The 54,182-nt window shown below is 72.3% G+C and carries 54 protein-coding genes, 5 tRNA genes and 1 pseudogene (2 of these 60 running past the window's edge); 22 read left to right on the top strand and 38 right to left on the bottom strand.

Features of this window, described 5'->3' with window-relative positions; all coding sequences use genetic code 11:
• Window positions 1-366, bottom strand: the 5' portion of a protein-coding gene (locus ACFV20_RS09420; protein ID WP_385654292.1) for a hypothetical protein. The gene continues 72 nt to the left of window position 1, outside the view; only the first 366 of its 438 coding nucleotides appear in the window; its start codon is at window positions 364-366; the stop codon falls past the left edge of the window.
• Window positions 367-543: 177 nt separating this feature from the next.
• Here ACFV20_RS09420 and ACFV20_RS09415 point away from each other — a divergent pair, with 177 nt between their 5' ends.
• Window positions 544-1,068: a DsbA family protein gene (locus tag ACFV20_RS09415; protein ID WP_385654290.1), complete on the top strand. Its 525-nt coding sequence runs from the start codon at window positions 544-546 to the stop codon at window positions 1,066-1,068.
• A gap of 34 nt (window positions 1,069-1,102) precedes the next feature.
• Here ACFV20_RS09415 and ACFV20_RS09410 read toward each other — a convergent pair whose 3' ends face one another.
• The 3 genes from ACFV20_RS09410 to ACFV20_RS09400 are packed head-to-tail and all read right to left on the bottom strand — an operon-like array spanning window position 1,103 to window position 3,843.
• Complete coding sequence (locus tag ACFV20_RS09410) at window positions 1,103-1,927, bottom strand: GNAT family N-acetyltransferase (protein WP_385654288.1); 825 nt, start codon at window positions 1,925-1,927, stop codon at window positions 1,103-1,105.
• Window positions 1,928-1,981: 54 nt separating this feature from the next.
• Window positions 1,982-2,803 (bottom strand): aminotransferase class IV, encoded by an 822-nt coding sequence (locus ACFV20_RS09405; RefSeq protein ID WP_385654285.1) that lies wholly within the window; start codon window positions 2,801-2,803, stop codon window positions 1,982-1,984.
• Window positions 2,800-3,843 (bottom strand): chorismate-binding protein, encoded by a 1,044-nt coding sequence (locus ACFV20_RS09400; protein WP_385654283.1) that lies wholly within the window; start codon window positions 3,841-3,843, stop codon window positions 2,800-2,802. Before ACFV20_RS09400 ends, ACFV20_RS09405 begins: the two co-directional genes overlap by 4 nt.
• Window positions 3,844-4,021: 178 nt before the next feature.
• On the opposite strand from ACFV20_RS09400, the gene ACFV20_RS09395 reads away from it, so the two are divergent.
• The 5 genes from ACFV20_RS09395 to ACFV20_RS09375 all read left to right on the top strand — a co-directional run bounded on the left by ACFV20_RS09395 (window position 4,022) and on the right by ACFV20_RS09375 (window position 4,488).
• Window positions 4,022-4,094 (top strand) — tRNA-Gly (locus ACFV20_RS09395).
• A 37-nt stretch (window positions 4,095-4,131) separates the two neighbouring features.
• A tRNA-Cys gene (locus ACFV20_RS09390) sits at window positions 4,132-4,205 on the top strand.
• A gap of 1 nt (window position 4,206) precedes the next feature.
• Window positions 4,207-4,278, top strand: a tRNA-Val gene (locus ACFV20_RS09385).
• A gap of 23 nt (window positions 4,279-4,301) precedes the next feature.
• Window positions 4,302-4,373: transfer RNA gene (locus ACFV20_RS09380), tRNA-Val, on the top strand.
• A 43-nt stretch (window positions 4,374-4,416) separates the two neighbouring features.
• Window positions 4,417-4,488 (top strand) — tRNA-Val (locus tag ACFV20_RS09375).
• 55 nt (window positions 4,489-4,543) lie between these two features.
• Here ACFV20_RS09375 and ACFV20_RS09370 read toward each other — a convergent pair.
• The 4 genes from ACFV20_RS09370 to ACFV20_RS09355 all read right to left on the bottom strand — a co-directional run bounded on the left by ACFV20_RS09370 (window position 4,544) and on the right by ACFV20_RS09355 (window position 6,771).
• Window positions 4,544-4,834: a zf-TFIIB domain-containing protein gene (locus ACFV20_RS09370; protein ID WP_078506820.1), complete on the bottom strand. Its 291-nt coding sequence runs from the start codon at window positions 4,832-4,834 to the stop codon at window positions 4,544-4,546.
• 79 nt (window positions 4,835-4,913) lie between these two features.
• Window positions 4,914-5,849, bottom strand: coding sequence for a phosphotransferase family protein (locus tag ACFV20_RS09365; protein WP_385654280.1), 936 nt, complete (start codon window positions 5,847-5,849; stop codon window positions 4,914-4,916).
• Window positions 5,850-6,089: 240 nt separating this feature from the next.
• Window positions 6,090-6,296 (bottom strand): hypothetical protein, encoded by a 207-nt coding sequence (locus tag ACFV20_RS09360; protein WP_385654278.1) that lies wholly within the window; start codon window positions 6,294-6,296, stop codon window positions 6,090-6,092.
• Window positions 6,297-6,531: 235 nt separating this feature from the next.
• Window positions 6,532-6,771 carry a hypothetical protein gene (locus tag ACFV20_RS09355; RefSeq protein WP_385654275.1) on the bottom strand — a complete coding sequence of 80 codons (240 nt, stop codon included), beginning with the start codon at window positions 6,769-6,771 and terminating at the stop codon, window positions 6,532-6,534.
• 195 nt (window positions 6,772-6,966) lie between these two features.
• On the opposite strand from ACFV20_RS09355, the gene ACFV20_RS09350 reads away from it, so the two are divergent.
• Window positions 6,967-8,427 carry a protein kinase gene (locus ACFV20_RS09350; RefSeq protein ID WP_385654273.1) on the top strand — a complete coding sequence of 487 codons (1,461 nt, stop codon included), beginning with the start codon at window positions 6,967-6,969 and terminating at the stop codon, window positions 8,425-8,427.
• A gap of 55 nt (window positions 8,428-8,482) precedes the next feature.
• On the opposite strand, the gene ACFV20_RS09345 is transcribed toward ACFV20_RS09350, so the two are convergent.
• From ACFV20_RS09345 to ACFV20_RS09300, 10 genes are all read right to left on the bottom strand, one after another.
• Window positions 8,483-8,875 carry an NUDIX domain-containing protein gene (locus ACFV20_RS09345; protein ID WP_385654270.1) on the bottom strand — a complete coding sequence of 131 codons (393 nt, stop codon included), beginning with the start codon at window positions 8,873-8,875 and terminating at the stop codon, window positions 8,483-8,485.
• Between the two features lie 9 nt (window positions 8,876-8,884).
• On the bottom strand, window positions 8,885-9,703 hold the full coding sequence (locus ACFV20_RS09340) for a TrmH family RNA methyltransferase (RefSeq protein WP_385654267.1): 819 nt from the start codon (window positions 9,701-9,703) through the stop codon (window positions 8,885-8,887).
• A gap of 63 nt (window positions 9,704-9,766) precedes the next feature.
• Window positions 9,767-11,008 (bottom strand): uroporphyrinogen-III C-methyltransferase, encoded by a 1,242-nt coding sequence (gene cobA, locus ACFV20_RS09335; protein ID WP_385654265.1) that lies wholly within the window; start codon window positions 11,006-11,008, stop codon window positions 9,767-9,769.
• Between the two features lie 351 nt (window positions 11,009-11,359).
• Window positions 11,360-15,646, bottom strand: coding sequence for a nicotinate-nucleotide--dimethylbenzimidazole phosphoribosyltransferase (cobT, locus tag ACFV20_RS09330; protein ID WP_385654262.1), 4,287 nt, complete (start codon window positions 15,644-15,646; stop codon window positions 11,360-11,362).
• 379 nt (window positions 15,647-16,025) lie between these two features.
• On the bottom strand, window positions 16,026-17,246 hold the full coding sequence (cbiE, locus tag ACFV20_RS09325; protein ID WP_385654260.1) for a precorrin-6y C5,15-methyltransferase (decarboxylating) subunit CbiE: 1,221 nt from the start codon (window positions 17,244-17,246) through the stop codon (window positions 16,026-16,028).
• 145 nt (window positions 17,247-17,391) lie between these two features.
• Complete coding sequence (locus ACFV20_RS09320) at window positions 17,392-18,024, bottom strand: GNAT family N-acetyltransferase (RefSeq protein ID WP_385654258.1); 633 nt, start codon at window positions 18,022-18,024, stop codon at window positions 17,392-17,394.
• Between the two features lie 139 nt (window positions 18,025-18,163).
• Window positions 18,164-18,982, bottom strand: coding sequence for a MetQ/NlpA family ABC transporter substrate-binding protein (locus ACFV20_RS09315; RefSeq protein WP_385654256.1), 819 nt, complete (start codon window positions 18,980-18,982; stop codon window positions 18,164-18,166).
• Between the two features lie 63 nt (window positions 18,983-19,045).
• On the bottom strand, window positions 19,046-19,753 hold the full coding sequence (locus tag ACFV20_RS09310; protein ID WP_385654253.1) for a methionine ABC transporter permease: 708 nt from the start codon (window positions 19,751-19,753) through the stop codon (window positions 19,046-19,048).
• Window positions 19,750-20,784, bottom strand: a complete 1,035-nt coding sequence (locus tag ACFV20_RS09305) for a methionine ABC transporter ATP-binding protein (protein ID WP_385654250.1) — start codon at window positions 20,782-20,784, stop codon at window positions 19,750-19,752. The genes ACFV20_RS09310 and ACFV20_RS09305 overlap by 4 nt, the downstream gene beginning before the upstream one ends.
• 373 nt (window positions 20,785-21,157) lie before the next feature.
• Entirely contained in the window at window positions 21,158-21,808 is a 651-nt protein-coding gene (locus tag ACFV20_RS09300; protein ID WP_385654247.1) for an HAD-IA family hydrolase, read from the bottom strand.
• Between the two features lie 69 nt (window positions 21,809-21,877).
• Between ACFV20_RS09300 and ACFV20_RS09295 the strand changes: the two genes are divergently transcribed.
• Together ACFV20_RS09295 and ACFV20_RS09290 are read left to right on the top strand one after the other, a co-directional pair.
• Entirely contained in the window at window positions 21,878-22,237 is a 360-nt protein-coding gene (locus tag ACFV20_RS09295; RefSeq protein WP_385654245.1) for a hypothetical protein, read from the top strand.
• On the top strand, window positions 22,218-22,646 hold the full coding sequence (locus ACFV20_RS09290) for a hypothetical protein (protein WP_385654242.1): 429 nt from the start codon (window positions 22,218-22,220) through the stop codon (window positions 22,644-22,646). The genes ACFV20_RS09295 and ACFV20_RS09290 overlap by 20 nt, the downstream gene beginning before the upstream one ends.
• Window positions 22,647-22,716: 70 nt before the next feature.
• Here the strand turns inward: ACFV20_RS09290 and ACFV20_RS09285 are convergent, their stop codons facing one another.
• The 3 genes from ACFV20_RS09285 to ACFV20_RS09275 all read right to left on the bottom strand — a co-directional run bounded on the left by ACFV20_RS09285 (window position 22,717) and on the right by ACFV20_RS09275 (window position 25,025).
• Window positions 22,717-23,214: a GNAT family N-acetyltransferase gene (locus ACFV20_RS09285; RefSeq protein WP_385654323.1), complete on the bottom strand. Its 498-nt coding sequence runs from the start codon at window positions 23,212-23,214 to the stop codon at window positions 22,717-22,719.
• A 55-nt stretch (window positions 23,215-23,269) separates the two neighbouring features.
• Window positions 23,270-23,764, bottom strand: coding sequence for a sigma-70 family RNA polymerase sigma factor (locus ACFV20_RS09280; RefSeq protein ID WP_385654240.1), 495 nt, complete (start codon window positions 23,762-23,764; stop codon window positions 23,270-23,272).
• 91 nt (window positions 23,765-23,855) lie between these two features.
• Window positions 23,856-25,025 carry a glycerophosphodiester phosphodiesterase gene (locus ACFV20_RS09275; protein ID WP_385654237.1) on the bottom strand — a complete coding sequence of 390 codons (1,170 nt, stop codon included), beginning with the start codon at window positions 25,023-25,025 and terminating at the stop codon, window positions 23,856-23,858.
• A gap of 387 nt (window positions 25,026-25,412) precedes the next feature.
• Here ACFV20_RS09275 and ACFV20_RS09270 point away from each other — a divergent pair, with 387 nt between their 5' ends.
• Entirely contained in the window at window positions 25,413-26,087 is a 675-nt protein-coding gene (locus tag ACFV20_RS09270) for a lysophospholipid acyltransferase family protein (protein WP_385654235.1), read from the top strand.
• Between the two features lie 174 nt (window positions 26,088-26,261).
• On the opposite strand, the gene ACFV20_RS09265 is transcribed toward ACFV20_RS09270, so the two are convergent.
• The 4 genes from ACFV20_RS09265 to argH form a co-directional block, all read right to left on the bottom strand.
• A complete protein-coding gene (locus tag ACFV20_RS09265; RefSeq protein WP_385654233.1) occupies window positions 26,262-27,797 on the bottom strand; it encodes an MFS transporter in 1,536 nt (511 codons plus the stop codon).
• On the bottom strand, window positions 27,794-28,345 hold the full coding sequence (locus ACFV20_RS09260; RefSeq protein ID WP_385654231.1) for a TetR/AcrR family transcriptional regulator: 552 nt from the start codon (window positions 28,343-28,345) through the stop codon (window positions 27,794-27,796). The genes ACFV20_RS09265 and ACFV20_RS09260 overlap by 4 nt, the downstream gene beginning before the upstream one ends.
• 88 nt (window positions 28,346-28,433) lie before the next feature.
• The gene (locus ACFV20_RS09255; protein WP_385654228.1) at window positions 28,434-29,405 is read right to left on the bottom strand and encodes an aldo/keto reductase; all 972 of its coding nucleotides are present in this window, start codon (window positions 29,403-29,405) and stop codon (window positions 28,434-28,436) included.
• 153 nt (window positions 29,406-29,558) lie between these two features.
• A complete protein-coding gene (argH, locus tag ACFV20_RS09250; protein WP_385654226.1) occupies window positions 29,559-30,992 on the bottom strand; it encodes an argininosuccinate lyase in 1,434 nt (477 codons plus the stop codon).
• 225 nt (window positions 30,993-31,217) lie between these two features.
• Between argH and ACFV20_RS09245 the strand changes: the two are divergent.
• The 6 genes and pseudogenes from ACFV20_RS09245 to ACFV20_RS09220 form a co-directional block, all read left to right on the top strand.
• A pseudogene (locus ACFV20_RS09245) lies at window positions 31,218-31,658 on the top strand (hypothetical protein); the annotation flags it as partial.
• A 148-nt stretch (window positions 31,659-31,806) separates the two neighbouring features.
• Window positions 31,807-32,394 (top strand): pyridoxamine 5'-phosphate oxidase family protein, encoded by a 588-nt coding sequence (locus ACFV20_RS09240; protein WP_385654224.1) that lies wholly within the window; start codon window positions 31,807-31,809, stop codon window positions 32,392-32,394.
• Between the two features lie 3 nt (window positions 32,395-32,397).
• Window positions 32,398-33,096, top strand: coding sequence for a L,D-transpeptidase (locus ACFV20_RS09235; protein WP_385654220.1), 699 nt, complete (start codon window positions 32,398-32,400; stop codon window positions 33,094-33,096).
• A 129-nt stretch (window positions 33,097-33,225) separates the two neighbouring features.
• Complete coding sequence (locus tag ACFV20_RS09230; protein WP_385654217.1) at window positions 33,226-34,608, top strand: ferric reductase-like transmembrane domain-containing protein; 1,383 nt, start codon at window positions 33,226-33,228, stop codon at window positions 34,606-34,608.
• Window positions 34,609-34,648: 40 nt separating this feature from the next.
• A complete protein-coding gene (locus ACFV20_RS09225; protein WP_385654214.1) occupies window positions 34,649-35,731 on the top strand; it encodes an FMN-binding protein in 1,083 nt (360 codons plus the stop codon).
• The gene (locus ACFV20_RS09220; RefSeq protein ID WP_385654212.1) at window positions 35,724-36,527 is read left to right on the top strand and encodes an FAD:protein FMN transferase; all 804 of its coding nucleotides are present in this window, start codon (window positions 35,724-35,726) and stop codon (window positions 36,525-36,527) included. Before ACFV20_RS09225 ends, ACFV20_RS09220 begins: the two co-directional genes overlap by 8 nt.
• 344 nt (window positions 36,528-36,871) lie before the next feature.
• Here the strand turns inward: ACFV20_RS09220 and ACFV20_RS09215 are convergent, their stop codons facing one another.
• Genes ACFV20_RS09215 through argC form a run of 5 tightly spaced genes read right to left on the bottom strand, consistent with a single transcriptional unit; the run spans window position 36,872 to window position 41,705 of the window.
• The gene (locus ACFV20_RS09215) at window positions 36,872-37,417 is read right to left on the bottom strand and encodes an arginine repressor (protein WP_030848800.1); all 546 of its coding nucleotides are present in this window, start codon (window positions 37,415-37,417) and stop codon (window positions 36,872-36,874) included.
• A gap of 7 nt (window positions 37,418-37,424) precedes the next feature.
• Window positions 37,425-38,624 carry an acetylornithine transaminase gene (locus ACFV20_RS09210; protein WP_385654208.1) on the bottom strand — a complete coding sequence of 400 codons (1,200 nt, stop codon included), beginning with the start codon at window positions 38,622-38,624 and terminating at the stop codon, window positions 37,425-37,427.
• Window positions 38,621-39,532 (bottom strand): acetylglutamate kinase, encoded by a 912-nt coding sequence (gene argB / locus ACFV20_RS09205; protein ID WP_385654206.1) that lies wholly within the window; start codon window positions 39,530-39,532, stop codon window positions 38,621-38,623. Before argB ends, ACFV20_RS09210 begins: the two co-directional genes overlap by 4 nt.
• Window positions 39,529-40,680, bottom strand: coding sequence for a bifunctional glutamate N-acetyltransferase/amino-acid acetyltransferase ArgJ (gene argJ, locus ACFV20_RS09200; RefSeq protein WP_385654203.1), 1,152 nt, complete (start codon window positions 40,678-40,680; stop codon window positions 39,529-39,531). Before argJ ends, argB begins: the two co-directional genes overlap by 4 nt.
• Window positions 40,677-41,705 carry an N-acetyl-gamma-glutamyl-phosphate reductase gene (gene argC / locus ACFV20_RS09195; protein WP_385654200.1) on the bottom strand — a complete coding sequence of 343 codons (1,029 nt, stop codon included), beginning with the start codon at window positions 41,703-41,705 and terminating at the stop codon, window positions 40,677-40,679. The genes argJ and argC overlap by 4 nt, the downstream gene beginning before the upstream one ends.
• A gap of 174 nt (window positions 41,706-41,879) precedes the next feature.
• Between argC and ACFV20_RS09190 the strand changes: the two genes are divergently transcribed.
• Complete coding sequence (locus ACFV20_RS09190) at window positions 41,880-42,578, top strand: DUF6215 domain-containing protein (protein WP_385654197.1); 699 nt, start codon at window positions 41,880-41,882, stop codon at window positions 42,576-42,578.
• Between the two features lie 63 nt (window positions 42,579-42,641).
• On the opposite strand, the gene ACFV20_RS09185 is transcribed toward ACFV20_RS09190, so the two are convergent.
• Window positions 42,642-45,128, bottom strand: a complete 2,487-nt coding sequence (locus ACFV20_RS09185) for an alpha-L-arabinofuranosidase C-terminal domain-containing protein (protein WP_385654194.1) — start codon at window positions 45,126-45,128, stop codon at window positions 42,642-42,644.
• Between the two features lie 134 nt (window positions 45,129-45,262).
• Between ACFV20_RS09185 and ACFV20_RS09180 the strand changes: the two genes are divergently transcribed.
• Complete coding sequence (locus ACFV20_RS09180; RefSeq protein WP_385654191.1) at window positions 45,263-45,709, top strand: DUF6314 family protein; 447 nt, start codon at window positions 45,263-45,265, stop codon at window positions 45,707-45,709.
• 80 nt (window positions 45,710-45,789) lie between these two features.
• Here the strand turns inward: ACFV20_RS09180 and ACFV20_RS09175 are convergent, their stop codons facing one another.
• The 3 genes from ACFV20_RS09175 to ACFV20_RS09165 form a co-directional block, all read right to left on the bottom strand.
• Window positions 45,790-46,383, bottom strand: a complete 594-nt coding sequence (locus ACFV20_RS09175) for a histidine phosphatase family protein (RefSeq protein WP_385654188.1) — start codon at window positions 46,381-46,383, stop codon at window positions 45,790-45,792.
• Between the two features lie 73 nt (window positions 46,384-46,456).
• On the bottom strand, window positions 46,457-46,897 hold the full coding sequence (locus ACFV20_RS09170; protein ID WP_385654185.1) for a GNAT family N-acetyltransferase: 441 nt from the start codon (window positions 46,895-46,897) through the stop codon (window positions 46,457-46,459).
• Window positions 46,898-46,938: 41 nt separating this feature from the next.
• A complete protein-coding gene (locus tag ACFV20_RS09165) occupies window positions 46,939-48,375 on the bottom strand; it encodes a PLP-dependent aminotransferase family protein (protein ID WP_385654184.1) in 1,437 nt (478 codons plus the stop codon).
• On the opposite strand from ACFV20_RS09165, the gene ACFV20_RS09160 reads away from it, so the two are divergent.
• Window positions 48,374-49,294 (top strand): DMT family transporter, encoded by a 921-nt coding sequence (locus ACFV20_RS09160; protein ID WP_385654181.1) that lies wholly within the window; start codon window positions 48,374-48,376, stop codon window positions 49,292-49,294. The two genes, ACFV20_RS09165 and ACFV20_RS09160, sit on opposite strands and share 2 nt — an antisense overlap.
• Window positions 49,295-49,387: 93 nt before the next feature.
• Window positions 49,388-49,588 (top strand): DUF1918 domain-containing protein, encoded by a 201-nt coding sequence (locus ACFV20_RS09155; RefSeq protein WP_031108716.1) that lies wholly within the window; start codon window positions 49,388-49,390, stop codon window positions 49,586-49,588.
• A gap of 72 nt (window positions 49,589-49,660) precedes the next feature.
• On the opposite strand, the gene ACFV20_RS09150 is transcribed toward ACFV20_RS09155, so the two are convergent.
• Window positions 49,661-50,890, bottom strand: coding sequence for a glycoside hydrolase family 10 protein (locus tag ACFV20_RS09150; protein WP_385654178.1), 1,230 nt, complete (start codon window positions 50,888-50,890; stop codon window positions 49,661-49,663).
• Between the two features lie 179 nt (window positions 50,891-51,069).
• Here ACFV20_RS09150 and ACFV20_RS09145 point away from each other — a divergent pair, with 179 nt between their 5' ends.
• Window positions 51,070-51,945, top strand: coding sequence for a 3-hydroxybutyryl-CoA dehydrogenase (locus tag ACFV20_RS09145; protein WP_185009286.1), 876 nt, complete (start codon window positions 51,070-51,072; stop codon window positions 51,943-51,945).
• A gap of 22 nt (window positions 51,946-51,967) precedes the next feature.
• On the opposite strand, the gene ACFV20_RS09140 is transcribed toward ACFV20_RS09145, so the two are convergent.
• Window positions 51,968-52,195, bottom strand: coding sequence for a hypothetical protein (locus tag ACFV20_RS09140; RefSeq protein WP_385654175.1), 228 nt, complete (start codon window positions 52,193-52,195; stop codon window positions 51,968-51,970).
• Window positions 52,196-52,414: 219 nt separating this feature from the next.
• Between ACFV20_RS09140 and ACFV20_RS09135 the strand changes: the two genes are divergently transcribed.
• A complete protein-coding gene (locus tag ACFV20_RS09135) occupies window positions 52,415-52,672 on the top strand; it encodes a hypothetical protein (protein WP_234847293.1) in 258 nt (85 codons plus the stop codon).
• Here ACFV20_RS09135 and ACFV20_RS09130 read toward each other — a convergent pair.
• Both ACFV20_RS09130 and ACFV20_RS09125 read right to left on the bottom strand, forming a co-directional pair.
• The gene (locus ACFV20_RS09130) at window positions 52,669-53,214 is read right to left on the bottom strand and encodes an NUDIX hydrolase (RefSeq protein WP_234847292.1); all 546 of its coding nucleotides are present in this window, start codon (window positions 53,212-53,214) and stop codon (window positions 52,669-52,671) included. The genes ACFV20_RS09135 and ACFV20_RS09130 overlap by 4 nt on opposite strands.
• Window positions 53,215-53,320: 106 nt before the next feature.
• Window positions 53,321-54,182, bottom strand: partial view of a transcriptional regulator gene (locus ACFV20_RS09125; protein WP_385654171.1) — the 3' portion only. It continues 479 nt past the right edge of the window; the window shows 862 of its 1,341 coding nt (coding positions 480-1,341); the start codon falls outside the window, past its right edge; the stop codon is at window positions 53,321-53,323.

The following is a 54,182-nucleotide window of genomic DNA, read 5'->3' as shown; positions in this document are numbered from 1 at the left end:
CCGGGCCGCCGGGCGGGCGCCCTGGCCCAGGGAGGGCGCCGAGGCGGGTGCCACCGCGTCGGGCGCGCCGGCCGCGCGGGCGGCGGCCCTGCGCTCCTTGCGGGTGCCGCCGCGCCGGCGCTCCACCGCCCGCGTGGTCATGAAGAGCACCCACGCCACACCGAGCAGCCCGAACCCGGCCCAGGCCGTCGGGCTGAAGGCGGTGTCGGCCAGCCACTCGACGACACCCGTCATCACCAGGCCGATCGGCACGAGGGAGTAGGCCGCGATACGGACCGCGGCGAGGTAGCGCTTGCGGTACGCCGTGACGACCGCGATGCCCAGGCCCGCCGCGGACACGGCGGAGCAGACGGTCTCGGCAATCATCCGGTCCTCCAGGCGTCGCGCGGTCGGGTCGGGGCGCTGCGTCCCTTCCATCCTGCACCCGCGGCACCCCGGCGGGCCATGTTCCGGGCTCCACATCAGGGACATCTCCGGGTCTCCTCCTCCGCAGGTGCCGGTGCGGACCGCGCTCCCTGCGGCACCTGCTGGAAGACTGTCGGTATGAGCGACTCCACCTCCGACCGTTCCGCCGCCCCCGTCCTCGAGGTCTGGTGCGACCTCCAGTGCCCGGACTGCCGCACCGCGCTGGACGATCTCCGCGCCCTGCGCGCCCGCTACGGGGAGCGTCTGGAGGTGCGGCTGCGGCACTTCCCGCTGGAGAAGAACAAGCACGCCTTCGCCGCCGCCCAGGCCGCCGAGGAGGCGTGGGAGCAGGGACAGGGGTGGCCGTACGTCGAGGCGCTGCTCGGCCGGGTCGAGGAGCTGGGGCGTCAGGGAGAGCCCTTCCTGGTCGAGCTGGCCCGCGAACTGGACCTGGACGCCGAGGAGTTCGACACCGCGCTGATCGACGGCCGGCACATCCTGTTCGTGGACGCCGACCAGGCCGAGGGCAAGGCGATCGGCGTGACCGGCACCCCGACGTACGTGATCGGCGGTGAGCGGCTCGACGGCGGCAGGAGTCAGGAAGGGCTGCGGGAGCGGATCGAGGAGATCGCGGACCGGCTGCTGGCCGGGCGGGAACACTGACCTCCCCCTCGCCCGGCCGTCGGCTCCCTGGCCGCTACAGGAGCGGCTTGTACAGGGCGTACTGCGTGGTCACGTAGCCGAGTGAGTCGTAGAGCCGCTCGGCCGGGGTGTTGCCGGCGAAGACGTTGAGGCCGAGGGTCCGCCTGCCCTCGGCGATCGTCTGGGCCTCGGCGAGCAGCATCAGGGTGCGGCCGTGGCCCTTGCCCCGGTGGGCGGCGTCCGTCTCGACGTCGAAGACGAACGCGCTGCTCTCGCGCACCGCCAGCCACAGCGCGCCCACCGGTGTGCCGAGGTGCTCGACGATGCTGATGAGCATGCCGGAGGTGGCGAGCCCGTCGGGCAGGAGCGTGGCGTGGTCGCGCTCGGACTTGGCCCGGGCCTCGGCCTCCGGGACGCCCCGCTCCATCCAGCTGTGCGCGTAGTCCTCCATGCCCTTCGCCAGCCAGGGGCCGAACTCCGCCTCGGTCATGGGCCGGGCGCGGCTTCCCTCCGGCAGGTCCGGCGGGGTGTCGCCGAGGGCCTTCTCCATGCCGCGGTTGCGTGTGACGTAGCCGAGCGCCGTGGCGAGGCGGAGTCCGGCCTCGGAGGCCGCCGGGACCGTCGCTTCGATGCGGCGGCACCCCCAGCCGCGCGCCACCTCCTCCGCGGCGAGCGCGGCGACCGTGGCCCGGCCCCGCCCGCGGTCCGGTTCCTCGATGTGCAGCTTCGTGATCCGGGCCACCGCGTCGCCGAACACGGGATGCGTGCCGAGGTGTATCGCCCCCACGGGACGGCTGTTCACGCACACCTGGTAGCGGCGTGAGCGCGTCCCGTCGGCGTTCTGCTGAAGCGGCTCGGTCGGCCGCAGGGTCGTGGTCATCAGGGGTGTTCTACCCGCAACCACGGCCGGGGGCAGCCGAATTTGCGGGGGCTGTCAGGGGTCGAGGTCGTTCCCCGCCCGCTCCTCGAAGATCCGCATGGCCTTGGCGGTCACCGGGCCGGGCGCGCCGGGCAGCTCACGGCCGTCGACGCGGTGCACGGCCTGCACGTCTCGCAGGGTGGACGTCAGGAAGATCTCCTCGGCCCGTTCCAGGACGTCCAGCGGCAGGTCGGTCTCCTTCGCTCCGGTCCATTCGGCCGTCAGCGCGCGGGTGATGCCGGCGAGGCAGCCGGAGGCGAGCGGCGGCGTGTGGATCTCGCCGTCGAGGACGACGAAGACGTTCGATCCGGTGCCCTCGCACAGCTGCCCCACGGTGTTGGCGAACAGGGCCTCGGAGGCGCCCTGTTCACGGGCGCGGGCCAGAGCGACGACGTTCTCGGCGTACGAGGTGGTCTTCAGGCCGGTGAGCGCGCCGCGCTCGTTGCGGGTCCAGGGGACCGTGATCACGGCCGTGGAGTCGGGGCGGCGGGTCGTCTCGCCGAGGGCGACGACGAGGGTCGGGCCGTGGTCGCCGCGGTCGGAGCCGAGGGGGCCGTGACCGCCGGTGTAGGTGATACGCAGCCGGCCGAGCGGCACGGGGACGGCCTCCAGGACGGCGGCGCAGGCGCGGCGCACCTCGTCGTGGTCCGGGTCGGGCAGGCCGAGGCCGCGCGCGGAGCGGGTCAGCCGGTCGAGGTGCCGGGTGAGGGCGAACGGCCGGCCGGCCACGGCTTTCACGGTCTCGAAGATGCCGTCGCCCACGGTCAGCCCGTGGTCGAAGACGGAGACGCGGGCGGACTCGATGTCCTGCAGCCCGCCGTCGAGCCAGATCTTCACGTCAGGTCCTCTCCAGTCACCTCGTACGTTCCCGACGCTATCGCGAGCAGCCGGGACGCCTTGAGTTCGGTCTCCCGCCACTCCCCCTCGGGGTCGGAGCCCCAGGTGATGCCCGCGCCGGTGCCGAAGCGCAGCATGCCGGCGGCCCGGTCGATCCAGAAGGTGCGGATGCCGACGGCGAGCTCTCCGGTCCCCCGGTCGGCGTCGACCCAGCCGATCCCGCCGCAGTACGGGCCCCGGGGCGCCGTCTCCAGGGCGTCGATGATCCGCAGTGCGCTGGACTTGGGCGCGCCGGTGACGGAGCCGGGCGGGAAGGCCGCGCCGAGCAGTTCGGCCCAGCCCGCCCCGTCGGCCAGTTCGCCCCGGACCGTCGAGACGAGATGGACCAGACCCGGGTGCTTCTCCACGGCGCACAGGTCGGGCACCGACACGCTGCCCGTGGCGCACACCCGCCCGATGTCGTTGCGGACGAGGTCCACGATCATCACGTTCTCGGCGTAGTCCTTCTCCAGCAGGTCGGCCTCCGTCCTGCCGGTGCCCTTGATCGGTCCGGACTCGACGACCCGGCCCTCGCGCCGCAGGAACAGTTCCGGGGAGGCGGTGGCGATCTCCACGCCGTGCCGGGGCAGGCGGATCGTCCCCGCGTAGGGCGCGGGGTTGCCGCGGGCGAGCAGTGCGGTGAGGGCGTCCACGTCGGCGTGGGGCCCGACCGGCGCGGACAGCACGCGGCACAGGTTCGCCTGGTAGACCTCGCCGGCCGCGATGTGGTCACGGATCCTGCGCACCGCGGACGTGTACGCGGCGCGGTCGAGCGAGGACGTCCAGTCACCGGCGGCCGGGCCGTGCCACGCGCCGGGGGCGGGGACGGACACGTCCGCCGTCCGGACGTGCGCGAAGCGGGCGCAGGTCAGACGGCCCTCGAAGTCGGCGCAGACGGCCCAGAAGCCGCTGGATTCCAGGGCTTCGGGATCGTCGGTGACGTCGAGGAGCCCGGTGGCGACGCGGTCGCCGAAGCGGGCGAGAGGAGGGAGGTCGAGCACGCTGTCGAGTCTAGGGCGGGTGTCTCACGGGTGACCGGGGGATGTCCTGTCGCACGACCCTGTGACCTCCCTGAGCAGGGGAAGCGCAGCACGCTGCACAAACGCGTTTTTGTACTGGCCCCGGAATCCGCTAGAGTTCAACACGTCGCCGGGCCGCGAGAGCGGACCGAAACGACAGGCGGACGTAGCTCAGTTGGTAGAGCGCAACCTTGCCAAGGTTGAGGTCGCGAGTTCGAACCTCGTCGTCCGCTCGAAGGAAGAGGGGGCTTCCCGGTCCCCTACACTCCTGGTGGAGTGGCCGAGAGGCGAGGCAACGGCCTGCAAAGCCGTCTACACGGGTTCAAATCCCGTCTCCACCTCCAAGGACGATTAGCTCAGCGGGAGAGCGCTTCCCTGACACGGAAGAGGTCACTGGTTCAATCCCAGTATCGTCCACTGGATCTTTCAAGATCCGTCCCGCGCGATTAGCTCAGCGGGAGAGCGCTTCCCTGACACGGAAGAGGTCACTGGTTCAATCCCAGTATCGCGCACGCAGTGCCCATGACCGGATGCGGTCCGTGTTCATGGTCCCGAGGACGATTAGCTCAGCGGGAGAGCGCTTCCCTGACACGGAAGAGGTCACTGGTTCAATCCCAGTATCGTCCACATCACACAGGAGCCCCCGGCCGTTCGCGGCCGGGGGCTCCTGTCGTGTCATGACTCAGGACGAGAACAGCATGTGCCCGAAGCTCTTGTGGCGGTGATGCCCGTGATGGCCGTGGTGTCCGTGACCGCCGTGCGGGGCGCCCCAGGCCGGGGCCGGCGGCGCGGGGTAGGCCTGCGGGGCGGGCGGGGGCGGCGGGGCGCCCTGGGACCACTGGGACTCCAGGCGGGTCAGGGACTCCAGCTCGCCGTAGTCGAGAAAGATGCCGCGGCAGCCGCTGCACTGCTCGATCTGTACGCCGTTGCGGTTGTACGTGTGCATCGGTGCGTGGCACTTCGGACACTGCATGGTCGTTCAACTCCTCGCCGGTCGGTCCTGCTTCAGGTCTCGCCAGGACAGACTCTGTCCCGCTGTGGTCGGTTGCACCCTACTTCGCGTGCTCCGGCGTCAACTGTGGCGGGACGGTAGCCATTCGGTCACAGGCGTCCACGACGGACCGCTCCACCTCGTCCAGCGGCCGGCCGGCCTCGGCCGCCTTCGTGACGGCCCGGGCCGCGGTCTGCGCGGTGAGGGCCCGGGCAGCCGTGTCGAGCGCGGGCCAGGGATCGCCCTCGGCGGGGACGGCCGGGCCGCCGGCCTGCCGGTAGGCGGTGAGGAACCGGTCCCACTCCCCGGGCGGGAGCAGCCCGCAGGCGTACCAGGCGGCGGGGCGGGCGAGGTCCCAGGCGGGGACGCCGGCACCGAGGTCGTCCACGTCGATCAGCAGCCAGGGGCCGTCGGGCGCGGGGCGGCGTATGAGCTGGCCGAGGTGGAGGTCGCCGTGGCAGAGGGTGCGGGGGTGCGGCATCGGTGCCTCGTCGCGGGCCCAGGGCGGGAGAGTGGCCCAGGCGCGCAGCACGGGGGCGGCGTCCGGGTGCGGGCCGGCTGCCCGGAGCCGGTCCATGGCCCGGGCCGCCTTGGCGGGGCCGCGCATGGGGGGCAGGCCCTGCGGGACCGGGGTGCGGTGGAGGCGGGCGAGGAGGGTGGCGGCCGCTTCCCAGGGGGCGGCGTCCGGGTCGTCCGGGTCGACGGGGGTGCCGTACGGCCAGAACGTCACGAGGCGGCCGTGCAGGGTGACCGGGGACGGGTCGAGCGGCGGCAGGAGGAGGCCGGGGAGGCGGGCGGCCACCAGGAGGCGGGCGCGCAGTTCGGCCGGGTCGCTGTCCGGCGGGTGCGCTTTGGCGACGGTGTCCGCGTGGCGCACGACGATGCCGTCCGGGCGGTCCGCGAGCGTGGCCGCGCCGCAGGGGCAGGCGGCCGAGCGGGCGTGGGCGGCCGATCGGGCCCTGAGGGCGAGCGCGTGCACGAGGGGGGCGGGGGTCACGGGGTGAGAGTACGTGGGGGTGGAGCGCGCGGCGTCGGCAACGGCCGGAAGCGGGCTTCCGCAGTCCTCGGGCCGAGGTGCGGGGGTGAGGTGGGGGCGACCGCCGGAGGGGAAAAGCAATGCCGGCGCAGCTCCCCAGCTGCGCCGGCATCTGTGCCGTCCGCCGCACCCCCGTCCCCACGGGGTTTCATGGGTGTGATGTCCCCGCCCGGACCGCTCTTCCGGGCCTGGGGTCGCCGCTCAGCGCCCCAGCATCTCTCCCACGGACGACGCCTGTGTGGCCACTGTCTCCCACCCGTCGAAGACGAGGAGGAGCAGGACCGCCAGGGGAAGGGCCATCAGCGTCGCCACCAGCGGGTGGCGACGGCCCTGACGGCGGGGGCGGAACGCGGCGTACGCCTTGCGTCCCTCCTCGCGGAGCAGTGTCCGCGGTGCCGTGTGGGCCATGGTCCCTCTCCTGACCGTGCTCAGTTGTCGTTGACAGCGGCGGGCGTCTGACCTCGGGGGACGAGTGCTGCCACCCGCCGCTTGACCTCAAATCTAGGCGTCCGGCCCCTCCCCGGCGTCATGCCCTCGTACCGATTGCCGGGCCTCCCCGAGGATGAGCCGCCACCCGCGATGTACTCCCCTGGGTGGAGACGAGGGCGCGGGTCTCAGGGTCTTCCCCGACGGGACGCCCGGATCACCCCACTTTGTCCGAGCTCTCCTCTCGCGGAACGGGCTGTTCCACCAGGGCGAGCACCCGATTCGCCATGAAGCGCGCGGTACGCACGACCGTCCCGCTTCGGGTGACTTCGCTCACTTCCACCACGCCTCGGCGTACCGCCGTCTCCACCCTGCGGCCTGCTCTGCTCGCCACGACCTCATAGGTGCGCGTCGTGTCCCCCGCGTCCACGACTATCTCCACGCGATCACCCTTCACAGGACCAATCCCCCTTCTGCGACGGGTGGTTGGGATCACTCATCACGCGAAGTCCGCCTCTTCGCGCCCTCCCTGACCACTCTTCAAGTCTCCCACCCACCACTGACAATCCATCACGCTGAGAGGGCGCGGCCTCTGCGCGCGGGCGGCCGCGGAAACGTAAGCTGTGGCTCGTCACAGGACCGGGCAGCGGGGATGAACATGGCGATGATGCGCCTGAGGCGCGAGGACCCGCGCGTCGTCGGCTCGTTCAAGCTTCACAGACGGCTCGGCGCGGGTGGGATGGGCGTGGTCTACCTGGGCTCCGACAAGAAGGGGCAGCGGGTCGCACTCAAGGTCATCCGTCCCGACCTGGCGGAGGATCAGGAGTTCCGTTCCCGGTTCGCCCGCGAGGTCTCGGCGGCCCGGCGGATCCGCGGCGGCTGCACGGCCCGGCTGGTGGCGGCCGACCTCGACGCGGACCGGCCCTGGTTCGCCACGCAGTACGTGCCCGGCCCGTCCCTGCACGACAAGGTCGCGGCCGAGGGACCGCTCGGCGCGGCCGATGTCGCGGCCGTGGGCGCCGCCCTGTCGGAGGGCCTGGTCGCGGTGCACGAGGCCGGGGTGGTGCACCGGGACCTGAAGCCGTCCAACATCCTGCTGTCCCCGAAGGGGCCGCGGATCATCGACTTCGGCATCGCCTGGGCCACCGGCGCCTCCACGCTCACCCATGTCGGCACGGCGGTCGGCTCGCCCGGCTTCCTCGCGCCGGAGCAGGTGCGCGGGGCCGCCGTCACCCCGGCCACGGACGTGTTCTCGCTCGGTGCCACCCTCGCGTACTCCTCGATGGGCGACTCGCCCTTCGGGCACGGCAGTTCCGAGGTGATGCTGTACCGCGTGGTGCACGAGGAGCCGCAGCTGCACGGCGTGCCGGACGCGCTGGCCCCGCTCGTGCGTGCGTGTCTGGCGAAGGACCCCGAGGAGCGGCCCAGCACCCTCCAACTGTCGTTGCGTCTCAAGGAGATCGCGGCCCGGGAGTCACAGGACCTCGCCGGTGTCCGGCCGCCCGCGCCGCGCGGCGCCGAGGGCGACCGGCCCGTCGACACCTACCCCGAGCGGGTCCGGCGCCCGCAGGGACAGCACAGTTCCGGCACGTCCGGGGCCCAGCGGGGCCGGATCACTCCCCCACCGCGCGGTTCCGGCCCCTCCCGGGACGGCCACGCGCAGGACGGTACGGCGTCCCAGAGCGGGACCGGTGCACGGGGCGGGGCCCGGGCGACCGGCGGCGGGAACCGGTCGACGGGGAGCGGCAGCCGCGGCAGGACCCCGGTGCGCGGGCCCGGTGCCCCCCGGGGCGGCACCCCTTCGCGGTCGGGGTCGCGGCCGACCCCCACCGGGCGCGACGGGACCCGGGCGGGCGGCGGCGGACGCCCCGCCCCGCACAGCGGTACCGGGCGTCCGGCCTCCAGGAACACGGGCACCCGGCTGCGGCCCGCCAATCCGCGGCTGCTGCGGCAGCGGCTGTTCGTGTTCGTCGTGGTGACGTTGCTGGTGGCGGTCGGCATCGCCCTGGTCCAGGGCTGCCAGGGCCCGGCGCGGGGGCTCGGCGGCGACGGGGGCGGCGTACGGCAGGAGCACGGCCGGCAGGACGACCGCGCACGGAGCGTCTGGCCGTAGGAGGCGGCGGCGCGCGACTGGGGCCGTGCGGGCCGCGCCCCGCTTCAGCGGGGGGTCACAGCTGCGGCAGGATCCGTTCGAAGAACGCGCGGTCGCCGTCGAAGACCGGGTCCAGTGCCAGGAACTCACGGGGGGTGACCCAGCGGGTCTCCGCCACCTCGCCCGGGTCGGGGAGCACCTCGCCGCTGTCGGCACGGGCGGTCCACCAGTGGAGACGGAAGCGGCGGTCGTCGGTCTCCGACTCCCAGACCTTCGCCTCCGGTACGACGGTGAGGCCGACCTCCTCGTGGACCTCCCGCACGACCGCCTGCTCCTGGGACTCGTCCGGCTCGACCTTGCCGCTGACGGGCTGCCAGTAGCCGGGCCGGGCGACGGCCGGACCGCGCCGGATCGCCAGAAGGCGCTCTCCGCGCCGGACCACGGCGACGATCGCCTCGCGCTGTTCCATGACCGGCTCCTACAAGGTGGGCCGGCCGGTGGCCACGGCGTAGAAGGCCACGGCCGCCGCCGCGCCCACGTTCAGGGAGTCGACGCCGTGGGCCATGGGGATGCGGACCCACTCGTCTGCGGCGACCAGGGCCTGGGTGGACAGGCCGTCGCCCTCCGCTCCGAGCATGAGCGCCACGCGGTCCATGGTGTGCGGAGCGGCCTCGTCGAGGGACCGCGCCTTCTCGTCGGGGGTGAGGGCGAGCAGGGTGAAGCCCGCCTCCCGGACCGAGTCCAGCCCCTTGGGCCAGGTGTCCAGACGGGCGTACGGGACGGAGAAGACGGCGCCCATGGAGACCTTCACGCTGCGGCGGTAGAGCGGGTCGGCGCAGTCGGGCGAGAGCAGGACGGCGTCCATGCCGAGGGCGGCGGCCGACCGGAAGATCGCGCCGATGTTGGTGTGGTCGTTGACCGACTCCATGACGACGACGCGGCGGGCGGTCCGCAGGAGGTCGGTGGCCGTGGGCAGCGGTTTGCGCTGCATGGACGCGAGCGCGCCGCGGTGCACGTGGTAGCCGGTGACCTGCTCGGCGAGCTCCGGGCTGACGGCGTAGACCGGGGCGGGCAGTTCGTCGATGACGTCGCGCATGACGTCGACCCACTTGGCGGAGAGCAGCATGGACCGCATCTCGTAGCCGGCTTCCTTGGCCCTTCTGATGACCTTCTCGCCCTCGGCGATGAACAGGCCCTCGGCGGGTTCGCGCCTGCGGCGCAGCTCCACGTCGGTCAGGCCGGTGTAGTCGCGCAGACGCGGGTCGTCGGGGTCCTCGACGGTGATGAGATCGGCCACAGGGTGATACTGCCTTGTCCTGGGTGTGGTGCCAACGGCTCGGGACGGGTTGGTTACCCGCGGTTACTCGCTTGTCGCGGGGGCGGGCGGGCCGACCTTCACGACATCGCCGATGACGATGACCGCCGGGGGCTTCACGTCCTCGGTCCGTACGGTCTCCGCGACCGTCGCGAGGGTCGCGTCGACGCGGCGCTGGGCGGCGGTCGTGCCCTCCTGGACGAGGGCGACGGGGGTGCCGGCGGGCTTGCCGTGCGCGACGAGCGTCTCGGCGATCTTTCCGATCTTGTCGACGCCCATGAGGATCACCAGCGTGCCGGTCTGCTGGGCCAGGGACGGCCAGTCGACCAGGGACCGCTCGTCGTCGGGCGCGACATGGCCGCTGACGACGGTGAACTCGTGGGCGACACCGCGGTGCGTGACCGGGATGCCGGCCGCGCCGGGGACCGAGATGGAGCTGGAGATCCCGGGGACGACCGTGCAGGGGATGCCGGCCTCGGCGAGGGCTTGGAGCTCCTCCATGCCGCGGCCGAAGACGTACGGGTCGCCGCCCTTCAGCCGGACGACCGACTTGCCCTGCCGGGCGTGCTCGATCAGCGCGTTGTTGATGGCCTCCTGGGCCATGTAGCGGCCGTAGGGGATCTTCGCCGCGTCGATCACCTCGACGTGGGGCGGGAGTTCGGCGAGGAGGTCGCGCGGGCCGAGGCGGTCCGCGATGACCACGTCCGCCTCCGCGAGCAGGCGGCGGCCGCGCACGGTGATCAGGTCCGGGTCGCCGGGGCCGCCGCCGACCAGGGCGACTCCGGGGGTGCGGGTGCGGTAGTGCGGGGCGACGAGTGTGCCGTCCCGCAGGCCCTCGACGACCGCGTCGCGGACGGCGGCGGTGTGGCGGGGGTCGCGGCCCTTGGCTTCGGTGGTGAGGACGGCGACCGTGACGCCCTCACTGTGCCCTGTGGCGGGAGTCCAGGCCGTGGCCAGATCGGCGTCGTCCGACCGGACGCACCAGACACGGTGGCGCTCCGCCTCGGCCGACGCCCTGTTGTTCGCTTCCCTGTCGCTGGTGGCGATCAGGGCGTACCAGGCGTCCGCGAGGTCGCCCTCCCGGTAGGGGCGCCGGTGCCAGGTGATCTCACCGGCGTCCGCCATGGCCTCGACCGAGGGGGTGGCCTCGGGGGACACGAGGAGGAGGTCCGCGCCCGCCCCGATCAGTGCCGGGAGGCGGCGCTGGGCGACCTGGCCGCCGCCGAGGACGACCACACGACGGCCGGCGAGACGGAGGCCTACGGGGTAGGCGGGGTGTTCGGCCATGAGGTGCGGCTCCTGTTGCGGCGGTGTTCAGTGCCCTGACGTGCGGATTTTAGTGGGCGGGAGGGAGAGAGTCCCAAGTGGTCCAGTGGCTGGGCACCGGGGGCGGCCGGTGGGCCCCCCGGGGAGGCGGCGGGGCCACCGGGGAAGCGGCGGCGCGTGAAGAGTTTCGTGGGCGGGCGCTCCGGTTCTCGGAACGTCCGCCCACGGATCCTTGGGGACGCTCCGGTGGCGGAACGTCCGCCCACGGATCCTCGGGGACGCGCTCCGGTGGCGGAACGTCCGCCCACGGATCCTTGGGGACGCTCCGTTTGCGGAGCGTCCGCCTACGGATCCTCGGGGACGGCCGGTGACCTACTTCTCGGTCACGCCTGCCGAGTCGAACGTCGCCACCTCGTGCATCGCCCGGGCCGTGCTCTGGACCAGCGGGAGGGCGAGCAGGGCGCCGGTGCCCTCGCCGAGGCGCAGGTCGAGGTCGACCAGGGGACGCAGACCCAGCTTGTTGAGCGCGGCGACGTGGCCGGGCTCGGCGCTGCGGTGGCCCGCGATGCACGCGGCCAGGACCTCCGGGGCGATCGCGCGGGCGACCAGGGCGGCGGCGCCGGCGCTGACGCCGTCCAGGATCACCGGCGTGCGCAGGGAGGCGCCACCGAGCAGGAGACCCACGATGGCCGCGTGCTCGAAGCCGCCGATCGCGGCGAGCACGCCGATGGGGTCGGCCGGGTCGGGCTGGTGCAGTTCCAGGGCACGGCGGACGACCTCGGTCTTGCGGGCGAGGGTCTCGTCGTTGATGCCCGTGCCCCGGCCCGTGACCTCTGCCGGATCCGCACCCGTGAAGACGGAGATCAGGGCGGCGGACGCGGTGGTGTTGCCGATGCCCATCTCACCGGTCAGCAGGGCCTTGTTGCCGGCGGCGACCAGGTCGCGGGCGGTCTCGATGCCGACCTCGATGGCCTGCTTGGCCTCCTCGCGGGTCATCGCGGGGCCGGTCGTCAGGTCGGACGTGCCCGCGCGGATCTTGCGGGGCAGCAGACCCGGGGTGGCCGGGAGGTCGGCCGCGACGCCCACGTCCACGATGCACACCTCGGCACCGACCTGGGTGGCGAAGGCGTTGCAGACGGCGCCGCCGCCCAGGAAGTTGGCCACCATCTGGGCCGTGACCTCCTGCGGCCAGGGAGTGACGCCCTGGGCGTGCACCCCGTGGTCGCCCGCGAAAATGGCGACGGCCGCGGGCTCCGGGATGGGCGGCGGGCACTGGCGGGACAGGCCGGAGAGCTGGGCGGAGATGATCTCCAGCATGCCCAGGGCACCGGCCGGCTTGGTCATACGCTTCTGGCGCTCCCACGCCTCGCCGAGCGCCTTGGCGTCCAGCGGGCGAATCTGCGCGACGGTCTCGGCGAGCAGGTCGTGGGGTTCCTCTCCGGGCAGGGCACGGCGGCCGTATGTCTCTTCGTGCACGACCCAGGACAGTGGGCGGCGCTTGGACCAGCCGGCCTGCAACAGCTCGGGCTCGTCCGGGAATGCGTCGACGTAGCCGACGCACAGGTAGGCGATGATCTCCAGGTGCTCGGGCAGGCCGAGGGCGCGGACCATCTCGCGCTCGTCGAAGAAGCTGACCCAGCCGACGCCGAGGCCTTCGGCACGGGCGGCGAGCCAGAGGTTCTCCACGGCCAGGGCGGCCGAGTAGGGGGCCATCTGGGGCTGGGTGTGGCGGCCCAGGGTGTGACGGCCGCCACGGGTCGGGTCGGCGGTGACGACGATGTTCACCGGCGTGTCGAGGATGGCCTCGATCTTCAGTTCCTTGAACTGCTTCGCCCGGCCCTTGGGGAGGGACTTCGCGTAGGCGTCGCGCTGGCGCATGGCGAGTTCGTGCATGGCCCGGCGGGTGTCGGCGGAGCGGATGACGACGAAGTCCCACGGCTGCGAGTGGCCGACGGAGGGCGCGTGGTGGGCGGCCTCCAGGACACGGAGCAGCACCTCGTGCGGGATCGGGTCGCTGCGGAAGCCGTTGCGGATGTCGCGGCGTTCACGCATGACCTTCAGAACGGCCTCGCGCTCGGCGGGGTCGTAGCCGGGGGCCGCGGGGCCGGTGGACTGTCGGGCTTCTGCCACTGCGTCCGCGCTCTCTTCTCGGCGTTCCTGGTCGGCCAGGTCTTCCTGTTCGGCGCCCCGGGTGTCCAGGTCGTCGGCGTTCTGTGCGAGTTCGGCGTCGCCGTCGCGGGGTGCCGGGACGGTGACGGCGGGCACGGGAGGCTCCGGCGTCTCGTTCGCCGTCGCCGGCTGCGACTGCTGCGGGCCCTGTACCGGCTCCCCGGGCTGCGCCGGCTGTTCCTCCGCGGGCGGGACCGGGAGTACGACGGTGACGTCCTCGGGGGTGGGAGCCGGGGTGTCGGGGCCGGCCGCCTGGGGGGTCGGGGCGGGCTCGACGGCTTCCGGGGCCGGGGCCGGAGCGGGGGCGGGCACGGGCGCTTCGGGTGCTTCGGGCGCCGGGGCGGGGGTTTCGGGTGCCTGTGCGGTGGGCTCGAGTGCCGGTGCCGGTGCGGTGGGTTCGATTGCCGGTGCCGGTGCCGTGGGCTCGGGTGCCTGTGCGGGGGTCTCGGGGGCCGTCGCTGTGGCGGGCTGAGCCGGTGCGGTCGCGTCCGGAGCGGTGTCCGGGGCGGCGGGCGTGGCGGGGCCGGCGGGGAGCGCTGCGTCGGCGGGCACGACCGCCTGGGCCTCGGGCTCTGCGGCCTGGGCCTGGGCCTGGGCCGGGTCCGCGGTGGCGACGACCTCGGCGGCCGGGGTCGGCTCCGGGGCGGGGAGAGGCTCCGCGGTAGGAGCAGTCGTCTCCTGGCCGACCGGCTCGGCGGCCGGGGCAACGGTTTCCTGGCCGGGCGCTTCGGGGGCCGGAACGGTGGCTTGCGCAGCAGACGCCTCGGGTTCCTGCGCGACTGGCACGGCGTCAGGTGCGGCCGGGGGCTGGGGAGCAGCCGCTTCGGCGGTGACGCCCGGCTCCGGTGCCACGGGCTCGGGGGCGGGGGCGACCTCGGGGGCGGGGGCGACCTCGGCGGCCGGGGACTCCGCACCTGCCTCCGGGGCGGGAGCGTCCGCGCCGACGGCCTCGGGCGAAGGGACCGTGGCGGGCTCCGCAGCGGCGGCCTCGGGGAGCGGTACGGCGTCGGGGGTGGGGGCGGCCTCGGCGGCGGGGGTTGCCTCGACGGCGTGAGTGACCCCCGGGGACGGGACGACCTCAGGGCCCGGGACGGCCTCAGGGGACGGGACGACCTCAGGGCCCGGGACGGCCTCCGGGCCCGGGACGGCCTCCGGGCCCCCGACGGCCTCGGCGACCTGCCCGGCCTCGGGAGCGGGAGTCGGCACCGGTGCCGGTGCCGGTGCCGGTGCCGGTGCCACGGCCTGGTCGGCGGCGATCGGCGTGACCTGCTCGTCGGCGGTCTGCGGCAGGGAACCCTCAGGAGCGCCACCGGCAGACTCGGACCCGCCACCCTGCGCAGGGCTTTCGACGACCGGCCCGGTTTCCGCAGTGGGTGGCGGGACCTGCTCCGGAGCGGTCACGGCCGCGCCCTCGGCGGCAGGCAGCGGACCCGCGTCCGGACCGACGCCGGTCACGGCGGGGACGGCCAAGACGGGGGCGCCCTGCTCGGGAACCGGGTGCCCGGCCCCGGCCGCCTGGACTTCGACGCCACCGGCGGGCTCGGCGGCAGTGGCCAGCCCGGCCTGGGCAGCGCTCACTCGGCCCGCCGCCTCCTCCAGGCCCGGGTCCACGGCGTCCGCCCCCGGAACGGGCATGACCTGCTCGGCGGCGGCGACTTGAGCACCGTCCGGGCCGGCACCCACCGGAGCCTGGCCGGCTACGGCCGCCCCGGCCGCCTGCCCTTCCGCCACCACGGCCTGATCGACGGCATCGGGCCGCACCGCCTCAACCGACGCCGACGCCGACGCCGCTGCAGGTGCCGCTGCAGGTACAGGTGCCGCTGCCGACGCAGGTGCCGCTGCGGGCACCGGCTCCGCAGCCTGCGGCGTCGCAGGGCCGGTCTCGGCCGTCGCGTGGGTCGCGACCGCCTGGGCCGTGCCCGTCGGTGCCGTCGCCGGAACAACCGTTTCCGCAGGCATCGCCCCGGCGCCCACCGGGGCCGGGTGCGTGACCGGCGCGGCCCAGGGCGCGGCGGGCTGCGTCTGTGGCTCGGGGGCGCGGGGGCCGTCGAGGTACTCGGGGCCCGCGGCGGCCGGTGCCGGCTGGCGCACCGGCGCGTCCGCGGGGCCACGGTCGGCGAGGGAACGCACCGGGCTGGCCGAGCTGTCGGGCAGCGGCGGACCGAGGTGCAGGGGCCGGCGCGGGGTGATGGGCGGGATCGGCGGCGGGTCGGGCAGGCGGACACCGCTGAGGTCGACCGAGCCGCTGTCCCGGCCGTGGATCTCGTGCGGGCCGGGCTGGTGCGCGGTCTCCTGGACCGGCTCCGGCGCGGGCGGCGGGACCTCGTTGCCCCAGGCGCCCTGGGCGCCCGGCAGGAGCAGCAGGTCGTCGTCCTCGGCGGGGGTCTCGGAGAGGTAGGTGTACGCACCGGGCGCGGGGGCGTCCGGCTGCTCCACCATGCCTGCGCTCTCCGGCAGTCCCTCGCCCGGGACCTGGCCGGTGTCGGTCATGCGTACCCCTCGCCCATCGGTTGATGCTCCTACGACCAGCTCGCCCGGAACGGCGCACCGACCGCCCCGCAGTGAAGAACGAGCGTGCGTCCCCAGCGGCACGAACGGTCCGCCCGGAAAAGGCGACAAAGCCATTCACTGGCATTGTCGCGGTCGAACCACCCCCACGGCAGCTTGATCCGCGACGGTTCCGCTGTGGACTGCGCCACGTTGCGCGTCCTCCGCTTCTGCCGTACCACACACACCCCAAAACGGGCGGGTTTTCCGGACATTGACCGACGAAGCGCCGGGCGTCCTGGTGCGGTGCAGCGATCGGCCAGCCTACCGCGCGCAGTACGACAAACCGATCACGGGGACGGTCGTGAGGACCGACGCGGGATCAGGCGCCGCGCTTGGGCAGCACGCCGCTGAGCAGGAACGCGACGCTCCGCTCCTTCTCCGTCCAGGCCTTGGTGTCGAGTTCGACGGACTGGAGGAGGGCGCACTCGACGTGGTAGCCGTGCTCGGTCAGGTCGCGGCCGATGAGTTCGGCGGCGTCGCGGGTGGCGGCGTGCGTGACGATGCGTTGCGGGCGGCGGTCGGCGACCGCCGAGACGACGGCCGCTCCCCCGCCGCCGACGCGGACGACGTCGGGTTCGGGGAGGTTCTCCAGGATGTGCGGGGCGGTGCCGTGCACGATCTGGAGCTGGACGCCGAGGCGGCGCGCCGTGGCGTCGGTGCGGACGCAGGCGGTCCGGTCGCTGTCGACGGCGAGGACGGCCGCACCGGCACGGGCGGCCTCGACGGCGAAGGCGCCGCTGCCGCAGCCGATGTCCCAGACGAGGTCGCCGACGCGGGGCCCGAGGTGCGCGAGTTGGGAGGCGCGCAGCAGCTGGGTCTCGCCCTCGCCGAGGTACACGCCGTAAGCGTCGGCGGGCAGGGTCCAGCCGCGCGGCCCGGCCGACGGGTCACGGCCGGCGATCCAGCCGCCGGACTCCCCCGCCGTGTCCGGCCGGGCCGGGCCGCCGAGGACGATGACGACGTTGGGGTCGCGCCAGGTGTGGTCGGCGGCCTTGTCGGAGGTGACGACGGACACCCGCTCGCGGTCGGTGCCCAGTTCCTCGCAGACGACGAAGGAGCGGTGGACTCCCTCGAGGAGCAGGCCGAGTTCGGCGGGACCGGCGCCGGGTGAGGTGAGAACCGCCACCTTGGTGTGGGCTCGGCATACGTTGACCGCGCGGCGCAGGGTGCGGGGGTGTGCGACGACCACCTGTGCGTCGTCCCAGGGCATACCGGCGCGGGCGAAGGCCGCGGCGACGGAGGAGACGGCCGGGACGACCTCGACCTCCAGGCCGAACTCGGGGGCGCGCAGGGTGCGCACGACGCCGAAGTAACCGGGGTCGCCGTCGGCGAGGACGACGGCCGTGCCGCGGTGGGCGGCGATGCGGCGGGCCGCGAGGGCGACACTGCCGAGGCGGATGCGCTCGGCGCCGGCGGGCACCTCGGGGAGTGCCAGGTGGTGGGCGGCGCCGGCCACGAGCGTGGCGGCGCCCAGGGCGGCCCTCGCCGCGGCGGTCAGCGGCGAACCGTCCCAGCCGATCACCGTGACCCGGTCGGCCATCGTCGTCAGTCTCCAGGGGTTTTCGCAGGTGGTCTGCGTGGCGTGGTGGGGAGCAGCCCGGGGGCGGGCTCCGTGAGGGTACCCGGTGGAGGTGTCGGGGGGAGCGCCGGTGGCGTCGTCTCCGGCGTCCTGCGGGTGGTTCCGGTCAGTTCCAGTCGCCGAAGGAGGTGAAGCCGTCCCGCAGCTGTTCGCCGACACCCTCGAGGTCCTCGGGGAGCAGGCTCCAGACGATGAAGTCGGTGCGTACGTCGGTCCACGTGCCGTCCTCGGCACGGGCCCGGGCTATGCAGGCGTTGCGCAGCACGCCCTCGCTGATACAGCCGATCTTCTGGGCGACCTGCTGGGAGGCGGTGTTGTCGGCCGCCGTGCGCAGTTCGATGCGCTCGAACTTCTGGTCCGTGAAGAGCCACTGGGCGGTGACCAGGGCGGCCTCGGAGGCGTAGCCCTCGCCGCGTGCCCAGGGGGCGATGATGTACGACAGCTCGGTGGAGCGGACGTGCCAGTTGGTCTTGGCGAGCTGGATGAGGCCGACCAGGCGCTGGGTGAGGAACTCGGTGACGGCGAAGTCGATGCCACGTCCCTCGGTGCGCTGTGCGGGGGCGTACTCGGTGATCCAGGTGCGGGCGCCGCTCTCCGTGAAGGGCTGGGGCACGGAGGTCCAGGCCGCCACCTGTTCGTCGTTCATCATCGCGGCCAGGGAGGGGACGTCGTCTTCGTCGAGGGGACGCAGCACCAACCGCTCCGTGCTGATGGAGATGTTGGGGAAGGTGCTCGTCATGCGCCGCTCCGTAACCTTCGGTGAACCTTCAGGGCATGCTGAACTGCCCAGCATGCAGCATGAAAGCACTGATCCGCACCACGGGACCCTCCCCGCCGGAGCGGGGGGAGGATCCCGTGCGGGGGTGCCGCGTGCGGGCTCAGAAGGAGGCGAGCACGGAGCCGGCGTACTTGTCCTGGATGAACTTCTTGACCTCGGGCGAGGTGAGGAGCTTCGCGAGCTTCTTCACGCGCGGGTCGTCCTCGTTGCCCTTCTTCACGGCGAGGAAGTTGCCGTAGGGGTTGTTCTTCGGGGACTCCAGGACGAGGGCGTCCTTGGACGGCTCGAGGTCGGACTCGATGGCGTAGTTGCCGTTGACCACGGCGGCGTCCACGTCGTCGAGGGAGCGCGGGGTCTGGGCCGCCTCCAGCTCCTTGAACTTGAGGTTCTTGGGGTTCTTGGTGATGTCGGAGGGGGTCGCCTCGTTGCCCACGCCCGCCTTGAGGGTGATGAGCCCGTTCGCGGCGAGGAGCTTGAGGGCGCGGGCCTCGTTGACCGTGTCGTTGGGGATGGCGACGGTCGCACCGCTCTTCAGGTCGTCGGCCTTCTTGACCTTGTGGGAGTAGAGGCCGAGCGGCTCCAGGTGGACCGTGACGACGGGCACGATGTCGGTGCCGTTCTTCTTGTTGAAGTCGTCGAGGTACGGCTTGTTCTGGAAGTAGTTGGCGCCGACGGAGCCGTCCTGCGTCGCCGTGTTCGGCGTGACGTAGTCGGTGAACTCCTTGACCTGCAGGTCGAGGCCCTCCTTCTTCGCCAGGTTGTCCTTGACGAAGGTCAGGATCTCGGCGTGCGGGACGGGGCTGGCGGCGACGATCAGGGGTCCGTCGGTGTCGGAGCTGTCGGCGCCGCAGGCGCTGAGCCCGAGGGTGAGGGCTCCGGCGGCGAGGACGGCGGTGGTGATCTTGGCGGTGTTACGCACGAAAAGTGCCTTTCCTTATGACCTTGCGAGTGGTGCGGCCCCGGTGCGGGTGGACCGGGGGGTTCAGGAAGCGGCTTTGAGGAGCCGCAGTTTGGGGGCGGGGCCGGAGTGGGCGCCGCGGCGGTGCAGGGAGCGGGCCGTGTAGTCGCCGGCGAACTGGATGACCGAGATGACGACGGCGAGGATCGCGACGGTGATCCACATCAGCTGGGTCTCGAAGCGCTGGTAGCCGTAGCGGATGGCGATGTCCCCGAGGCCGCCCGCGCCGACGGTGCCCGCCATGGCGGAGTAGCCGATGAGGGCGACGATCGTGGTGGTGGTGCTGGAGATCAGCGACGGCAGGGACTCGGGCACGAGGACCTTGCGGACGACGGTCCAGGTGTTGCCGCCCATGGCCTGCACGGCCTCGACGAGCCCGTGGTCCACTTCGCGGACGGCCGTCTCGACCAGGCGCGCGAAGAAGGGGATGGCACCGACGGCGAGCGGCACGATGGCGGCCTCGACACCGATGGTCGTCCCGGTGATCGAGCGGGTGAAGCCCATCAGCGCGACCATCAGGATGATGAACGGCAGGGAGCGGGCGATGTTCACGATCTGCCCGATGACCTTGTTGGCCGCGAGGTTCTGCAGGAGGCCCCCGCGGTCGGTGAGGACCAGCAGGATGCCGAGCGGCAGTCCGCCGACGACGGCGATGAGCGTGGACCAGCCGACCATGTAGAGGGTGTCCCAACACGCCTGCTCCAGCAGGGGCTGCATCTCCGACCAGGTCACTTCGCACCTTCCTTCACCAGTTCGGACTCGTGGCCCGGGAGGTCGATCTGGAGGCCCTGTTCGCGCAGGAAGCCGATGGGCACGACGTTGTCCTCGTAGCGGCCGGGCAGTTCGATGCGCATCCGGCCGACCTGGAGGCCGCCGACGGTGTCGATGGCGGCACCGAGGATCGATATGTCGATGTTGTAGGTGCGGGCGAGCTGCGAGATGACGGGCTGGGTGGCGCTCTCGCCCTGGAAGGTGACGTCGACGACGGTGCGGTCCTCGCCGGAGGCCTCGCCGTCGAGCGGGAACAGCGCGGCGGCCAGCTCGGAACCGGGGGTCGCGAGCAGCTCGCTGACCGTCCCCGACTCGACGATGCGCCCGTTCTCCATGAGGGCGGCCGAGTCGCAGACCGACTTGACGACGTCCATCTCGTGGGTGATGAGCAGGACGGTCAGGCCGAGCTGGCGGTTGAGGTCGCGCAGCAGCGCCAGGATCGAACGGGTGGTCTCCGGGTCGAGGGCGCTGGTGGCCTCGTCGGACAGCAGCACCTTCGGGTCGCCGGCGAGGGCGCGGGCGATGCCGACGCGCTGCTTCTGGCCGCCGGAGAGCTGCGCCGGGTAGGACTTCGCCTTGTCGGCGAGGCCGACCAGGTCGAGCAGCTCCAGCGCCTTGCGGGAGCGTTCCTTCCCGGACTTCCCGAGGATCTCCAGCGGCAGCTCGACGTTGTCCTGGACGGTCCGGGAGGACAGCAGGTTGAAGTGCTGGAAGACCATGCCGATGCGGCTGCGCGCCTGTCGCAGTTCCCTTCCGGCGCGCGGGCCGCGGCCGGCCAGGGCGGTGAGGTCCTGCCCGGCGACGGTCACGGTGCCGGCGGTGGGGCGTTCCAGCAGGTTGACGCAGCGGATGAGCGAGGACTTGCCGGCGCCGGACTGGCCGATGACGCCGTACACCTCGCCTTCGCGGACGTGCAGGTCGACGCCGTCCAGGGCGGTGACCTCGCGGCCGCGTGCACGGTAGACCTTGGTCAGGCCCGAGGTGGTGATCACTGGGATTCCGTCACTGTCGAGTGCGCGGGCGTGGGTGTGCCCGGGCACAGGTGCATTCGGTCAGGGACGCGACACGGTTCTCGCTGGGGAGTGGAACCGGGAGAACATGTGCGCGGGGCGGCCTCGGGTCACGCGGCGCTCAGGGCGCGCGGACGGGCCGCGTCTCGCTTCGGGGCGCGAGCTCAGAGGTGGTGCAGGGGCCCTCTAGAAGGCGCACATTCGACACATACAACGAGCACCGGGCGTCAGGGTCGCCTCGGTCGCGGGGATGCGGTCGCTCGTCGTGGTCATGGCGTCAGTAAAACATGCGTACGGTCCCGACCAGCCCTCCGCTGTCCGCATGCTGGACAGCGGTGGACGGAGTCGCGGCCTGTCAGCGGCGCGGGGAGATCTCCACGCCCTGTTCGGTGACCAGTGCGGACAGGGCCGACAGGTTCTCGACGACCAGATCGGCGTGCAGTTCGTGGGCCTGGTGGGTTGTGGTCAACGCCACGGTGGTCATGCCCGCGGCCCGACCGGCCGCCAGGCCGGCGGGGGCGTCCTCGAAGACGACGCAGTGCGCGGGGTCGACGCCGAGGGTCCGGGCGGCGAGCAGGTAGGGCTCCGGGTCGGGCTTGCCGCGGGTGATGTCGTCGGCGGCGACGAGCGTCTTGGGCAGGATGCCGACGGCGTCGAGCCGGGCCTCGGCGAGACGCCGGGTGGCCGAGGTGACGACGGCCCAGCGTTCGGCGGGCAGCGCGTCGAGGAAGGCCCGGGTGCCCGGCAGCAGGTGCACGCCGCCGCCGGGTACGTCCTCCACCTCCAGATCCTCGATCCGCGCGACGGCGGCCGGTACGGCCTCGGCGGGCAGCAGGTCGGCGGCTATCTCGGCGGCCGGCCGGCCGTGCAGCTCGACGCGTGCGAACGCCTCGGCCGTGATCCCGTACTCCTCGGCCCACCGCGTCCAGCAGCGGTCCACCGAGGCGAGGGAGGAGACGAGGGTTCCGTCGTTGTCGAACAGCAGGGCCTGGGCGTGGATCGTCATGCCCTCGACCCTACGGTGCAGGCCAGGGCCGGACGCGGGGGGCCTTTTCGGCCGTAATAAGGTCGCTGCATGCTGAATGCCCTGACGCTGGTGACCGGCGTCGCCGCGCTGCTGCTCGCCGCCTGGTGCGGCTGGGCGGCCTACCGCGACCAGCCGACGAAGGACTGGCACTTCATCGGGATGGCCGTGGTCACCCTGCTGTCGCTGATCCAGCTGGTCGTGGGGATCGTGCTGCTCGCGCGGGGCGAGAAGCCGGAGCAGGGCACGACGATCTTCGTGGCCTATCTGCTGGGGGCGTTCGCGTGTGTCCCGGCGGCGGGGTTCATGTCGCTGGCCGAGCGGACCCGGTGGGGTTCGGTGACGGTGGCCGCCGGCGGTGTGGTGCTGGCGGTGCTGGAGGTGCGTCTCTATGACATCTGGGGAGGCTGAGGTGAGCCGGCGCCGGCTGATCAGCGGACCGGGCACGCTGCTCGTGTGGCTGTACGGCGTGATGGTCGTGGGGGCGGTGTCGCGGTCCGCGTATCAGATCGCGACGGAGTTCGACCGGGCGCCGCTCGCGTATTCGCTGTCGGCCGTGGCCGGTGTCGTGTACGGGTTCATCACGTACACGCTGGTGCGGGGCGGGGAGACGGCGCGGAGGGTCGCGCTGGCGTGCTGTGTCGCGGAGTTGGTGGGGGTGCTGACGGTGGGGACCTGGACGCTGGTCGAGCCGTCGGCCTTCCCGGACGCGACCGTGTGGTCGGACTTCGGGATGGGGTATCTGTTCATCCCCGTCCTCCTGCCGGTGTCCGCCATCTACTGGCTGCGGAAGGGTGCGCCCCGGGAGGGTGCCGCCTGATGCACGTCAGGCGGCCGCGCGCCGGGTGGGGCTTGTCGCGCAGTTCCCCGCGCCCCTGAGGGGGCGAGACTCAGGCCGTCGCCGCGTACGTGCTCGCCGGCTTCTCCAGGATGATCATCGGTACGCCGTCGGAACCCTGGGACGTGCCCACCGTCTCGTAGCCGACCTTGCGGTAGAGACGGAGGTTGCCCTCGCTGCGGTGGCCGGTGTGGAGGCGGAAGCGGGTGGCGCCGTGGTCGCCGGCGAGGGCCGCTTCGGCCGCCCCGAGGAGGCGGGCGCCGATGCCGTGGCCCTGGAGGCGGGGGTGGACGCAGAGCTTGCCGATCGCGGCGGCGCCGTCCTCGGTGAGGGAGCCGCGGACCGAGCCGACGACCTCGTCGCCGAGCCGGGCCACGAAGACGCAGTCGCGGGTGACCTCCTCGCGGACCGAGTCGAGGGTTTGGACGAGCGGGTCGATGCGGTAGTTCCCGTACAGGGCCGCCTCCGACTGGAAGCACAGGTACTGCAGCCTGAAGATCTGCTCCGCGTCCTGCTCGGTCGCCGCAGAGATGGTCACGCTCATGCCCATGTGCGCACGCCTCCCGCTCATCTGATCACTGTCGTCCTCACTCCTATCCCCGTCCTCAGCGGGCCGCAACCTCCGGCGTCAGCAATCTCCTGAGACATCCCAGGCATCTGGAACGTTCCGGTCCAAGACTCCCCTGTGAGATACCCAACTCCCCTGCGATTTCCCGGTATGTCAGGTCCTCAGGCGAGAGCAGGGCCTCCAGCAGCCGGGGGCAGCGGCCCGGGAGGCGGCGCACCGCCTCGCGCAGGGCCCGGCCGCGGGCCGCGGCGAGGGCCAGCTGCTCGGGGTCGTGGTCCTGGTCGTCGACCGGTTCCCCGGCGTACGGCCGTTCGAGGCGGTGCCTGCGGCGGGTGCGGCGCACCTCGGAGCGGACGGCGCGGCGCAGCCACTGCTCGGGGTCGAGCGGCGGGCCTTGCGCGTCGAGGCGCTCCAGCAGACGGAGCCAGACCGCCTGCTCCAGATCACCCGGCTCGGCTCCGCTGGAATATGCCTCCGCGGAGGCCTCGGCGGTGAGCAGTGGGCGCAGGGCGGTGACCAGGTCGTGCGTCATATGCGGAGCGACGCGGCCGCCCGGGCGGCGGGTTGCCCGGGCGGCCGAAGCTCACTCGACCGGGGGGTGTGGCCCCCGCTGTTGACAAGGGTCAGCGGTGGAAGTCCTCGCGGGCCAGCAGACCCGTGTCGGGCTGGTCGGTGAAGACACCGTCGATGCCGGTCGCGAAGTACGCCTTGTAGGCGCCGAAGACGTCACCGTAGGCGTCCGGGTCCGTGCCCTTGCGGAAGTCCGCGGGCAGGAAGGGGTTCTCGTTGCGCATGGTGTAGGGGTGCAGGACGAGTCCGACCCGGTGCGCGTCGGAGACCAGGGTCGTCGGCTCGGTGAGCCTGCCCTGGGCGTCGCGCGGGACGACCAGGTCCAGGGTGGGGCCGATGCCCTGCGCGTAGGAGGCGATCTCGCGCAGGCCGGCCGGCTTGACCAGGTCCGCGACGGTGCGCGGGTCGCCGGTCTCGACGAAGTCGAAGGGGCGGGAGTTCGCCGAGGACAGCAGGACGACCAGCGGGTTGTCGACGATCTTGTGCAGGCGCTGGATGCTGGTCGGTTCGAAGGACTGGAGGATGACCGGGGAGGTGCGCCGGTCCTTGCGGTGCTTGCGCAGCAGCTTGGCGACCCGCTCCTCCAGGGGCAGGCCCTGCTTGCGGAAGTAGGTGGGGTGTTTCAGCTCGGGGTAGATCCACACCTGCTTGCCGCGCTTGCGGGTCTGCTCGTCCTGCCACCTGAGGACCTCTTCGAAGGTGGGGATCTCCCAGCGGCCGTTGTAGAGCCTGTTGTGCGGGCGGTTGGCCGGGATGCGCTCGACCGCGCGCAGGGTCTTCAGCTCGGCGAGCGTGAAGTCCTCGGTGAACCAGCCGGTGGTGGAGACGCCGTCGAGCAGCTTGGTCTTCTTGCGACCGGCGAACTCGGGGTGGTCGGCGACGTCCGTGGTGCCGCCGATCTCCGGCTCGTGACGGCAGACCAGGTGCCCGTCCTTCGTCGGGACCAGGTCGCCCGCCTCGACGATGTCGGCACCCAGGTCGAGGGCGAGCTGGTACGACCCGAAGGTGTGCTCGGGGCGGTAGCCGCTGGCGCCGCGGTGGCCGATGATCGTCGGCTTGGGCAGGCTCTGGATCCCACCGTGGCCGCCGCCGTGCCGGGCACCGTCGGCGCGTGCCGTGCCGGCCATGCCGAGGACCGCTCCGCCGGCCCCGAGCACCGCGGCGCCGAGCAGGGCCCGCCGTCCCGTACCGCTCGTTTCTTCGTTCGACTCCTGCGTTCCCATGAGCGCCCTCCCTGCCGTCGCGGCTCGTCCGTGCGGGCCGATCGTAGGGGCGCGTACATGACGGGTGGGAGACCCGGGGTGGAACACGCGGGTGACGCGGGATGTCGTAGTGCCTGGTGAGAGGGATGAGTTGACGGCTCGTCGCATCATGTTCGATTCGGGCGTGCCGTTCTGGGAACGCGTGCGGTGGGTCCCGAGGCGATGTGCGTCACAGCATGTCGACCGCGTTACGCACCGTCGGCCGCGCACCACCGCAGGTAAACACGCGTCAACAGTGCGTAAGGCCTCGGTGAAGTCGCCGTGCCCGATGTGCGTGATGACCGGGGCCACGAGTATCGTCCTCACCTGCACAGACTCATACAGAACCCCTTGACACCGGAGGGTCCGTTGTCCCGCTTCGTGCTCATCAAGGCAGTGCTCGGCCCGATCATGCGCCTGATGTTCCGCCCCCAGGTGGAGGGCGCGGAGCACATTCCCGGCGACGGCCCCGTCATCCTGGCCGGCAACCACCTGACGTTCATCGACTCGATGATCCTGCCGCTGGTCTGCGACCGGCAGGTCTTCTTCATCGGCAAGGACGAGTACGTGACCGGGAAGGGGTTGAAGGGGCGGCTGATGGCCTGGTTCTTCACCGGTGTCGGCATGATCCCGGTCGACCGGGACGGTGGGCGGGGCGGTGTCGCCGCGCTGATGACCGGCCGGCGGGTGCTGGAGGAAGGCCGGGTCTTCGGCATCTACCCCGAGGGGACGCGGTCGCCCGACGGGCGGCTGTACCGGGGGCGGACGGGGATCGCCCGGCTGACCCTGATGACCGGGGCGCCCGTGGTGCCGTTCGCCATGATCGGTACGGACAAGCTGCAGCCGGGTGGGGCGGGTCTGCCCCGTCCGGGGAAGGTCACGGTGCGATTCGGTGAGGCGATGGAGTTCTCCCGGTACGAGGGGATGGACCGGGATCGCTACGTGCTGCGGGCCGTGACGGACTCGGTGATGGCCGAGGTGATGCGGTTGTCGGGGCAGGAGTACGTGGACATGTACGCGAGCAAGGCGAAGGAAGCGGCGTAGGTGGTCCGGGGCGCGGGCGGGCTCGGGGGGCCTGGTCCGTCGGCGGCTGCGGGTGGTCTTGGGCTTGTCGCGCAGTTCCCCGCGCCCCCTTTGGGTGTCGCTTCCCCGGGCGTTGTGGAGGTGCTCCCCGTACCCGTTTCGCGCAGTTCGCCGCGCCCCTTTTGGGGCGTGGCCTTATGTGTGGTCGGGGGTGCTGTCTTCCAGTTTCTGGCCCCGTAGCAAGAACCACGCCGCCACCGCCGCTGCCAGGAGGACCGCTGCGCCGGCGCCGGCCGCCAGGGCCAGGCCGTCGACGAAGGACGTGCGGGCCGCGTCCAGCATCAGGTCGGCGCTGCGGGACGGCATGTGCCCCGCCGCCTCGACCGCGCCGCCCAGGGATTCGTGGGCCGCGGCCGGTGTGCCCGCCGGGCCGGTGAAGTCGCGGTAGACGCCGGTGACGATGGAGCCCAGCGCTGCGATACCGAGTGCCGCACCGAGTTCGTACGCCGTCTCGGACACGGCCGACGCGGAGCCCGCGTGCTCCTTGGGCACGCTGGAGAGGATCACGTCGGCGGTCACGGTGAACGAGAAGCCCGCCCCGACGCCGACCACCAGCAGCGCCGCCCCGAGCAGCGGATAGCCGGTCGACTGGCCGAGCACCGTGAGCACGGCCAGCGCGACGCCGATCGCCGCGAGACCCCCGGAGACCACGGCCCGCACGGAGAAGCGCCGGGCCACCCGGCCCGCGACCAGACCGGCCACCACCGCACCGACGGCCGCGGGCAGTTCGGCGAGCCCCGCCTCGAAGGGCCGCCTGCCCTGGACGAGTTGCAGGTACTGGGACAGGAAGAACACCAGCCCGGACAGGCCGAGGATGGTCAGCAGATCGGCCAGCACCGCCCCGCTGAAACCGCGGTGCCGGAACAGCCGCATGTCCAGCAGCGGGGCCGGCAGCCTGAGCTGACGGCGGACGAATCCGTACAGGGCGGCCGCGCCCAGCAGGCCCGCCGCCAGGGTGCTCCATCCGAAGCCGTGGGTGGCGGCCTCCTTGATCGCGTAGACGACGCCGATCATGCCGACCAGCGACAGCACGACACTGACCAGGTCCCAGGGGCCGGGGTTCGCGGTGCGCGACTCGGGCAGCAGCCTGATCCCGACGAGGACCAGGACGGCCATCACGGGCAGGTTGATCAGGAAGACCGAGCCCCACCAGAAGTGCTCCAGCAGGAACCCGCCGACGATCGGCCCGACCGCCGTGCCGGCGGAGGCGGTGGCGCCCCAGATGCCGACGGCGAGGCTGCGTTCGCGCGGGTCGTGGAAGAGGTTGCGGATCAGGGCGAGCGTCGCCGGCATGAGGGTCGCCCCGGCGACGCCCAGCAGCGCCCGGGCCGCGATCATCATCTCGGGCGTGGTGGCGTAGGCGTTGACGACGGATATCGCGCCGAACGCCGTGGCCCCGACCAGCAGGATCCGCTTGCGGCCGATGCGGTCGCCGAGGCTGCCCATGGACACGAGCAGACCGGCGATGACGAACGAGTAGACGTCACCGATCCACAGCAGCTGGGTGCCGGAGGGCTTGAGGTCCTCACTGATGTAGGGGGTCGCGAGACCGAGGACGGTCGCGTCGACAGCCACCAGCAGCACGGCGAGCACGAGGACGCCGAGCGCGAGCCAGCGGCCCGGTCGCTTCACCGCCTCGGTCGTCTCCGCCGCCCGCAGGGTGCTGGTCATGATTCCTCTCTTCTGAGTGCGCCGCCGAGCAGCAGCTCGACGATCATGTGCTGGAAGTCCTTGGGTGCGCCCTTGCCGCTGTGCACCATCCAGGCGCCGGAGGCCATGAGGCCGTAGAGCGCCTCGGTGAGCCAGGCGGGGGTGAGGTCGATGCGGAACTCGCCGCCGAGCTGGCCGCGGCGGAACACGGCGGAGATCCGGTCGTCGATCCTGGCCCAGCCGGCGTTCTGGCCCTCGCCCTCGAACAGCTGGTTCTCGGTGTAGAGGAACGCGAGCAGTCCGGCGGCGGGCTCCATGGCCCCGACCAGTCGGCGGACCGCCTCGCACGCCGTGTCCTCGTCGAGCCGGGCCGCGTCCAGCGCCGCCTCGCACTCCGCGATGCCGAGTGCCTCCAGCGCCCGGACGAGGGCGTCGCGTCCGGCGAAGTGACGGTGCAGCGTGGCCCGGCTGATACCGGCGGCCTTGGCGACCTCGTCCATGGTCGCGGTGGATTTGCGGGTCAGCAGAGCTGCGGCGGCGCGCAGCACATGCTCGGGATCGACAGCCATGAGACAAGCCTAACCCATATGAGACATGAATGTCTCACATTGGGCATGCGTGACTCATCACTGGCGTGGTGGTGGGGTGACGATGTGCTCAGTGCCAGGGCAGCTGGGCGCGTCGCCGCCAGTACGCGTGCGGCTCCTCCACCAGCGTGGCGAGGCGGGTCAGCTGGTCGTCGTCGAGGTCGACGACCGCCGCGTGCAGGTTCGAGGCGAGCTGGCCGGTGGTGGCGGCCCCGGAGAGGACGACACCGGCCCAGGGCTGCCGGAGGATCACGGCCAGGGCGACGGCGTCGCAGCCGAGCCCGGTGCGTTCGGCGATCTCCCTCAGGACGTCGGGGGCGTGCGGCCCGGCGAGCCGGCCGTTGGCCATGCCCTCCTTGACGATCACGGTGAGTCCGGCGTCGTGGGCCTCGGCGAGGGCGGGCGCGGCGGAGGTCTCCAGCGCGTTGTACGTGGACTGCACGGTACGGAAGAGGGGTTCGCCGTCGACTGTCACGGCGAGGGCGGCACGGATCGCGTCCGCCTGGGCGGGGCCGCTGGTGGAGAACCCGACGGTGAGGCCCTGCGCGGCGGCATCGGCGAGTTTCGCGTGCAGCTCCTTGTCGGTGAGGGCCGGACTGTCCGGGGTCACCGAGTGAATCTGGTAGAGGTCGAGCCGGTCGCCGAGCAGGGCGTCACTCTCGGCGCGCTGGCGTTCGTAGGTGGCGAGGGTGTGGTCCTTGACCTCGTGCCGCTCGGCGTCGGTGGACCAGTCGGCGGTGTAGGTGTAGCCCCATTTGCTGCCGACGACGATGTCGTCGAGGCCGGGCCGGTCCTTCAGCCAGTCGGCGAGGAACTCCTCGGACCGGCCGTAGGAGCGGGCCGCGTCGAAGTAGCGGACGCCCTGGGCGTAGGCGGCGTCGAGGAGTTCGTGCGTGCGGCTGCGCAGGGCGTCGACCGTGCGCTCCGACGGGAGGTCCTCGTCCCGGCCGAGGTTGATGTAGCCGGGGCGCCCCACGGCGGCGAGGCCCAGTCCGATGTGGCAGGTGGGGGTGGTCGCTGTGGCCAGGCGGGCGAAGGGCATCGCGGGCTCCGTTCGGTCGGCTCCGGTTCGGCTTCGACTCAACGTAACCCGCGACGACCTTCGCCTCGGAGCTCGGGACGTGCGGTGTTTCGGCGGGTTGCGGGATGCGTGCGGCTGGTCGCGCAGTTCCCCGCGCCCCTGAGGGGCGTGCCCTCAGGCCTGCCTCTTGGCCATCGCCCACGCGTGCTGGGCCGCCACGTCGGCCTTCACCTCCGCCAGCTGGACGGCGACCGCGCTCGGGGCGGTGCCGCCGCGGCCGTTGCGGGAGGCCAGGGCGCCGGGGACGTCGAGGACCGTGCGGACCTCGGGGGTGAGATGGGCGGAGATCTTCGCGAACTGCTCGTCGGTCAGCTCGTCCAGTTCCTTGCCCTCGGCCTCGGCGACCTTCACGCACTCGCCGGCGACCTCGTGGGCCACGCGGAACGGGACGCCCTGCTTCACCAGCCACTCGGCGATGTCCGTGGCGAGGGAGAAGCCGGCCGGGGCCAGTTCCTCCATGCGCTCGCGGTGGACGGTGAGGGTGGCCATCATTCCGGTGAAGGCCGGCAGCAGGATCTCCAGCTGGTCGATGGAGTCGAAGACCGGCTCCTTGTCCTCCTGGAGGTCCCGGTTGTACGCGAGCGGGAGGGCCTTGAGGGTGGCCATCAGGCCCGTGAGGTTGCCGATCAGGCGGCCCGACTTGCCCCGGGCCAGCTCCGCGATGTCCGGGTTCTTCTTCTGGGGCATGATCGACGAGCCCGTGGAGAACGCGTCGTGGAGGGTCACGAAGGAGAACTCCTTCGTGTTCCAGATGATGACCTCCTCGGCGATCCGGGAGAGGTTGACGCCGATCATCGCAGTGATGAAGGCGAACTCGGCGACGAAGTCCCGGGAGGCCGTGCCGTCGATGGAGTTGCCGGCCGAACCGTGTTCGAAGCCGAGGTCCTTCGCCACCGCCTCCGGGTCCAGCCCGAGGGAGGAACCCGCCAGGGCGCCCGAGCCGTAGGGCGAGACCGCCGTGCGGGCGTCCCACTGGCGCAGTCGCTCCGCGTCCCGGGAGAGGGACTGGACGTGGGCCAGGACGTGGTGGGCGAAGAGGACGGGCTGGGCGTGCTGGAGGTGCGTGCGGCCGGGCATCGCCACGTCGGGGTGGGCCTCGGCCAGGCCGATCAGCGCGTCCTGGAGCTCGGCGATCAGGCCGCCGACGATGCGGGCGTGGTCGCGCAGGTACATGCGGAAGAGCGTCGCGACCTGGTCGTTGCGGGAGCGGCCCGCGCGCAGCTTGCCGCCGAGGTCGGCGCCGAGGCGCTCCAGGAGGCCGCGCTCCAGGGCCGTGTGGACGTCCTCGTCGGCGATCGTCCCCACGAAGGAGCCGTCGGCGACGTCCGCCTCCAGCTGGTCGAGACCGGCGATCATGCGGGTCAGCTCGTCCTCCGTGAGGAGGCCCGCCTTGTGCAGCACGCGCGCGTGGGCACGCGAACCGGCGATGTCGTACGGCGCGAGCCGCCAGTCGAAGTGGACGGACGCGGACAGCTTCGCCAGGGCCTCGGCGGGACCGTCGGCGAACCGGCCGCCCCAGAGCCGGACGTCACCGCTGTTGCTGCTCACCTGCTGCGCTCCTCAAGGGGTGGTGGATGTATCTCACCGTCATGCATGAGTATGCAGACCTCTGCATGATTCGTCAATTCAGCGGGGCCGGGAAGCGGTTTCCGGTCGACTGAGAGGAATTTGAAGATCCTTTGAACGCGGGAAACCGCTTACCCGTACCTCTCGCCGAACGCAGGCGCCGCGTTACGACACCGACGAACACACCGACCCTAGTGAGGCATCCGCATGTCCAGGGCTCTTCCGAAGTACAACAAGCGTCGCGTCACGTTCATCGGCGGCGCCGCCGCGGTGGCACTGTCCGGCACGGTGATCGCCGGCTTCGCCCTCGCCGGGGAGACGCCCGACCGCGGCGCCAAGAACGCCCGGACGCTGGCCGGGCCGGGCACGATCACCTGCCCGGACGTGCGCTCCAAGCTCCCGGCGGTCCCGGCCTCCGCCAAGGCCGAGGTCGACCGCAACCTCACCCTGCTCAACACGCAGATCCAGGAAGCCAACAAGCGCCTGGCCGACACCGTCGGCCAGGGCGGCCCCAACTTCGTCCAGAACGCCATCCTCGGCCCCCTCAAGGACAAGCGCGTCTCGACCGTCAACCGCATCGCCACCGCCATCGGACGGACCGCCGCCAAGCCCCAGGGCCTGGACGCCCTGGCCGCCTGCACGCTCAACAAGTGACGTGACAGGCGCTGTGGCCGCCCCGTGGGAGCGCCGGCCGGGGCGGCCACGGACGACGCCTGCCCGCGGGGTCCGGCAGAGGTGACCGGACCCCGCACATTCCCTTAGACATGTGAAACATCTACGGCCATCATCGTTCGACATGGGAAAGACTCATGAGCGCATAGACGGCCGCCTCCGCACGTTCATCGAGGGGCAGCCGGTCTTCTTCACCGCGACCGCGCCCCTGGCCGCGGACGGCACGGTCAACCTCTCCCCCAAGGGCCTCAAGGGCTCCTTCGCGGTGCTGGACGAGCACACCGTGGCCTACCTCGACTTCGCCGGCTCCAACGCCGAGACCATCGCCCACCTGCGGGAGAACGGGCGGATCACGCTGATGTGGTGTGCCTTCCAGGGCCCGCCGAACATCGTGCGCGTGCACGGCAGGGGCGAACCGGTCTTCCGTGACGACCCCCGCTTCGGGGAGCTGCTCGGGCACTTCCCCGGCATCGACCCGGCGCAGCACGGCCTGCGCGCCGTCATCGTCGTCACCGCCGAACTCGTGCGCGACACCTGCGGCTACGCGGTTCCCTTCATGACGTACGAGGAGGAACGGGACCTGCACGCCAAGCGGTTCGCCCGGGAGGACGACGCGTCCCTCAGCGCGTACTTCAGCAAGAAGGAGCACATCGCCACCAGCCTGGACGGACTACCCGGGCTGCCGTTGCCGCTGCCGCCCTCTAACGTCTGAGGCATGCGCCCCGGTGCCGTCGCCCTCGCCGTCTCCTCGCTGATCGTGCTCGGCGCCGGGCCGCCCGTGCCCCCGCCGCCGCTGCCCGCCCGGATGGCCCACACCGGCGGCGGCACCCAGCTCATCACCGCGGTGGCACCGACGCGTACCTCGACGACGGGGACCGTCACCTGGTGGGACCGCTCGGACGGGCGCTGGGTGGAGCGGGGTTCCGCGCCCGCCCGCTTCGGGGCGAACGGGCTCGTCGCGGGTGCCGGCCGCAAGCAGGGCACGAACACCACACCGACCGGCCTCTACGGCCTGCCGTACGCCTTCGGGATCGAGGCGGCGCCGCGCGGGACGGCGTACCCCTACCGCCGGGTGCACCAGGACTCCTGGTGGTGCCAGGACAACGACTCCCGCTCCTACAACCGCTGGACCGAGCCGCGCGCGGCGGACTGCCGGGCGGCCGAGTCCGAGCACCTGATCGGCTACCCGACGCAGTACGCGCACGCGCTGGTCGTCGGCTTCAACTACGAGCGTCCCGTGCGGGGGCGCGGCGCGGGCATCTTCCTCCACGTCAACGGGCGGGGGGCGACGGCCGGTTGCGTGTCGGTGCCCGAGGAGGCGATGCGGCGGATCCTGGTCTGGGCCGACCCCGCCCGGCGGCCGCACATCGCCGTGGGCACCCGGAGCGGGAGCACGGCCGTCACCCGCGTGTGACGGGCGGCGCCGGCCGCGTGAGTGTTACCAACGGTCACTCCAGTTCGCGCCCGAGTCGGCGCCCGGCTGAACGCTCCCGCGCCCCGGCACGTATGTGTGGGCCAAGGGTCAAGTCCCCACGGAGGAACCGTGACCACCACGCTCGCAGGCGGACGTGCCGCCCGCCGCCAGACGATGCGCCGCATCCGCCCGCGCCGCTCCCCCGCCGTCCCGCTGCTGATCGCCCTGTGGGCCGGTGCGGCGGCTGTGCTGTGGCTGTGGTGGGACAACACGCCGTCCCTCGCCGACGACACCAGCAAGATCCTGGCCGCGGGCCGGATCACCGGTCTGCTCGCCGGGTACCTCATGGCGCTCGTGGTGCTCCAGATGGCCCGGGTGCCCGCGCTGGAGCGCCGGGTGGGCACCGACCGGGTGGCGCGCTGGCACGCGATGACCGGCCGCTACACGCTCTGTCTGGTGCTGGCCCACGTCTTCCTCACCATGTGGGGCTACGCGCTCCAGGCGGGCAAGGGGCTCGGCGACGTCGTCCAGCAGACGGTCGACTCCGTCAACCAGCTGCCGGACATGGGCAAGGCCGCCATCGGCACGGGCCTGCTGTTCCTCATCGGGATCCTGTCGATCGGCGGGGTGCGGCGCCTGATCGGTTACGACACCTGGTACCACGTGCACCTGCTCACGTACGCCGCGGTGTACATGACGTTCTGGCACCAGATCACGACCGGCAACGAGTTCGCCGTCGAGCCGGCCGCGAAGACGTTCTGGTACGGGCTCTACGGGGCGGTGACCGCGCTCGTCGTCTGGTACCGGATCCTCACCCCGATCCGGCTGAACCTGCGTCACCGGATGCGCGTCGCGGCGGTCATCGAGGAGACGCCGGGGATCGTGTCCGTGCTGATCAGCGGGCGCAAGCTGCACCGGATGGGCGCGGAGGCCGGGCACTTCTTCCGCTGGCGGTTCAAGGCACCGGGCATGCGTTTCAGTTCCCACCCGTACTCGCTGTCGGCGGCGCCCCGCCCGGACATGCTGCGGATCACGGTCAAGGCCATCGGTGACCACACCTCCCGGCTGCGCGACCTCGAGCCCGGCACCAAGGTGTGGGCCGAGGGCCCGTACGGCGCGATGACCGCGCAGCGGCGCAGCCGGGGCAAGGTGCTGCTGGTCGCGGGCGGTGTCGGCATCACCCCGATGCGGGCGCTGTTCGAGACGCTGCCGGGCGCGTCCGGTGACATCACCCTGCTCTACCGCGCCAACACCACCCAGGACCTGGCGCTGTGGGGCGAACTCGCCAAGATCGCCGACGAGCGCGGCGCGCGGCTGATGTACGCGGTCAACAGCCCGGAGGGCGAGCGTCCCGACATCTCGGCGGAGTCCCTCCAGCGCAAGATCCCCGACATCGGCGACCACGACGTCTTCATGTGCGGGCCGCCCGGCTTCGCGCAGTCGGTCTACGAGGCACTGCGCGGCGCGGGAGTACCCGCCCGCCGTATCCATCACGAGTCGTTCGAGATGTGAGCGACGGGACACCAACGGCCCTTCAGGAGTTTGGGAAACGATGAGGAAGTCTCACCCCGTCCGGCGTGCCGTGCTCGCCGGCGCAGCCACCGTCTCCGGGATCGTGCTGCTGCTGTCCCTGAAGCCGGCCTCCGACCCCGGGTCGGCGCAGGCCGCGGGGCAGGCTCCGCCCGCCGCCGCCGGGCAGGCACCGCAGGGCGGTGTGAACGGAGCGGTCACCGGTGACGCGGCGCAGACGCAGTACGGCGCCGTGCAGGTCCGCCTGACGATGAGCAACGGCAAGATCACCCAGGCCGAGGCGGTGCAGGCGCCCAAGGGCGGCCGCAGCGACCAGATCACGGCCAGCTCGGTGCCGCGGCTGAACCAGGCGGTGGTCGCGGCGCAGAGCGCGGAGATCGACGCGGTCTCCGGGGCGACGTACACCAGCGCCGGCTACAAGAAGTCCCTCCAGTCGGCCCTGGACAAGGCGAAGGCGTCGGGTGGGGCCCAGCAGGGGGCGGGCGGCGCTCAGACGCTGACCGGGGATGTCGCGCAGACGCAGTACGGGCCGGTGCAGGTGCGGGTGACCGTGGCCGGCGGGAAGATCACCAAGGCCGAGGCCGTCCAGGCACCCAAGGGCGGCCGCAGCGACCAGATCACCTCCTCCTCCGTCCCCCGCCTCAACCAGGCGGCCGTCGCGGCCGGAAGCGCCGACATCGACGCCGTCTCCGGAGCCACCTACACCAGCGCCGGCTACAAGAAGTCCCTCCAGTCGGCCCTGGACAAGGCGAAGGCGCAGGGCGGTTCCTCGCAGGCGGCGGGCTCGGGTGGCGGCGGCCGGGCGGCGGGGTCCGGGGGCGGCCAGGCGGCGACGCGGACGCTGACCGGCAGTGTGGCGCAGACGCAGTACGGGCCGGTGCAGGTGCGGGTGACCGTGGCCGGCGGGAAGATCACCAAGGCCGAGGCCGTCCAGGCACCCAAGGGCGGCCGCAGCGACCAGATCACCTCCTCCTCCGTCCCCCGCCTCAACCAGGCGGCCGTCGCGGCCGGAAGCGCCGACATCGACAGCGTCTCCGGAGCCACCTACACCAGCGCCGGCTACAAGAAGTCCCTCCAGTCGGCGCTGGACCAGGCCGGTGGCTGACACGGTGGCCGACTCCGCACAGGCTCCCGCCGCGGTACGTCATGCCGAGGAGACGATGGGGACCGTCTTCTCCTTCGACGTCCGCGGCGGGGAACCGGCCGCCGTGCGTGCGGCCCTCGACGAGGCCGTGGCCGGGCTGCACCGGGTGGACGAGGTGTTCAGCACGTACCGCGAGGACAGTCAGATCTCGCGGCTGCAGCGCGGTGAGGTGAGTGTCGCGCAGTGCGATGCCGAGGTCGCCGAGGTGCTGGAACTGGCCGCGGAGGCGGAGCGGCTGAGTCACGGCTGGTTCAGCACGTCGTACCAGGGCCGCCTCGATCCGACCGGCATCGTGAAGGGCTGGGCGGTGGAGCGGGCGGCGCGGCGGCTGGCGGAGGTGCCCGGGGTGTGCGGGGTGAATCTGAACGGCGGCGGCGATGTGCAGCTGCTCGGGACACCGGGTGGGCAGCGGCCGTGGCGGGTGGGGGTGGCCGACCCGTTGCGGCCGGGCGGCCTGGCGGCGGTCGTCTCGGCGGCCGGTGTGTCGGAACTGTCCGTGGCCACGTCCGGTACGGCGGAGCGGGGGGACCACATCGTCGACCCCCGGACGGGACGTTCCGCGGTGACCGACCTGGTGTCCGTGACGGTGGTGGGCCCTCGGCTGACGTGGGTGGACTGCTGGGCGACGGCGGCGTTCGCGATGGGCTCACGCGAGGGGCTGGCGTGGCTGGAGTCGCTGCCGGGCGTCGAGGCGCTGCTGATCACGGCCGGCGACGAGGTGCGCTGCACCGGGGGGTTGGCGGCGAGGCTGGGGTGAGTTGTGGCTGGGGCCGGGTGGGTCCGCGGCCCGGCGTGGCGGGGTGCCTCCCCCGAGCTCTCGGCTTCGCTCGAGCAGGGGGACCCCCGTCGCCCACCCGTGCCGCCCCCGCGGCACGCATGCCCGCGGCTGAGCCGACCCAGGGGCGCGGGCAACCGCGCGACCAGCCACACACCACCCGCACGCGGCCACCCGCACCACCGCCACGGCGCTCAGGGGCGCGGGGAACCGCGCGACCAGCCACACACCACCCGCACGCGGCCACCCGCACCACCGCCACGGCGCTCAGGGGCGCGGGGAACTGCGCGAACGGCCACAGCGCACCCGCGCACGACCCACGACCCCTAGTGCCCGTTCTGCGCCAGCCTCAGCAGATGATCGGCCAGAGCCTGCCCACCCGTCGGGTCCCTGCTGATCAGCATCAGCGTGTCGTCTCCCGCGATCGTCCCCAGGATGTCGTGCAGTTCGGCCTGGTCGATCGCCGACGCCAGGAACTGCGCCGCTCCCGGAGGCGTCCGCAGGACCACGAGGTTCGCCGAGGCCTCCGCGGAGATCAGCAGCTCCTGCGAGAGCCGTCGCATCCGCTCCTCCTTCGCCGACCCGCCCAGCGGTGCCCGGGGCGTGCGGAACCCGCCCTCGCTGGGCACCGCGTAGATCAGGTCGCCGTCGGCGTTGCGGATCTTCACCGCGTTCAGCTCGTCCAGGTCCCGGCTGAGCGTCGCCTGCGTGACGTTCAGCCCGTCGTCGGCGAGCAGTTTCGCCAGCTGGCTCTGCGACCGGACCGGCTGCCGGTTGAGGATGTCCACGATCCGGCGGTGGCGGGCGGTGCGGGTCTGCGGCACGGCGGGCCCGTTCGCCCCCGGCTGCTCATGGTCCTGCGCCTGGCTCATCGTCGTCTCATTCCCCGGATCGTCCGTCCCCGCTGACTGCCTGGAGGATGCCGGGCAGCGCCCCGAGGAACGCGTCCGCCTCGTCGTCGCGAAGGTTCAGCGGCGGCATCAGCCGTACGACGTCGGGGGCGGGCACGTTCACCAGGAATCCGGCCTCCTGAGCCGCCTGGCGCACCTGGGGCGCGAGCGGCTCGGTGAGCACGATACCCAGCAGGAGTCCCGTACCCCGGACGAAATCGATCAACGGATGGCCGAGGCCCTCGATTCCGTCCCGCAACTTCTCGCTCTGCCGCTTGACGTTCTCCAGCAGCCCCTCGTTCTCGATGGTGTCGAGGACGGCGAGCCCGGCGGCGCAGGCCACGGGGTTGCCGCCGAAGGTCGTGCCGTGCTGGCCGGGCTGGAGCAGGTCGGCGGCCCTCCCGAAGGCGACCGTCGCGCCGAGCGGCAGTCCGCCGCCGAGCTGCTTGGCGAGGGTGACGACGTCGGGCAGGACGCCCTCGTGGGCCTGGTACTCGAACCAGTGCCCGGTCCGGCCGATGCCGGTCTGCACCTCGTCGAGGACGAGCAGGGCCCCGGTCGCGGCGGTGATGGCCCGGGCCGCCTTGAGGTATCCGGCGGGCGGGACGACCACGCCGAGCTCGCCCTGGACCGGTTCGAGGATGACGAGCGCGGTCTCGTCCGTCACCGCCGCGGCCAGGGCCTGCGCGTCGCCGAACGGCACGTGGGTGACGTCGCCGGGCAGCGGCAGGAACGGTTCGCGCTTGCCGGCCTGGCCGGTGAGCGCCAGGGCGCCCATGGTCCGGCCGTGGAAGGCGCCTTCGGTGGCGACGACGTGGGTCCGCCCGGTCAGCCGGCCGATCTTGAAGGCGGCTTCGTTGGCCTCGGCACCGGAGTTGCAGAAGAAGACCTTGCCGTCCCGGCCGAACAGGGTGAGCAGCCGTTCGGCGAGGGCGACGGTCGGCTCGGCCATGAAGAAGTTGGAGATGTGGCCGAGGGAGCCGATCTGGCGGGTGACGGCCTCGACGACCGCCGGGTGGGCTTGGCCGAGGGCGTTGGTGGCGATGCCGCCGACGAAGTCGAGGTAGGCGTTGCCGTCGGCGTCCCACACCCGGGTGCCCGCGCCGCGTGCCAGGGGCAGCAGCGGGGTGCCGTAGTTGTTCATGAGCGCGCCCTGCCACCGCTCGGCGTACTCCTGGTGGGCGGTCATACGGCGTCCCCCTCCTGCTCGTCGGGCACGACCATCGTGCCGATGCCCTCGTCGGTGAAGATCTCCAGCAGGATCGAGTGCTGGACCCGGCCGTCGATGACGCGGGCGGTGGTGACGCCGTTGCGCACGGCGTGCAGGCAGCCCTCCATCTTCGGCACCATGCCGGACGACAGGTCCGGCAGCAGCCGCTCCAGCTCGGAGGCGGTGAGGCGGCTGATCACCTCGTCGCTGTGCGGCCAGTCCTCGTACAGGCCCTCGACGTCCGTGAGGACCATGAGGGTTTCGGCGTCCAGTGCCGCAGCGAGTGCCGCAGCCGCCGTATCAGCATTGACGTTGTAGACATGTCCGTCGTCCTGGGAGCGGGCGATCGAGGAGACGACCGGGATGCGGCCGTCGGCGAGCAGGGCCTCGATCGCGCCCGTGTCGATCGCGGTGATCTCGCCGACGCGTCCGATGTCGACCAGCTCGCCGTCGATCTCGGGCTGGTGCTTGGTGGCGGTGATGGTGTGGGCGTCCTCGCCGGTGAGGCCCACGGCGAGCGGTCCGTGCTGGTTGAGCAGCCCGACCAGTTCGCGCTGGACCTGCCCGGCGAGCACCATGCGTACGACGTCCATGGCGTCCTCGGTGGTCACCCTGAGGCCGGCCTTGAACTCGCTGACGATGCCGTGCTGGTCGAGCGCGGCGCTGATCTGCGGGCCGCCGCCGTGCACCACGACGGGCTTGAGGCCGGCGTGGTGCAGGAACACCACGTCCTGGGCGAAGGCGGCCTTCAGGTCCTCGTCGATCATGGCGTTGCCGCCGAACTTGATGACGACAGTCTTGCCGTTGTGCCGGACCAGCCAGGGCAGCGCCTCGATGAGGATCTGCGCCTTGGGCAGCGCGGTGTGTTTGCGCGTCGGTGTGCTCATGAGCTGTAGGCGCTGTTCTCGTGGACGTAGTCGGCGGTGAGGTCGTTGGTCCAGATGGTGGCGGTCTCGGACCCGGCGGCGAGGTCGGCGACGATGTGCACCTCGCGGTAGCGCATGTCGACCTTGTCGCGGTCCTCGCCGACGCCGCCGTTCTTGCAGACCCACACGCCGTTGATGGCGACGTTCAGCCGGTCCGGCTCGAAGGCCGCCCGCGTGGTGCCGATCGCGGAGAGCACGCGGCCCCAGTTGGGGTCCTCGCCGTGGAGGGCGCACTTGAGGAGGTTGTTGCGGGCGATGGAGCGGCCCACCTCGACGGCGTCGTCCTCGGTGGCGGCGCCCACCACCTCGACCTTGATGTCCTTGCTGGCGCCCTCGGCGTCCCGGATGAGCTGCTGGCCGAGGTCGTCGCAGACCTGTCGTACGGCCTCGGCGAACTCCTCGTACGCCGGGGTGACCTCGGCGGAGCCGGAGGCGAGCAGCAGCACGGTGTCGTTGGTGGACATGCAGCCGTCGGAGTCGACCCGGTCGAAGGTCGTGCGGGTCGCCGCCCGCAGCGCCTTGTCCAGGTCGGCGTCGTCGACGGCGGCGTCGGTGGTGAGGACGACGAGCATGGTCGCGAGGCCGGGGGCGAGCATGCCCGCGCCCTTGGCCATGCCGCCGACGGTCCAGCCCTCCTTGGTGACGACGGACGTCTTGTGGACGGTGTCGGTGGTCTTGATGGCGATGGCGGCCTTCTCGCCGCCGTGCTCGGAGAGCTGGGCGGCGGCCGTCTCGATGCCCGGGAGCAGCTTGTCCATGGGGAGCAGGACACCGATGAGGCCGGTGGAGCAGACGGCCACCTCGATGGCGCCCCGCCCGAGGACCTCGGCGGCCTTCTCGGCGGTCGCGTGGGTGTCCTGGAAGCCCTTGGGGCCGGTACAGGCGTTGGCGCCGCCGGAGTTGAGAACGACGGCGGAGACCTGGCCGCTCTTCAGCACCTGCTCGGACCACAGGACCGGCGCGGCCTTCACACGGTTGGAGGTGAAGACGCCTGCGGCGGCGCGGCGGGGGCCGGTGTTGACCACGAGGGCCAGGTCGGGGTTGCCGTTCTCCTTGATCCCGGCGGCGATGCCCGCCGCCGTGAATCCCTTTGCTGCCGTCACACTCACGGCGCAACTCCGATCGTCGTCAGTCCGGTGGTCTCGTCGAGACCCAGGGCGATGTTCATGCTCTGGACGGCACCGCCCGCGGTGCCCTTGGTGAGGTTGTCGATGGCGCTGATCACGATGATCCGTCCGGCGTCCGCGTCGTACGCGACCTGCATCTGAACGGCGTTGGAACCGTGGACGGACGCCGTGGCGGGCCACTGGCCCTCGGGGAGCAGATGCACGAACGGTTCGTCGGCGCAGGCCTTCTCGTAGGCGGCGCGCAGCGACTCGCCGGTGACACCGTCGGCGGCCTTCGCGCTGCACGTGGCGAGGATGCCGCGCGGCATCGGCGCGAGGGTCGGGGTGAAGGACACGGTGACCGGCTGCCCGGCGGCCGCGCTGAGGTTCTGGGTGATCTCGGGGGTGTGGCGGTGCACGCCGCCGACGCCGTACGGGGACATCGACCCCATGACCTCGCTGCCCAGCAGGTGCGGCTTGGGCGCCTTGCCCGCTCCGGAGGTGCCGGACGCGGCGACGATCACGGCCTCGGGCTCCGCCAGGCCCGCCGCGTAGGCCGGGACGAGGGCGAGGGAGACCGCGGTGGGGTAGCAACCCGGCACCGCGATGCGCTTGGCCCCCGTAAGCCGAGTGCGGGCGCCCGGCAGTTCGGGAAGGCCGTAGGGCCAGGTGCCGGCGTGCGGGGAGCCGTAGAACCGCTCCCAGGCGGCGGCGTCCGTCAGGCGGAAGTCGGCGCCCATGTCGACGACGAGCACGTCCGGGCCGAGCTGCTCGGCGACGGCGGCGGACTGCCCGTGCGGCAGCGCGAGGAAGACGACGTCGTGGCCGGTGAGCACGTCCGGGGTGGTCTCCTGGAGTACTCGGCCGGCCAGGGGCAGCAGGTGCGGCTGGAGCGCACCGAGCCTCTGTCCCGCGTTCGAGTTGCCGGTCAGGGCACCGATCTCGACCTCGGGGTGGGTCAGGAGCAGACGCAGCAGTTCCCCGCCCGCATATCCGCTCGCTCCGGCCACTGCCGCACGCACCGCCATGAAACCTCCTCCTTAGAGGGCATGACTATACGTTTCGCTGCACGTTTATGCAATCCCATGCAGCGGGCCGCGCGGGCGCCGGGCAGGCACCCCGGGAAACCGGTTTTGTCCTGGCCATGACCACAGGTTAAGGTCCGCGGGCACATCTCAGGGGATGACGGCGGGTGGGGGGCCATGACCGGGGAGATCGACGCGCCCATGAAGAGCGCGAACGCGTGGGGGCAGGCGCTCGCGGCGGTGGCGCTGGTGGGGGCGCTCAGCGCGGGCTTCTGGGGGCTCGCGCGGACGTCGTCGCAGGAGACGGCGAGCGAGCCGGGACCGGCCACCTGCTCCGAGGGCGAGACCCCGGCCGCGCAGGACAGGCACCTCTCCGGCGCGCAGTTGTGCGAGGCGCTGAACCGGTCCGACCTGGCCGGCCTCCTGGGCACGCCGACGGAGATCGCGAAGAGCGCGTACGGCAGCGACAGTTCCTTCGGGGGCCGCGGCGGGAAGCAGATCGCCACGCCGCAGGCACAGGTCGAGTTCGAGACGTACACCGTGACGCTCTCGGCGACCTACGACGGCCTTCCGGTGGCCGGCTCGGAAGCGCTGCTCGGGCAGGACGCCGTTGCGCGGAAGGTGCTGGGCCGGCCCGGCGTGCTCTACTCGACCCGCACCATCAGCATCAGCTTCCGGCTCGACGGCGAGGACGCCGACAGCGGCCCCGGCGTCCCGGCCCGGGCCGTGAGCGTGGCGCAGGACGCGAAGGACCGCGGCGGCTCCATCGAGGTCGCCCTGTGGCGCGCGGACGGGGTGGTGCCGGACGACGCGGTGCTGCTGCGCGTCGCGGAGAAGGTGCTGCCGACGGTCCCCGGGTGGACGTCCGGCAGGTGACGCGCCTGCGGCGGCGGTGCTGTGCGGCCACCACCCCGGGGGCGGGGGCCGCACAGCCGGCTGTCACCTCTGCCTGATCCGCAGGAACGTCACGGAGTGGGCGGGGAAGGTGTAGGTGAACTTCTTCGCCACACCGCGGAACGTGGACGTCACCGGCGTCACCGGGGTGTCCGTCTCGGTGTTCACGGCGTCCCCGTCGGCGGCGAGCGTGGTCACGCGGGCGGTGGACGCGACCTCGGCGCCGCCCAGGTCGACGGCCGTGCGGGCCTCGGCCGCCTGGGCGTTGACGACCTTGACGATCAGGTCCCCGGTTTTCGCGTCCCGGGTGACGACCTGGCGGAACGGCTCGGCCGGCTTGTCGTCCTCGAAGCTGCCCCACTCCTCGCCGTCGAGGAACAGGGTGACCTGGCGGCCGCGCACCTTGATGTCGATGTCGTAGGCCCGGCCGGTCTCGATCGAGCCGGCCTTCGTCAGCAGGGTGCTCTTGCCCCCGTCGACGGCCTGCTCGATCGCGGACCGGGTGTTGTTCCAGCCGCCCAGGTTCCACCAGTAGTAGGTGCCGGTGTCCCGCACGCCGAAGGCGACGAGGAAGCCCTCCTTGCCGGACCTCTTGGTGGCCTTCACGTGCAGGTCGTAGTCCTTCCAGGCCGGGTCGCCCGCGGTGACCATGGTGTTCTCGGCGGCCGTGTCGGTCTGGACGTACTGGCCGTCCTGGATGCTCCAGCTGCCCGCGCCGGTGTGCCTCCACTTCGATGCGTCACCGGAGAAGTCGTCGCTCAGCAGGGTCGAGCCGTCGGCCGAGGTGACCTTCACGTCGTCGTACGCGGCGCCGGTCGCCCACGTCGACAGGCCGACGGCACCGGTGATGGGGCCGCTGACGTCGGGCGTGGTGGTGGCCCTGGACGGCACGACACGGTCGCCGACGTTGTTCATGAACAGCTTCTGGACCTCGTAGTTGGCCGAGTTCCAGGAGGCCCGGTTGTTGAACCAGATCAGGTCCGGCCGCCACTGCACGTAGTCCTCGTTGGCGAGCAGCGGGGCGTACGAGGCGAGCTTGACGACGTCCGCGTTGCGCTCCAGGCCGGTCATGAAGGCGGCTTCGGACAGGCCGTTCTTCCAGGCGTTGCCCTGCGAGGCGTACTCGCCGAGGAAGACCTCGGGGCCGTTGCGGTCGTAGGAGTCGTAGCGGTCGTTGTTCTGCAGGAACCAGTTCGGGCTGTTGTAGTAGTGCTCGTCGACCATGTCCACCTCGGCCTCGCGGTTGAGCTGCCAGGCGGTGTCGAAGGTCGAACCGGCTTCGTCGGGACCCGAGTTGGAGATGACGGTGATGTCCGGGTACGTCGACTCGACGGCGGCCCGGAACTTCTGGAAGCGGGCGAAGAACTCCTTCGGGAGGTTCTCCTCGTTGCCGACCTCGATGTGGGTCAGGTGGAAGGGCTTGGGGTGGCCCATCCGCGCGCGGACCCCGCCCCACTCGGAGGTCGCCGGGCCGTTGGCGAACTCGATCAGGTCGAGGGTGTCCTGGATGTGCCGCTGGAGCAGCGCGTCGTCGTCGACGGCCTTGTCCTGGCCACAGCCGGTGACCAGGGCGGGGACGACGGGCAGCGGCATGGCGCCGATGTCCTCGGAGAAGCGGAAGTACTCGTAGTAGCCGAGGCCGTAGCTCTGGTTGTAGCCCCAGAAGTTGGCGTTGGTGGCGCGCCCCTCGACCGGGCCTACGGTGTCCTTCCACTGGTAGCTGCGTGTGCGCTGCCAGTTCGAGGCCGCGCTGTAGTCCTCCATGGAGCCGGTGTTGACCAGGCAGCCGCCGGGGAAGCGCACGAAGCCCGGCTTCAGGGCGGCGATCTTCTCGGCGAGGTCCTTGCGCAGGCCGTTCGGCTGGTTGCGGTACGTCTCGCGCGGGAACAGCGACACCTCGTCGAGCGCGGCGGCGTTCGCCGAGGCGACGGCGAGCCGGCCGCGGTTGCTCGTGCGGGTCGCGGTGAACGTGGCCCTGTACTTGGCCCAGCCGCCCTTCACCGCCACCTGGCGGGCGGTGGCCAGGCTGCCGGAGGCGTCCTTCAGGGAGACGGTGAGGGTGCTGCCGTTCGCGGCGCGGGCCCACACGGAGAAGTCGTAGCGCTTGCCCTGCTCGACGCGGATGCCGGTGTTGTAGCCGGAGTTCGTCACGGACGAACCGGCGCCCAGGGAGAGGTAGGCGCGGTTGCGCTCGTTGAGGCGGCCCGAGTCGTTCACGACCTGGGCGGTGCCGCCGGGCGTCCAGGAGGTCAGGGGCGTGTAGGAGCCGTTGTCGGCGGTGGAGTACTCGAAGGACCGGTTCTGCACGAGTTCGGCGTAGAGACCGCCGTCGGCGGCGCGGTTGATGTCCTCGAAGAAGACGCCGTACATGGTGTCGTCGATCTTCGCGCCCCGGGCGGCCGGGTCGACGGTGATCGTGTAGTCGGTCACGTCCTCGGCGTGTGCGGGGGCCGGTACGAGGGCTGCCGCCGTCAGGAGGGCGGTGGCCGTGAGACCGAGTCTTCCTCGGGCGCGGGCGTCGGTGCGTGGCATGGATACTCCGCGGCTCTCTGCTAGAGGTGTTCGAAATATCAGACATTGATCAGCACTTCGAACGGCAAGATAGGGAGGGGGCAGATGCGCGTCAATGGGTCGCACGCGTCGGCGGGAACGGAGAGCGAGACAGGATGGGCGAGTTCTGGCCAGTACCGGACGCACTGGCGTTTCTCGCCGGGCGTTGGACCGTGTCACGGTCGGTGCGGGATCTCGCGAGCGGCACGGACGGGGAGTTCACCGGAACCACCGAGTTCCGTGCGGACGAGGAGGCGCCCGGCGGGCTGTCGCACCACGAGTCCGGCACCTTCGTCTGGCAGGGTGTCGCCCGGCCCGCGGAGCGCACCCTGCGGTTCCTGCCCGGCCCGGGCGGCACGGCACAGGTGCGGTTCGCCGACGGGCGCCCGTTCCACGACCTGGACCTGACGTCCGGACGGCACGTCGCCGACCATCCCTGCTCGGCGGACCTCTACCGCGGCGAGTTCACCGTCCGCGACCGTGACCACTGGCGGACGGTGTGGCGCGTCCGGGGCCCCGCCAAGGACCTGATCCTGCGAACCGACTACACGCGCCAGGACTGAACCGGCACCCCGACCTACGCGCGCGAGGGGTGAACCGGCGCCCCGGTTCTACGCGCGCGAGGGCTGAGCCGGCCCGCGGTCTACGCGCGCGAGGGCTGAGCCGGCGCCCCGTCCAGGCGCAGGTTCCAGCGGCCCGCCCGGCCCGTGACGGCGGTCGTCGACAGCGGACGGACGTCGATGTTCCAGTACGTCGACGGCGGTGCCTTCAGGGCGTACACCAGGGCCGCCCGGATCACGGAGGGCTCGGCCACCGCCACGACCCGGCAGCCGTCCTCGACGGGCCGGGTGTCCAGCCAGCCGCCGACACGGGTGATGAAGTCGACCAGCGACTCACCCCCGTGCGGGGTGGCGCGCGGGTCGGCCAGCCAGGCGTCCACGGCGTCCGGCTCCCGGGCCATCGCCTCGCCCAGGGTCAGCCCGCGCCACCGGCCCATGTCGCAGTCGCGCAGGCCCAGCTGCACCAGCGGCGCGTACCCGAGCCCCTCCCCCGTCGCCCGGCTGCGCGGGGTCGGCGAGCAGTAGCGCAGTTCGGCCGCGGCGAGCGGCAGCAGGTCCCGCGCGACGCGCTCCACCTCACCCCAGCCGGCCTGGTCCAGCGGCCGGTCGTCCTCGAAACGCTCGGCGAGCAGGTGGGAGCTGCGCGCGGCGGCGACGAAGGTGACCCGAAGTGGCATGCGGCGATCGTGAGCGCAGCAAGTGCGCAGGTCAAGAGGTGTTACCTACGAGTTACCGTGGGTGTCGTGACCCTCACTGGCCGAAGATGAGCGCCATCCAGTGCTCGGGGCGCTCCAGCGGGGCGAACCCGAACCGCTCGTACACCCCGTGCGCGTCGTGCGTGGCCAGCAGCACCCGCCGCACCCCGAACGACCGCAGCTCCTCCCGCACCGCGGCCACGAGCGCGCTCCCGACGCCCTTGCCGCGCACGGAGCGGTCGACGTACACGTCGCACAGCCACCCGAACGTCGCCCGGTCGGTGATCACCCGGGCGTAGGCGACCTGCTCCCCCGACACCGTGTCGAACACCCCGAAGTTGAGCGATCCCTCGATCGCCCGGTCCTGCTTGTCCCTCGGGCGCCCCAGTGCCCAGTAGGCGTCGGTGGACAGCCAGTGGTGCACGCGCTCGCGGTCGACGCGGGCGGGGTCGGTGGAGATCGCGTAGCCCTCGGGCAGGCTCGGTGTGTCGGTCATGCCGGCGATGCTCGCAGCCCGTGGGACGGCGCGTCGAGCGGTTATCCCAGCACCTCGTCACAGGCAGTTCGCAGCCGCCGTACGCCCTCGGCGATCTCCCCGGTCCCGGCGACCGCCGCGAAGCTCAGCCGGAGGTGCGCGGCCGGGGGTTCGGCGCTGAAGTAGGGGCGGCCGGGTGCGAGGGCGACGCCGGCGCGCAGGGCCGCGGAGGTGAGGGCCGACTCGTCCGTGCCGTCGGGCAGGCGGGGCCACAGGTGGTAGCCGCCGGACGGGACGCGGGCCAGGGCGAACTCGGGCAGGTGCAGGGCCAGGGCGCCGGTCATGGCGTCCCTGCGGGTCTTCAGCGCGGCGGAGACGGCGCGCAGGTGGCGCGGCCAGGCGGGCGATCCGACGAGTTCGAGGGCGGCCTCCTGGAGGGGGCGCGGCACGAAGAACGTGTCGACGACCTGGATGGCGCGCAGTCGTTCCAGGACCGGTCCGCGGGCGGCCAGGGCACTGACCCGGAAGCTCGGCGAGGTCGCCTTGGTGAGGGAGGAGACGTGGACGACGACGCCGTCGGGGTCGTCGGCGGCCAGCGGGCGCGGCAGCGGCCCCGCGTCCTCGTGCACCAGCCGCCGCACGAAGTCGTCCTCGACGACGAACGCGCCCGCTTCCCGGGCGGTGCGCAGCACCTCGGCGCGCCGCTCGGGCGCGAGCACGGCGCCGGTGGGGTTCTGGAAGAGCGGCTGGCAGACGAAGGCCGGGGCGCCGGTGGCGCGGAACGCGTCCGCGAGCAGCTCGGGCCGCACGCCGTCGGCGTCCACGGGGACGGGCACCGGGCGCAGCCCGGCGGCGCGGGCGATGGCGAGCATGCCCGGGTAGGTCGGGGACTCGACCAGGACGGGCGCGCCGGGTGGGGCGAGGGCGCGCAGGGCGGTGGTGAGCGCGGACTGCCCGCCCGCGGTGATCAGCACCTCGGCGGCCGTGACCGGGCCGCCGATGCCCCGGGCGAACCATTCACGCAGCTCGGGCAGCCCTTCCATGGGCGGCCGTCCCCAGGCACCGGGGCGGCGCCCGGCCCGTGACAGGGCGGCGGCCATCGCCCGCTCCGGCTGCAGGGACGGGTGCAGATAGCCGCCGTTGAACTCGATCACGCCGGGCGGTGGGGCGGCCAGCGACACCAGCACGCCGGAGGCGTCCACGGAGCGCGGCACGAGGTCGGCGGCGCCGTCCGCGCTGAGCGCGACCTCCTGCCAGGAGGTGTCGCCCGAGGGTGCCGGTGTCGCCGGGGTCCGCGCGCGGAACGCGCCCGCGCCGGGCCGGGTGACGACGAGCCCCTCGGCGGCGAGCCGGGCCAGGGCCCGGGACACCGTCACGGGGCTCACCCGGAAGCGCTCGACCAGAGCCCGACTCGACGGCAGCTTTCCACCTGGCGAGTAGCGGTCAAGCTCCCGCCGCAGCTGTTCCGCCAGTTCACCCACGCTGCTACGCTCTTGCATGAGAGCACAGAGTAGCGCTACTGCGACACCGGCGATAGCAGTCGCCACCCCGGGCCCGGAGAGCCGCCGCTTCGGCACCCTCCAGGCGGCCCTCGGCGTCGTCGCCTTCTCGCTCACGTTTCCCGCCACGGCCTGGGGGCTGGAGGGCTTCGGCCCCTGGTCCCTGGTCGCCGTGCGGAGCGTGCTGGCCGCGGTGATCGCGGGCGCCGCCCTGCTCGCGCTGCGAGTGCCGCTGCCCGCGCGGCGGCACTGGCCGGGCCTCGCGGTGGTCGCAGCCGGTGTCGTCCTCGGCTTCCCCCTGCTGACCACGCTGGCGCTGGAGACCTCCACCACCGCGCACGCCGCCGTCGTGGTCGGTCTGCTCCCGCTGACCACGGCGCTCTTCTCGGCCCTGCGTGTCGGCACCCGGCCCTCGCGCACGTTCTGGACCGCCGCTCTCGCGGGCGCCGCGGCCGTGCTGGCCTTCACCGCGCAGCAGAGCGGCGGCGCTCTGACCACCGCCGACCTGTACCTGTTCGCCGCGCTGCTGGTCTGCGCGGCCGGCTACACCGAGGGCGGCCGGCTGGCCCGGGTCATGCCGGGCTGGCAGGTGATCGGCTGGGCGCTGGTGCTGTGCCTGCCGCTGACCGTGCCGGTCGCCGCGTTCGCCCTGGCGCACGAGCCCGTACGGCTGACCGCGCACAGCGTCACCGGGCTGCTTTGGGTCGCGGCGGGCTCGCAGTTCGTCGGGCTGGTCGTCTGGTACCGCGGCATGGCCGCCATCGGCATCCCCAAGGCGAGCCAGTTGCAGCTCGCCCAGCCGCTGCTCACACTGGTGTGGTCGGTGCTGCTGCTGGGCGAGCACCTCACGGTCGCCGCCCCGCTGACGGCCGCGGCGGTGCTGGTCTGCATCGCCGTCACACAGCGGTCACGCGGCTGAGCGGGAGGGCGCACGGCTCCTGCCGGCAGGCGGGCCGCGCCGTAGACTCGGAGGCCACGGACCGCTGCTCCGCACCTCGTGAGGAGGCCCCAGATGCGCGCAACCGTGGGCGACCAGCTTGTCCAGCACGGCAGGGTGGTCGGTCAGCACGACAAGGTCGGCGAGATCGTCGAAGTACTCGGCCCCGAGGGCAACCCTCCGTACCGCGTCCGGTTCGAGGACGGGCACGAAGGCGTCTGCTCCCCGGGCCCCGACACGGAGATCCGGCACAGGGAGACCACCACCGGACCATGACGCGGCGCGCTCAGCACCGGGCCGGCGGCGGCCCCGGATCGCCCGCCTCGCCAGGCCGTACCGGCCTGCCGCTCAGCGCGGTGGCGGGGCCGGCCGTCCGTAGTGGTCGCTGACGACCCGGGCCATCGCCCCGATGCGGTCGGCCGCCACGTCCTTGGCGGCGAAGTAGACGTGACCGCGCACCTGCGGGTGCTCCCCGGCCAGCGTCAGATGGCGGGACAGCTCATCCTCGTCCTGCCATGCGGCGGGCTGCGCCGGGTCTCCGGCCTTGTACAGCGCCTCCCCCACGTAGAGCTGCGTCGGGCTGTCGCGTGCGACCTCGGCCCACCAGGGCACCAGCTTCGCGTAGTCGGCCGCGGCGAAGCCGATGTTCCAGTACAACTGCGGGACGATGTAGTCGATCCAGCCCTCACGCACCCACGTGCGGGTGTCCGCGTGCAGGTCGTCGTACGTCTCCACGCCGGCCCGGGTGTCCGAACCGGCCGGGTCCGTCGAGGCGTTGCGCCACACACCGAACGGGCTGATGCCGAAGCGGGCGCCCGGCCGGACCTCCTTCACCCGGTCCGCCGTCTCGCGCACCAGCCGGTCGATGTTGTCCCGCCGCCAGGCGGCCCGGTCCGGGAAGCCACCGCCGTGTTCGTCGTAGGCGTCGTCGTCGTCGAAGGTCTGCCCGGCCACGGGGTAGGGGTAGAAGTAGTCGTCGAAGTGGACGCCGTCCACGGGGTACTTCGCCACCGCGTCGAGCATCGCGTCCTCGACGAAGGCGCGCACCTCGGGCAGTCCCGGGTTGTAGAAGAGCTTCCCGCCGTACGTCACCACCCAGTGCGGGTTCTCGCGCGCGGGGTGGGAGGGGGCCAGGCGGGAGAGGTCGGCGTGGACGGCGATCCGGTACGGGTTGAACCACGCGTGCAGCTTCAGACCCCGGGCGTGCGCCTCCTCGACGGCCGTGCCCAGCGGGTCCCAGCCGGGGTCCTTGCCCTGGGTGCCGGTGAGGTACTGCGACCACGGCTCGTACGGCGAGGGCCACAGCGCGTCCGCCGTCGGCCGGACCTGGAAGAACACGGTGTTGAGCCGGTTGCGGACCGCCGTGTCGAGGTGGGTGAGCAGTTCGGCCCGCTGCTGCGACGCGGACAGTCCGGCCTTGGACGGCCAGTCGCGGTTGGCCACCGACGCGATCCAGACACCCCGCATCTCGGGATCCACCACCCCTCGCCCGCGCCCGGACGCGGCCGACGCCCGGGGCATCATCATGAAAGCCGACAGCGCCGCGACCGCGAACGCCCTGCGTGACACTCGTCCCATCCGGATGCCCCAAATGCCGCGGATCCGCCCGGTCGCGGATCGCTCCGGGGCCAGCATGCCCGAAGCAGACCCGCCCCCCGCGATCGATCATCGATACTTCGGAGTAACGTGCACGAACGGAGCAGGCGCCGGGACCCGGCCGGTCTGCCCGGACGTAGATCAGCAGCGAAAGGGACGATGTGACGGACATCCCAGCGGGAGACATTGCACGCGTCGGAGTCGTGGGCTGCGGTCAGATGGGCGCGGGGATCGCCGAGGTGTGCGCCCGGGCCGGCCTGGACGTCATGGTCGCCGAGACCACCGGCGAAGCCCTGGAGATCGGCCGCACCCGGCTGTTCACCTCCCTGGCCAAGGCAGCCGAGCGCGGCAAGATCACCGAGGAGGAGCAGGAGGCCACGCTGGCCCGCCTGAGCTTCACCACGGACCTCGGCGAGTTCGCCGACCGTGACCTGGTGATCGAGGCCGTGGTCGAGAACGAGCAGGTCAAGACGGAGATCTTCCAGGTGCTCGACCAGGTCGTGACCCGGCCGGACGCCATCCTGGCCTCCAACACCTCCTCCATCCCGCTGGTGAAGCTGGCGGTGGCGACGTCGCGGCCCGACCAGGTCATCGGCATCCACTTCTTCAACCCGGCCCCGGTGCAGAAGCTCGTCGAGCTGATCCCGGCGCTGACCACCTCCGAGGGCACGATCAGCCGCGCCCAGCTTTTCACCGAGAAGCTGCTCGGCAAGCACGCGATCCGCGCCCAGGACCGCTCCGGCTTCGTGGTCAACGCGCTGCTGATCCCGTACCTGCTCTCCGCGATCCGGATGTTCGAGACGGGCATCGCCAGCCGCGAGGACATCGACAACGGCATGGAGATGGGCTGCGCCCACCCGATGGGCCCCCTGAAGCTGTCCGACCTGATCGGCCTGGACACGGTCGCCTCGGTCGCGCAGTCCATGTACGAGGAGTACAAGGAGCCCCTGTACGCCGCTCCCCCGCTCCTGCAGCGCATGGTCGACGCGGGCCGGCTGGGCCGCAAGACCGGCTCGGGCTTCTACACGTACGCCTGACCGCCCGGCTGAGACAGCCATCTCAACGCCGCCGCTCCTCCGGCCACGGACGGACCCGGCGGCGTCCCCATTCCGCCGCCTGCTCGTTCATGCGCCGGCGCAGCCAGCCCATCCAGAAGGCGAGCGGTGTGATCAGGAGCGCGATCAGCAACGCCGTGCCCCACTCCTCCCCGGAGGAGAAGCGGAGCATCACGGTCACCAGTGCGTAGAGCCCCAGGGCGTACGCCGCGTTCTTCTGCCACCTCGTCATGACCTCCCGGGTACCCCCGGTGGCCGGTCACGGACGGTCAGATTTCGGCCAGACGGCGGGCCCGGCACCGGGACGGGTGCCGGGCCCGCGGGATTCACACACCGTGTGCGGGCCGGGCTCGCATATGCCCTCCGCACACTCTCCCCAGGCGTCCACCAGGCGAGTTGACTCCACAGCGCATGCAAGGGATGTGAAACGACTACGGAAAGGAGCGGACTCGTGACCGCCGATCCCGAGCATCCCGTCGTCCATGGAGAACTCGCAGAGTTACGACGCCGCCTCGATGTGGCCTACGCCCGCGTCGAGGGCGGACTGGCTCTGCTCAGCCACCGCACCGAGGAGACCGCCAAGGAACTCGACGAGCTCAACACCCGGATCAACTCGTTGGAACACGCGCGCTGGCCGCTGCCCGCGGTCGCCGCCCTCACCGCCGTGGGTGCCCTCGTCGTGACGATCTGGCAGGCACTGGGGCGCTAGGGCAACACGTCCTGACCGAGCCTGAGATGGTGCAGCAGGAGTAACGCGGCCGCCATGTTGGCGGCCGGGACCTCGCCGCGGGCGACCATGTCGGGGACGAGCTTGAGGGGCACCCACTCCCGGCGGTCCGACTCGAAGTCGTCCACGGGGTGCCCGACGTACTCGCCCTCGTCGGCCCAGTACACGTGGTGCCGGGCGTCGGTGAGCCCGTTGGACGGCTCCACGCTCATGAGGTGGCGCAGGGGTCCCGGCCGCCAGCCGGTCTCCTCCTCCAGTTCCCTGGCGGCCGCGCGGGCGATGTCCTCGCCGTCCTCGACCACCCCGGCCGCGAGTTCCCACCCCCAGCTGTCGGTGATGAACCGGTGCCGCCAGAGCAGCAGCACCTCGTTGGCCTCGTTGACGACCGTGGCCACCGCGACGGGCCGCAGTCGTATGAGGAAGTGGTCCAGGTGCCTGCCGTCAGGCAGTTCGACATCCGCGAGATTGACGCTGAACCAGCGGTTTGAGTACACAGTCTGTTCGTTGTGTTTCGTCCACTGCACGGTTCTGCCACCTTCCGTCGAGTAAGTGGCAATATCGCAGCAGGGACGAACGGACAGCAGGCGCACGGGAAGCGCCTCGGAGCGACACGGGCAGGACCGCCCGGATCTACAACGGTACGCGCAGGGCCCCGTCGATGAGTTCGGCCGCCTCGGCCGTCCCCGCGCAGCCGCTGCGCACCAGGTGCTCCCGCACCGCGCGCAGCCGGTCGCGCAGCCGCTGGGACTCCATGCCCCGGGCCTGCTCGGCCATCTGCACGGCGATGGCCACCGCCTTGTCGGCGTTGCCCTGCCGTAGCTCGATGGTGCTGAGCATGGCCAGCCGGTGCACCCGGCCGCGGTCGTGCGCCGGGTTGCCGACGGCGGCCGCGGCATGCTCGCCGGCCGCCGCGATCTCCCCGAGGCTCAGCAGCGCCTCCGCCACCTGCACGTTCACCAGCCCGGGCTGCACATACCCGGTCTCGTCGGGCTCATAGCCGCGCCGGATGCGCTCGGCGGCCTGCTCGGCCCGCCGGATGCAGGACAGGGCGCTGGTGCCGTCACCGAGATGCGCGTAGGCCTTGGCCTGCATCGCGTACAGGTCGGAGGCGAGCGCCGGGGTGATGTGCTTGCCGGCGGCCCGCAGGGCGGCCTCCGCGAAGGCCACGGACTGCCGGTACTCCCGCATGAACAGCGACTGGTTGACGAGCAGGGCGATCACATACGCCCCGAGCCCCCGGTCGCCGCTGGCCTTGGCGAGCCGCAGCGCCTGGTGGAAGTAGCGCTGGGCGAGCCCGTGGGCGTCGGAGTCGTAGGCACAGATGCCGGCGACCGCCACCAACCCGCCCGTGGCCCGGTGCAGTTGACGGCCCGTCTCATCGGTGTAGCTGCCGCGCAGCAGCGGGGCGGCCTCGGCGTTGAGGAAGCCGACGATCCGGGCCCGGGTCGCGATGCCCCCGGCCTTGCGGTACATCTGCTCGTAGTGCGCACGG

The sequence above is a fragment of the Streptomyces sp. NPDC059696 genome (assembly GCF_042733745.1).
Classification (GTDB): Bacteria; Actinomycetota; Actinomycetes; order Streptomycetales; family Streptomycetaceae; genus Streptomyces.
The sequence above is the reverse complement of the archived record's forward strand: the minus strand, read 5'-3'. Positions and strand labels throughout refer to the sequence as shown.

Bases quoted from the DNA above. Each gene is read 5' to 3' on its own strand.
- ACFV20_RS09285 (WP_385654323.1), bottom strand. From the start codon at position 23,214: ATGGGCATGAGCGTGACCATCTCTGCGGCGACCGAGCAGGACGCGGAG.
- ACFV20_RS09160 (WP_385654181.1), top strand. From the start codon at position 48,374: ATGAGAGCACAGAGTAGCGCTACTGCGACACCGGCGATAGCAGTCGCC.
- ACFV20_RS09255 (WP_385654228.1), bottom strand. From the start codon at position 29,405: ATGCCCTTCGCCCGCCTGGCCACAGCGACCACCCCCACCTGCCACATC.
- ACFV20_RS09150 (WP_385654178.1), bottom strand. From the start codon at position 50,890: ATGGGACGAGTGTCACGCAGGGCGTTCGCGGTCGCGGCGCTGTCGGCT.
- ACFV20_RS09240 (WP_385654224.1), top strand. From the start codon at position 31,807: ATGGGAAAGACTCATGAGCGCATAGACGGCCGCCTCCGCACGTTCATC.
- ACFV20_RS09265 (WP_385654233.1), bottom strand. From the start codon at position 27,797: ATGACCAGCACCCTGCGGGCGGCGGAGACGACCGAGGCGGTGAAGCGA.
- ACFV20_RS09415 (WP_385654290.1), top strand. From the start codon at position 544: ATGAGCGACTCCACCTCCGACCGTTCCGCCGCCCCCGTCCTCGAGGTC.
- ACFV20_RS09345 (WP_385654270.1), bottom strand. From the start codon at position 8,875: ATGGAACAGCGCGAGGCGATCGTCGCCGTGGTCCGGCGCGGAGAGCGC.
- ACFV20_RS09170 (WP_385654185.1), bottom strand. From the start codon at position 46,897: ATGACCGACACACCGAGCCTGCCCGAGGGCTACGCGATCTCCACCGAC.
- ACFV20_RS09190 (WP_385654197.1), top strand. From the start codon at position 41,880: ATGACCGGGGAGATCGACGCGCCCATGAAGAGCGCGAACGCGTGGGGG.
- cobT (WP_385654262.1), bottom strand. From the start codon at position 15,646: ATGACCGACACCGGCCAGGTCCCGGGCGAGGGACTGCCGGAGAGCGCA.
- ACFV20_RS09350 (WP_385654273.1), top strand. From the start codon at position 6,967: ATGAACATGGCGATGATGCGCCTGAGGCGCGAGGACCCGCGCGTCGTC.
- argB (WP_385654206.1), bottom strand. From the start codon at position 39,532: ATGAGCACACCGACGCGCAAACACACCGCGCTGCCCAAGGCGCAGATC.
- ACFV20_RS09290 (WP_385654242.1), top strand. From the start codon at position 22,218: ATGACATCTGGGGAGGCTGAGGTGAGCCGGCGCCGGCTGATCAGCGGA.
- ACFV20_RS09410 (WP_385654288.1), bottom strand. From the start codon at position 1,927: ATGACCACGACCCTGCGGCCGACCGAGCCGCTTCAGCAGAACGCCGAC.
- ACFV20_RS09280 (WP_385654240.1), bottom strand. From the start codon at position 23,764: ATGACGCACGACCTGGTCACCGCCCTGCGCCCACTGCTCACCGCCGAG.
- ACFV20_RS09180 (WP_385654191.1), top strand. From the start codon at position 45,263: ATGGGCGAGTTCTGGCCAGTACCGGACGCACTGGCGTTTCTCGCCGGG.
- cobA (WP_385654265.1), bottom strand. From the start codon at position 11,008: ATGGCCGAACACCCCGCCTACCCCGTAGGCCTCCGTCTCGCCGGCCGT.
- ACFV20_RS09235 (WP_385654220.1), top strand. From the start codon at position 32,398: ATGCGCCCCGGTGCCGTCGCCCTCGCCGTCTCCTCGCTGATCGTGCTC.
- ACFV20_RS09370 (WP_078506820.1), bottom strand. From the start codon at position 4,834: ATGCAGTGTCCGAAGTGCCACGCACCGATGCACACGTACAACCGCAAC.
- ACFV20_RS09155 (WP_031108716.1), top strand. From the start codon at position 49,388: ATGCGCGCAACCGTGGGCGACCAGCTTGTCCAGCACGGCAGGGTGGTC.
- ACFV20_RS09165 (WP_385654184.1), bottom strand. From the start codon at position 48,375: ATGCAAGAGCGTAGCAGCGTGGGTGAACTGGCGGAACAGCTGCGGCGG.
- ACFV20_RS09225 (WP_385654214.1), top strand. From the start codon at position 34,649: ATGAGGAAGTCTCACCCCGTCCGGCGTGCCGTGCTCGCCGGCGCAGCC.
- ACFV20_RS09140 (WP_385654175.1), bottom strand. From the start codon at position 52,195: ATGACGAGGTGGCAGAAGAACGCGGCGTACGCCCTGGGGCTCTACGCA.
- ACFV20_RS09215 (WP_030848800.1), bottom strand. From the start codon at position 37,417: ATGAGCCAGGCGCAGGACCATGAGCAGCCGGGGGCGAACGGGCCCGCC.
- ACFV20_RS09260 (WP_385654231.1), bottom strand. From the start codon at position 28,345: ATGGCTGTCGATCCCGAGCATGTGCTGCGCGCCGCCGCAGCTCTGCTG.
- ACFV20_RS09295 (WP_385654245.1), top strand. From the start codon at position 21,878: ATGCTGAATGCCCTGACGCTGGTGACCGGCGTCGCCGCGCTGCTGCTC.
- ACFV20_RS09320 (WP_385654258.1), bottom strand. From the start codon at position 18,024: ATGACGAGCACCTTCCCCAACATCTCCATCAGCACGGAGCGGTTGGTG.
- ACFV20_RS09210 (WP_385654208.1), bottom strand. From the start codon at position 38,624: ATGACCGCCCACCAGGAGTACGCCGAGCGGTGGCAGGGCGCGCTCATG.
- ACFV20_RS09275 (WP_385654237.1), bottom strand. From the start codon at position 25,025: ATGGGAACGCAGGAGTCGAACGAAGAAACGAGCGGTACGGGACGGCGG.
- ACFV20_RS09175 (WP_385654188.1), bottom strand. From the start codon at position 46,383: ATGCCACTTCGGGTCACCTTCGTCGCCGCCGCGCGCAGCTCCCACCTG.
- cbiE (WP_385654260.1), bottom strand. From the start codon at position 17,246: ATGGCCGACCGGGTCACGGTGATCGGCTGGGACGGTTCGCCGCTGACC.
- argC (WP_385654200.1), bottom strand. From the start codon at position 41,705: ATGGCGGTGCGTGCGGCAGTGGCCGGAGCGAGCGGATATGCGGGCGGG.
- ACFV20_RS09185 (WP_385654194.1), bottom strand. From the start codon at position 45,128: ATGCCACGCACCGACGCCCGCGCCCGAGGAAGACTCGGTCTCACGGCC.
- ACFV20_RS09360 (WP_385654278.1), bottom strand. From the start codon at position 6,296: ATGGCCCACACGGCACCGCGGACACTGCTCCGCGAGGAGGGACGCAAG.
- ACFV20_RS09300 (WP_385654247.1), bottom strand. From the start codon at position 21,808: ATGACGATCCACGCCCAGGCCCTGCTGTTCGACAACGACGGAACCCTC.